Genomic DNA, 57671 nt, shown 5'->3' on the forward strand with positions numbered 1-57671 from the left:
CGCGTCAGGAGCCCCCCGGGAAAGGCCGGAAATGGACAGATGACACCGCAAAACACACCATCAAACCACCAATCCGGTCGCTCAATCGTCAATCCGCATCAGCGCGTCCACGAAACCTCGGTTATTGCGGGTGTCCAGCTGGGCGGTTGGAAATGTTGCAGATGCGTCACATAACCACACGAAACTCGAAAAATCACTCGTAAAGCAATTGCTAGTCCCGTTACGGTAAAGCATCCCTTCGCCTTGGGCATGCTGGCCAAAGGAGATGGGCGGCGTGACACCTACGGGGCTTTACTCGTTATTTTTGGCCGGGGCGTACCGGCTTTCAATGGGGACTGGAATAACATGAGAAAATCTTTGGCAACTGCGGGCCGTATCAAGGGTCGCTTCTTCGCGAGCGCTGGGATAGCAGCGCTGTCGCTGGCCGCTTTGGCTGGCCCTGCTTACGCACAGGATAGCGATCCCGAATGTATCGACGCGGACGAAGACGGCGAATGCGATGTACCCGCACTCACCGCGGAAACCGAGGGAGACGGTGTGATAACCGTCACCGGCTCACGCATCCGCCTGTCCGCAGCGGCTGCATCCAAAGAGCCGATCGTCGTCCTCGATGAAGAATATATCGAGGATCGCAATCTGACGAATGTCGCCGACGCTCTCAACGAACTTCCGATTTTTCAGGGCTCGGTTACTCCGGCAGGTGCGCAGGGCAGTTTCGGTCAGGGTGTGAACTTCGTTAACACTTTTGGCCTCGGCTCAAACCGTACACTAACGCTGATCAATGGTCGCCGCTTCGTTAACTCGAATCCCCCGACCGTATTCAACAACGCCAGTGCGGGTACACAGGTCGATCTTAACGTCGTCCCGACTGTCCTGATCGATCGCGTCGATATCGTCGCTGTCGGCGGTGCGCCTGTCTATGGGTCGGACGCTATTGGCGGTACCACCAACGTAATCCTCAATACCCGTTTTGACGATATCGTTCTCACCGGTACCACAGGGATAACCGAGCGTGGCGACAACTTCCGTTACAATGTGTCCGCTGTTGCAGGTTTTAACTTTTTCGAAGATACTCTGAATATCACGGCGGCTTTCTCGCACGACGACGAAAATGGTCTGCTTCTGAATGATCGTCCGGAACTGGCTCAGAACATCCAGACTCTGAGCAACGCTTTCGGACCGGACAGTCCCGCGAACGCATTCCGTGTCAATCCGAACTTCACTGCTGACAACGGCGGCGGAGTGGATGACCCAGACGGCAATCCGCCTCGCGTGCAGTTCCGCGACACTGGAATTCCGTTTCTTTCGCGCGGTGGTGTGATTTTCGGCGGTCCGTTAAGCCTGCAGCGCCAATTCGATTCGAACGGCAATCTCGTTCCCTTTGATATCGGTACGCTCATCGATGGCATTCGCGGCATCGGTGGTGACGGTTTCCAGTTTGGCGATTTCGCCCAAGTCACTTCGGACGTTCGCCGAACCACCGGTAACCTTTTCGTTACTTGGGAATTTACGCCGGACATCGAAGCCTATGCCGAAGGTTGGTATTTCAAATCACGTGCAGACGAACTCGTGCAACAGCCGACCTTCAATACCGTTCTTTTCGGTGGTTCCAGCGGTGCTCCCTTTTTCACAATAGATAACCCGTTCCTCACCGATCAGGCGCGCGGTGTCCTGCAGGATGCCGGTGTTACCGGCTTCACGCTTTCACGCGTAAATCTCGATCTCGCCGATCTTACCGGATACGGCGAAAACGAAGTGAAGCGCGGCGTTTTGGGCGTTCGTGGTGACTTCGAAGGTCTTGGTCGTGTCTGGAACTTCGACGTCAGCTACAATCGCGGTCGGAGCGAGGTGGACACGTTCAGCCAAGACATCAACCGCCAGAACTTCATCAATGCGATCAGCGTCGACGCCAACGGCAATTGCACAACTGATCCGAACTTGGCCACCGGGTTTGCACCGGGCGGCGCCCCGGTTGCCGATTCCAGCTGTGTCGGATTGAACATACTTGGCGAAGGCCGAGCATCCCAGGCGGCTCTTGATTACATCATCCAGGAGCAGTTCATCGCCGCGACGCTCGATCAGGAAGTGATCAACGCAAACATCGGTTCGACGCTTTTCGACCTATGGGGCGCTGGTCCGATCGGCTTCAACGTCGGTTATGAACATCGCGAGGAAAAGGGTGAATTCATCCCGGATGACTTTACCGAGCAGGGACTTGGCCGCGCGGTAGCAATCGAGCCCGTTACCGGCTCGTACAATCTCGACGAAGTGTTCGGCGAAGTATTGGTTCCGCTGGTATCTGAAGACAACGGCATTCCGTTCATCCAAAGTGCCGAGGTATTTGGTCGAGCACGGTATGTGGACAACACTGTCAATGGGGGATTCACCGCCTGGGCAGCTGGCGGTCGTATCTCTCCCATCGAAGACATCACAATTCGTGGAAACTTCACCAGGTCGTTCCGCGCGCCTGCAATATCCGAGCTTTTCTCGCCGCAAGCAGGCGCCTTTGGCTTTGTCGCACGTCCCTGTCGGAATACCGATGCTGGGCCTAACCCCGAGGTTCGTGCCATCAACTGCGCGGCCTTTCTCGACGAGTTCCCGAACGCAAATGAGGATCCGTCCGGCGATGCCTCCATCCCGATCCTCGTCGGTGGTAACCCAAACCTGCAGAACGAAGAGGCAGACGCATGGACCATCGGTGCTGTGTTCCAACCCCGCTTCCTCAATAATTTCGTTCTTGCCGTCGATTACGTAAATGTCGAGATCAACAACCCGATCATCTTCCTCAATACGGATGACATTGTAGCAGGTTGTTTCGACAATCCTGACTTTGACACCTCGGACCCAGCGAATGGCAACCAATTCTGCTCACTCATCCAGCGTTATCCAGCCGGCACTCAAGGTGTCGTACCTAGTACAGGTGAAATTGGAGACATCGGCGGCTTTGTAGTCAACGATCCGGCCAATCCGGGAGTTACCACAGGTTTCGCGAATGGCGTCCAGTTTAACTATGAGGCCCTTCAAGGTGTCTTCAGTTGGAACCTTCGCAACTTCCTCGGAGGCGAGGGCACGCTGGGCTTCAACGGCAGCGCTCTGTATACCCTCAAGCGTGATTTCAACAATCTGGGTGTCGTGGTGAATCGTTCGGACGGTACGTTCGGCGATCCGACTTTCTCGGCGCAGCTTAACGCTCGTTATTTCAGCGATACCTGGGGTGTGCTGGTGTCATCCAATTTCGTCGGCAAACAGCTGGCCACCCGTGACGAACGCAGCATAGAGATCCGTGAGATCAACGAACGTGATCCTTATGCTCTGTTCAATGCTTCGGTCTTCTTCGATGTCGAAGAAGATTTCCGCTTCACCTTCGCGGTGACGAACGTCTTTGATCGGATCTACCAAAACGATTACTACGGCGCTCCCAATGGTGTCGCTGATCAGCTTGGACGTCGCTTCTCTGTGACCGCGCGCACACGCTTCTAAGAGCGGGCGCATTGCAAAGAAGAAAGGGCCCCGGGAAAACGGGGCCCTTTTTGTTTGGCTGGCTGCAGAAATCGATAGAGGTTTACACTACCTTCATCTCCAACGCCCCGTCACCCTCATCGATCTTGACCCGCGAACCATCCGGAACATCGCCCCGCAGGATCATGTCGGCCAGCGGATCTTGTACGTATCGCTGCACCGCACGCTTCAGCGGGCGCGCGCCATAGACCGGATCGTAGCCCACACGGCCGAGCCACTTCTTCGCGGCCTCGGTCAGATCTAGTTCGATCTTGCGGTCCTTGAGCAGCTTCTGCACGCGCGCGACCTGGATATCGACAATCGGGGCCATGTGCTCCTGTGCCAGACGGTGGAACAGGATGATCTCGTCCAGACGGTTGAGGAATTCGGGGCGGAAGTGTCCGCGCACCACGTCCATCACCTGCGGCTCGACATCTTCGACCTTCTGGTCGTCATCCATGTTGGCAAGGTATTGGCTGCCAAGATTGGAAGTGAGGATGATCAGCGTATTGCTGAAATCGACCACGCGGCCCTGCCCGTCGGTCAGACGCCCGTCGTCGAGCACTTGCAGCAGCACGTTGAACACGTCGCTGTGTGCCTTCTCCACTTCGTCGAACAGCACCACCTGATAGGGGCGCCGCCGCACGGCTTCGGTCAGAACGCCGCCTTCCTCATAGCCGACATAACCCGGAGGCGCGCCGATCAGGCGGGCGACCGCATGCTTTTCCATGAACTCGCTCATGTCGATGCGCACCATCGCGCTATCGTCGTCGAACAGGAAGCCAGCCAACGCCTTTGTGAGTTCGGTCTTGCCTACGCCCGTCGGGCCGAGAAAGAGGAAGCTGCCCAGCGGGCGGTTCGGATCCTGCAGGCCGGCACGCGCCCGCCGAACGGCCTTGGAGACCGCATCGATGGCCTGCGACTGGCCGATCACCCGCTTCGACAGGATGTTTTCCATGTCGAGCAGCTTCTCGCGCTCGCCCTCCATCATCCGGTCGACCGGAATGCCGGTCCAGCGGCTGACTACACCGGCAATATCGTCCTCGGTAACTTCTTCCTTCAGCAAGGCATTGTCGGTGTGGCCGCTCGCTTCCTGAAGCTTGCGTTCCAGCTCTGGAATCCTGCCGTATTGCAGTTCGCCCGCCTTCTGCAGATCGCCCCCGCGCTGCGCCTGCTCGAGTTCGATCCGTGCCTGGTCGAGCTCTTCCTTGATCCGCGCCTCGGCATGGATCTTGTCGCGCTCGTTCTGCCACCGTGTGGTGAGCTCGGACGACTGCTGTTCCAGTTCGGACAGTTCCTTGCGCAGGGCCTCCAGCCTGTCCTTGGACGCGGTATCGGTTTCCTTCTGCAGAGCCTGTTCCTCGATCCGCAGCTGAATGATGCGCCGGTCGAGACCCTCGATCTCCTCGGGCTTGCTCTCAACCTCCATGCGGATACGCGACGCGGCCTCGTCCATCAGGTCGATGGCCTTGTCGGGCAGGAAGCGATTCTGGATATAGCGGTTAGATAATTGTGCGGCCGCAACGATCGCACCATCCGTGATGCGCACGCCATGGTGCAGTTCGTATTTGTCCTTGATCCCGCGCAGGATGCTGATCGTGTCCTCGACGCTCGGCTCGTCGATATAGACGGGCTGGAAGCGGCGCTGCAGCGCTGGGTCCTTCTCGACATATTTCTGATACTCGTCGAGCGTGGTTGCGCCGATGCAATGCAGTTCGCCGCGCGAAAGGGCGGGCTTCAACAGGTTGCCCGCATCCATGCTGCCTTCGCTTGCTCCTGCACCGATCAGAGTGTGCATCTCATCAATGAAGAGAATGATCTGTCCCTCGGCGCCCTTCACCTCGTCGAGCACGGCTTTGAGACGTTCCTCGAACTCGCCGCGATATTTCGCGCCAGCAATGAGCGCGCCCAGATCGAGCGCCATAAGCGTCCGGCCTTTGAGGCTGTCGGGAACGTCTCCATTGGCGATACGCAGGGCGAGCCCCTCGGCGATCGCGGTCTTGCCGGTGCCGGGTTCGCCGATCAGAGCAGGGTTGTTCTTGGTGCGGCGAGCGAGGATCTGAACCGTGCGGCGGATTTCCTCATCGCGGCCAATCACAGGATCGAGCTTGCCGTCGCGCGCCGCTTGCGTCAGGTCGCGCGCATATTTCTTCATCGCATCGTAGCTCTCTTCGGCGCTGGCGCTGTCGGCAGTGCGGCCTCCGGTAGCCTCCTGAATCGCGGCCTCTAGCGATTTGGCATCCACGCCGGCTGACTTCAGCGCCTTGCCCGCATCATTGTCGGCAAGGGTCAGTGCCTGGAGAATGCGTTGCACGGGAACGAAGCTGTCGCCTGCCTTCTCCGCCAGTTGCTCGGCTTGATCGAGCGTGCGCACGGCGTCATTGTCGAGGCCGGGTGTCGCTTGCGCCCCGCCGCCGGAAACTGCCGGAATCTTGCCCAGCGCCGTATCGATTTCGGTAATCGCCACACCGGGATTGCCGCCTGCCCGCTGGATCAGCTGTGCGGCCATTCCCTGCTCGTCATCAAGTAGTGCCTTGAGAATGTGCGCGGGCGAAATGCGCTGATGGTTCATGCGGATTGCGACCGTCTGAGCAGCCTGCAGGAAGCCTTTGGCCCGGTCTGTGAATTTTTCGAGATTCATTCGAAACCCCTGTCCTTGAAGTACCGCTCGAATATGGTGTTGCGATTATGCAACACAAGCCCTCCTCCTGCTTTTTTCGCACGTGGCGAGCACAGGTGTGTTAGCCGGATATAGGGGTGCAATGCGCGAAGGCGAGGGCGGTGCCGAAATTTATTCGGCGTCTACGCCTTCCAACCCGGGCACCATCACGGTTCGCCCGCCGCCAAAGTCCTCGCGGACCACGATCAGACCCTGCCGTTCGAGATGTTCGAGCAGCCGGCGGATACGTCCGGGCGAACTGGTGCCATAGGCGCGCGCAAGTTCCTGCTCGTCCACTTCGGTCTCTCCCGCGTGGGCTGCCTTGGCAATTACGAGGAACGGGCCGAGCAAATCCTCCTCCACTCCGCTCGCCAATCTCATTATCCGCGCCTGCAAATGCTCTTCCAGCTCTGACAGCTCCGCACCGGCAAAGGCGAAGCGACGGCGGAAGGCACGCATGTCGGGCATGGGTCCGATCAATCGTTCGCGGCGGCAGCGCGTGAGGAAAGTCTGGTATTGCGCGCTGGCCGACTGGAAGGCGATGCCCTCCTCCCCTGCCAGTTCGCCGATGATCTCCTCGATCCGCGAGGCAACGGAGGAAGTATCGATGGGTTCGGCAACCGGTTCGACTTGCCGTTCCTCTGCATGGGCAATGCTTTCCTCGATGTCCTCCAGACGCGGCGCAGGCGGGGGAGCTGGCGGCGAGGGAGCCTTGGCGACATCGCTGGCAAGATCGCGGGTCAAGAGATCGGCCATGTCCTCGGGCGCCGTGTCGGGCATAGCCATCAATCCTTCGCTCCGCACGGCATTGCCGGTCTTTACCGCGCCGATCTTCACCGCCAGCGGCAACCGGGTGATGGCAGGGCCGAGCGCAAGGAAATGCCCTCGCTCAAGCTCGCGGATCCGCTCCGCCTGGCGCCGCTCCATTCCGAGCAGGTCGGCGGCGCGCACCATGTCGATATCGAGGAAGGTGCGCCCCATCAGGAAATTCGAGGCTTCGGCTGCCACGTTCTTCGCCAGTTTCGCCAGCCTCTGGGTCGCCACGACCCCCGCGAGACCGCGCTTGCGACCGCGGCACATGAGATTGGTCATGGCAGACAGCGTCATGCGCCGCGTGTCTTCGGCCATCTCGCCTGCGGCTGCGGGAGCGAAAATCTGCGCTTCGTCGACCACCACCAGCGCGGGATACCAGTGCTCTCGCGGGGCGTCGAACAGCGCGGTCAGGAATTGCGCAGCGCAGCGGATCTGCTGTTCGACCTCCAGCCCATCGAGATCGAGCACCACGCTGGCGCGGTGTTCCCGGATACGGCGGGCAAGCGCCTCTATCTCCCCGGGGGAATAGGCCGATCCGTCGATCACGACGTGCCCGAATTCCTCTGCCAGCGAAGGGAAGTCGCCCTCCGGATCGATCACCACCTGTTGGACCATGCCTGCGCTCTCTTCGAGCAGCCGTCGCAAAAGATGCGATTTGCCGCTCCCGGAATTGCCCTGGACGAGCAGGCGGGTTGCGAGGAGTTCCTCGATATCGAACTCTACCGCTTTGCCGGTGGTCGTGTGGCCGATGGTGATCTGCGATGTCACATGCACACGGCTAGCGGGCCGAATCCGTTTGCGCCTAGGTCGCCCGCCACAGTTTTGCCCAGCGGGATTGTTTCGCCGGGCACCTCTCGCTAGGAAAGTTGCAAGAGAGGACTGAATTTCATGAGAAAATGGACCGGGCGTGTCGCAGCCGCCCTGCTGGTGATCGTGCTCGTCGCTTTCGTGGCACTGGCGACATGGGAACCGTTCTGGGCAAAGCGCGAGGGCATAGCGCCGCCCCAGGCCAGCTATTCTGCAGAGATTATCCGCGACGAATTCGGCGTTCCGCACATTTACGGCGCGCGCGATCGCGACGTGGCATACGGAGTCGCCATCGCCCATTCGGAGGATGATTTTGCGACCTTGCAGGACGTCGTCGCCATGGCACGCGGGCGCTACGGCGCGATCGCGGGCCAGGACGGTGCGGCGATCGATTATGTCTATCATCTGCTCGACGCGCGCGGCACCGCAAACCGGCAATACCCGGGGCTGCCTGCAGACACACGTGCGCTGTTCGAAGCCTATGCCGCCGGGCTCAACGATTATGCCGAACAAAACCCGGACGAGGTCAAGCTGGGCAATCTTTTCCCGGTAAACGGCAAGGACGTCGCCGCCGGGTTCGCACTGCGTCAGCCATTCTTCTTCGGTCTCAACAATGTGATCGAACCATTGGTTGCAGGGGAAGAACTGCGCGCAGAATACGGCCCCGACATTCCCGGCTTCCCGCGCGAAGGCACGCCCGAACCGACCGAGCGACAGGATGACGCCGAACAGATCGCCTACTCGCCCTTCGGCAGGGACGCCGCGCACAACGGCTCCAATGCCTTCGCAGTCACGCCCGACAAATCGGGCGGCCCGACCATCCTCGTTTCCAACAGCCATCAGCCATGGCGCGGCGGCGTGGCATGGTACGAACTGGTCGTCGAAAGCGAGGAGGGCTGGCACTATGCCGGTGCGAACTTCCCTGGATCGCCCTTCCCCTTCCTAGGCCACAACGAGGTGCTTGGCTGGACCAATACGGTCAACACGCCCGATATGGTCGATGTTTACGAGCTCGAGTTGGATGACACGGGCGAGCGCTACCGCTTTGGCGGCGAGTGGCGCGATCTCGAAACACGCACCGTCACATTGCCGGTCAAGCTTGGCCCGATTGTCCTTCCCATCCGCCGCGAGATCCATCGCAGCATCCACGGCCCAGTCATCATCAATGATCGCGGTGCCTTCGCCTTCCGCTATGGCGGGATCGACAATCTGGGCCAGCTCGACGCCTATTACAGGATGAATAAGGCCGAAAGCCTGGAAGAGTGGGAGGCCATTCTCGCGCGGATGGACATACCTTCGACCAACTTCATCTATGGCGACCGGGAAGGGAACATCGCCTACGTCTACAACGCTGCCCTGCCAGACCGCCCTGTGGGGCCGAACTGGCGCGGCGTGCTGGACGGTTCCGACCCCGCACTCGTGTGGGATGGGCCGGTCGATTACGAAGAATTGCCGCGTTATCTGAACCCGGCCTCCGGCTGGCTCTACAACGCGAACAATGCTCCATATACGGCGGCAGGCAAAGGCAGAGACCTTTCTCCTGATGAGTTTGCGCCGGAACTGGGCATCGAGCTCAAGCAGACCAACCGTTCACGACGCGCGTGGAAACTGATGAGCGAGGCCGAACTGCTCGACCGCGAAACGCTGGAGGAGATCAAGTACGACACCGGCTACGAACGCAGTGGGTACGTCGCCGACCTATGGGACGCGCTGGAGGATGAATCCCTTCTTCCGCCAGACATCGAAGTCGACAATCCGCTAAAACGCGGTCGGGATCTACTGCTGACGTGGGATTTCAAAGCCGACAATATCGGGCGTGCCGACAGCCTCGCTTTGTTAATGATCCGCGAGTTCATGTCCTGCCGATATCAGAACAAGGCCTGCCCCACAGTGGTGGGGGAGTTGGAAAGGGCGGTCGATCATCTCGAAACGCATTTCGGGCGCATCGATCCGCCAATGGGCGAGCTTCTACGCCTGCGCCAAGGCGAAGTCGATCTTCCGCTGGACGGCGGATCCGACACGCTCCGCGCCTCTACGCTGTGGGATGTCGAAGAAGACGGGCGCCTCGCGGTGCGCCATGGCGACAGCTTTATCCAATGGGTCGAATGGCTTCCGGGGCGGCGCGTGTCCTCTCGCTCGATCCAGCCCTTCGGTGCCGCAACCACGAGGCCGCAATCGCCGCATTACACCGACCAGTCGACGCTGTTCATCCAGCACCGGTTGAAACCGGTCCACTTCTGGCGCGAAGATGTACTGGCCAATGCCGTCACTCGAAAGACAGTGACGCACCGTTAATCACTGGCTAGCGTGCCAATACGTGTTTTTTTGAGTCGCGTTCAGGGGAGAATTCATGCGTTTTAAGACTTTGCTGACGGTTTCGGCCGCGCCTTTCATCCTTGCCGCCTGCGCAACTGCGCCGGCCTATGATGTCGCCGATGCCGGCAGCGCCGAAGTCGCCGCCGCCGACACTGCAGAACCAGCCGAGCTGACCTCCCTCATCGACGAGGTCGCCATTCCCTATGAAAAGTTCACTCTGGAGAACGGGCTCGATGTCATCGTCCACACGGATCGCAAGGCACCGATCGTCGGTGTCGCGGTCTGGTACAACGTAGGGTCTAAGGACGAGCCGAAGGGTCAGACCGGCTTTGCCCACCTGTTCGAACATCTGATGTTCAACGGCTCGGAAAACGCGCCGGAAGACTACTTCCAATATCTGCAAGAAATGGGCGCGACCGATTACAACGGCACGACCAATTTCGATCGCACCAACTACTTCCAGACCGTACCCACCGCCGCGCTCGAACGTGCGCTGTGGCTGGAAAGTGACCGTATGGGCTATCTGCTCGGCGCGGTAACGCAGGAAAAGCTCGATAACCAGCGCGGTGTCGTTCAGAACGAAAAGCGCCAGGGCGACAACCAGCCCGGCGGTCTCGTGTTCTATGAGATCATCGAGACTCTCTTCCCTGCGCCGCACCCATACGACCACTCACCCATCGGTTCGATGGCCGATCTCGATGCCGCGAGTATGGAAGATGTGCGCAATTGGTTCCGGGACAAATACGGCCCCAACAACGCTACGCTTGTGCTCGCAGGCGATGTCTCGCCGGCAGAGGGCCGCCGCCTCGCCGAAAAATACTTCGGCGAGATCGAACGCGGCCCGGTGAACGAACCGGCGCAGGCGGAAATCACCGAACTCGCAGCCCCTGTGCGCACCGTGATGCGCGACCAGGTCGCCGCGACCAACATCAGCAAATACTGGACCGCACCCGGCATTACCGACCGCGAACTGACCGCGCTGACGGTAGGCGCGCAGATACTCGGCGGCCTTTCGTCAAGCCGGCTGGACAACGCCTTGGTACGTGACGAACAGCTGGCGGTGGGCGTTTCCGGCGGAAACTTCGCGTTCCAGCGCGTCGGCATTCTGAACGTCGGTGCCACGGCCAAGCCGGGTGTCGAAACCGAAGTTCTAGAAGCGCGTCTGGACGCCCTTATCGGCCAGTTCATTGCCGAAGGTCCGACCGAGGACGAGGTCCGCCGCGCCGCGACCAGCACCGTTGCCCAAACCATCCGCGGGCTCGAACAGGTCGGCGGTTTCGGCGGCAAGGCCGTCACCCTCGCCTCTGGCGAAGTCCTGGCGGGCGATCCCGATTTCTTCTCGCGACAGCTCGAAACGCTGGCAACCCTGACACCCGCAGAAGTCCAGGCAGCGATGCAGCGCTGGATGACCCGCCCCGCAATGACGCTCGTGCTCGAACCGGGTGAACGTGACAGTGAATACGAAGAAGCCGCATCGGTTGCAGCTGAAGCAGAGACGGCAGATGCAGCCACCGCGGAAGAGATCACAGTGACCAAGGAGCGTCCGGCCCCGCCCATCACCGCAAGTGCCGATCTCGATTTCCCCGACGTGCAGCATACCACGCTGGCCAACGGGATGACCCTGCATTACGCGATGCGTGACGCCGTCCCGGCAACCTATGTCACGATGAGCTTCAATGCCGGGAGCGCTGCGGATCCCATCAGCAAGCGCGGGCTCGAAACGCTGGCCCTGTCGCTGTTCGACGAAGGGACGACAACGCGAACTTCGCAGGAACTTGCCGAAGCGCGCGAACGTCTGGGTGCGAACATCTCGCTCGGCGGCGGTGCCGACCGCTCGACCTTCACGCTGTCGGCGCTCTCGGCAAACCTCGTGCCCTCGCTCGAACTCATGTCCGACGTGGTCCGCAACCCCGCCTTCGATCCATCCGAGATCGAGCGCGTTCGCACGCAGCAGATTACCGGTGTCCAGCAGGAATTGCGCACTCCGGCTTCGATTGCCGCGCGCACGCTGACCCCGCTGATCTATGGAGAACAAAATCCCTATGGTGGCGCCGCGAGCGGCACGGTGGAGTCGCTGCAGAGCATCACGCGCGAAGATATCGTGACGTTCAAGGAACAATGGATCCGACCGGACAATGGCGAGGTCTTCGTCGTCTCCGACCGTCCGCTGGCGGAAATCGTGGGAGCCCTCAACACCGTGTTCGGTGACTGGGATGCACCTGCCGTCGCCAAGGGCGTGAAGAGCTTCTCGAACATGCCCGAACGTCCCGAGGAAGCTCGGGTCGTCCTGGTCAACCGGCCCAATTCTCCGCAGAGCTATATTCTCGGCGGCCAGATCACGCCGGTAGATGCGCGCGACGAGACCTATGTCGACTTCCTCAATGCCAACAACGCGCTGGGCGGCAATTTCCTCGCGCGCCTCAACATGAACCTGCGCGAGACCAAGGGCTGGAGCTACGGCGTTCGCGGCGCACCGCAGACCAATGAGAATGCGGTTGCCTACCGTATTTCGGCACCGGTCCAGGCAGACCGCACGGGCGATGCCCTGGCCGAACTCATCCGCGAGACCGGCGAATTCCTCGATACGCGCGGGGTTACCGAAGCCGAGCTGACCCGCATCGTGGCGGCGCAGATCGGAGAACTCCCGGGCCAGTTCGAAACCTCGGGCGCCGTCCTTTCGGCTATGCAGAACAATGCGCTCTATGGCCGTCCGGACAATTACTACGAATTGCTCGCCGACCGTTACCGTGCCCAAACGGGAGCCAGCCTCGATGCCGCCGCCCGGGCCGCCATCGATCCGGACCGCTTCGTCTGGGTCGTAGTGGGGGATGCGGAACAGGTCGAACCACAGCTTGAAAGCCTCGGGCTCGATGTCGAGGTCGTCGAGATGGCCCAGACAGGCAATTGAGGCTTATTGACATTCATGTCAGCAAGCACGAAGACCACGCGAGTTCAAATCAAGGAGAATACACATGTCCGTAGCCGGAACTTATGACACCGTCGTCAAGAGCCCCATGGGCGACCAGAAGGGCACCTTCACCGTCGTCCCGGGTGACGATGGCAACACCTTCACCGGCTCCATGGCCGGCGGAATGGGCTCGATGGACGTCAAGGACGGCAAGATCAACGGCGACGAACTGACCTGGGCGATGGACATGACGGTCCCGATGCCGATGACGCTCAATTGCAAGGCTACCGTCAATGGCGACCAGCTGACCGGCACCGTCAACGCCGGTGCATTCGGCGATATGCCGCTGACCGGCGAACGCCAGGGCTGAGTCTTTCGCTCACCGCTGAATACAGGGCCGCCGGAGCAATCCGGCGGCCTTTTTGTTGCCGCAATACAACAAAAAGGCGCACACATACTGCTTCACCAAACTGCCATCAGGCAGCAATCGCGTTGTCACACCCTGCCTCTAACCGCGAGGGTCTTATTCATCCTCTCTGGCTCAAGAAGGCATCCGACCCCATGACAATCGCTTTTCGCGCCGCCTTGCTGGCATCTATAGCACTTCCTGCCGTCCCCGCGCTCGCGCAAAACGTCGAGGTTGAGGCCTCTACCGAGGCTGCCACTGCCGCTGCCGCGGTTGAGGAGCAGGAAGCCGCCAATTCGGGGAACACCATCATCGTAACCGCGCAGAAAGTCGAACAGCGCGCGCAGGATGTTCCGATCACTATCTCAGCCGTCACCGGCGAACGGATTGAAGAACTGGGCGTCACCGATCTCGACGAACTGTCAAACTACATTCCCGGCCTCAACATCCAGGAACAGAGCGCCAACAATCCGGGCGTCGTCATTCGCGGGATCACCTCGGACAGCGGCTCGGCGCAGCAGGGTCCGCGTGTTACGCTCTATTACAACGGCGTCGACATCTCACGCTCGCGCGGCAGCTATCAGGCGATCTACGATCTCGAACGGGTCGAGGTCATCAAGGGTCCGCAAGCCACTTTGTTCGGCACCGCATCGGCGGTGGGCGCGATCAGCCTTGTCTCGGCGCGCCCGCGCGAAGGCTTGTCGGGTGAGCTGCGCGGCGGCTACGGCAATTTCAACCGGACTTTATTGGGCGGCTACATTAACGACGGCAACGGTACGATTGCCGGGCGTATCGCCTTTGAATGGCGCACTCGCGACGGCTATGTCGAAAATCTCGCCGAAAACCAGGAAGAAGATCTCTACGCGCAGGACCAGCTCGGCATTCGCGCCTCGGTCCGCTACACGCCGACTGCCGATTTCACGCTCGACGTGATCGGCACTTTCGACCAGCAACGCAATGGCGGGACCCCGTTCATCTCGGGCCGGTTCCCGGCTTTCGCTGGTACGCCGGGCGGTCCGGCCAACGCCTTTGTCGATGCCAATCTGGGCGGCTCGCCCTACTCGGCGCAGCATTTGGGCGACGATCAGCTGGGCCTCAACCGCGAGGTTTACGACCTTAACGTAACCGCTGAATACGCCTTGGCCGACGATTGGACCTTCACCACCGTCAACGGCTATCGCCAGTTCGACAGTGCCGAAGTATTCGATGCCGATGGCTCGGCCGCTCCGTTCCTCGAATTTGCTGAAATCGCCGAGGGCTGGCAGATCAGCCATGAAGGGCGCTTCACCTACGCTGGCAGCAAGCTGCGCGCCAGCGCGGGCTGGAATCTGTTTATCGAGGACGGTCGCCAGAACGTGCCTTTTTCGACCGAGGAAGGTACTTACCTGCAGTGCCTCACCAGCCTGTTCGGAGCGCCATTGATCCCCGGCATTCCCTGTGTCGGAGACGACGGCAGCGTGCCCGCAGCCGCAGTGACCGGCCTTGCCACTGGCGGCCTCATCAGCGCGATCCCCTACACTTCGGTGTTCGAAAATCAGGGCCGCAACGAAGCCTATTCGATTTTTGGCGATTTGACCTGGTTCGCCACCGACGCGCTTGAGCTGACCGCGGGTATCCGCCTGCTGGACGAATATCGCCAGTCAGGCTTCTTTGCCGATGTCCCGAACAGCGTGCTGAGCGGCGCACCGTTGATCCCCGGACAAATCGATACGCGCGGCCAGACCTTCACTGCCGACGATGCCTTCCAAGCTGTCCTGCCGCGCTTCAACGCGCTTTACCGGATCAGCGATGACGTCAACGTCTTCGCCACCCTATCCAAGGGCCGCCGTTCGCCGATCGTCCAGCTGGGCGCGCGCCGCGACACCGATGGCACCGCCATCGCCAACCGGCTCGACGTGCCCGAGGAAACTGTGTGGAACTATGAAGGCGGAATCAAGCTCGCCAGCGGGCCGCTTTCGGGCGCGCTGGGGGTATATTACCAGGTCTATGACGGCTTCCAGGTGAGCGTTGCGCAGCTCGACGCCGATGGCAATCCGACAGGCGCCTTCGTCACCGAAAGCGCGGGCAAGGCGTCCAACCTCGGGGTCGAAGCCGAAGTGGCGATCGACGTGGCCGATTGGCTCCAGCTGTTCGGCAATGTCGGCTATATCGACGGCGGGATCGACGAAGACGATGCCTTCTCGCCGCAATTTTCGGGTGCGCGCTTCCGCCTGCAACCCGAATGGCAGGCCGCAGGCGGCTTTACGATCGATTACGAATCCGGCAATGGCACGCGCTTCTTCGCCACGCCGAGCGTGACGCATCGCAGCCAGATCTTCTTCGAAGTGCCCAACAATCCGCTTATCAGCCAGGGGCCGGTGACGCTGGTCAACGCCCGCGCGGGGATCAGCTTTGCCGATGACCGTTATGAAATCGCCGGCTTCATCCGCAACGCCTTCGACGAGGAATATCTGCTCGATGCCGGAAACACCGGCGGTGCCTTCGGCATCCCGACCTTCATCCCGGCCGAACCGCAACTCTTCGGCATCCAGCTGGCTGTACGCTTCGGCGACTGATCAGGTCTCAAGAGTGATAAAAGCCGCCGGAGCCTAGCGCTCCGGCGGCCTTTCACATTTGTCTGAGCGGTGGAGGATTACTCGACCACATCCATTTCCTCGATCAGACCCTGGGCACCGTCGACCTTGTCCATCACCCACAGCATATAACGGGTGTCGACATGGATCGTGCGCGTGGTGCGCGGGTCGAAATGCCAATCGGAATTGACGCTTTCGAAAGTACCGTCGAACAGCAGGCCAACCAGTTCGGCGCGCGCATTGAGCGTGGCCGAGCCGCTGTTGCCGCCGGTGCTGTCGAGATCCGAAAGGAAGTTCACCGGGACCGAACCTACTTCGGGCGAGTAATACCTGCCGTAGTCCTTCTCGCGGATTTCCTGCAGCTGCCGTTCGGGCGCATTGAAGGGATCTTCGCCCGTATCCTTTTCGGTAATGCCTTCGAGCGTGGTGAACGGCATATAGGCCATGCCGTCCTTGGGGGAGCCCCCCAGCACGGTGCCGTAGGTAACCCGCAAAGTGGAATTCGCGTCCGGATAGGTCGCAAGACCCTGCGAACGCTGCCACTGGGTGATCGCCTCCATGTAGCCCGGACGTAGCGCCAGCGCGCGGCCGGAGCGTTCTTCGCTCTCGGCTTCCAGCCCGCGCTCGTACTCGTAGAGCGCGACCGCAAGCTGCATGAAGGGATCGTCCGATGCCCCCAAATCTTCAAGTGTGGCATCCATCAGCGACAGGCGCGTTTCAGTATCGTCGAGCGACGTGCCCGCGTAATATGCATCGAGCTTGGTCGACAGGGTCGCCTCATCGATCTCGCCTGTCAGCCCCAGCGCATTGTCGAACACGGCAACGCGGTTTCCAGCAGGCTGGCCAAGATAGCTGCCCAAGAACAGCATCCACTGTGCCTTGTCGACCGAGGCTTCATAACGGCGGTCGAGCGCCTGAAGTCCCTGGCGGAAGAAGGTCATGTCGCGTTCCTGGAAACCCGGCTCACGCTCGGCGTCGGGCTTCTTACGTTCGTGCGCGAGGCGATAGAGGCGCTGCGCCGCCGAAAGCAGGGCAGGACGGGTCGCGAAGCCGTACCAGAAGGCTTCCTGCGCAGCCTCGGCGTTTTCCTGTGACAGCGCCTGCAGTCCGGCAATGGCCTCGCCATAAGCGGCGCGGCTACCGTCGGCAGCAATCCACGCAGCCAGCGCTTCCTCACGCTCGCGGCGCAGGTCGACCAGGCCCACGCGGCGTGCGCCTTCGAGCTGACCGCGCGTATTCTTCTCGAAATTGTTCAGACCGGCGAGGAGCGATTCATATTTCACCCGCGCATCCGAACCCTCTGGCGCCGCTTCCTCGATCGTATCGATCCACTCGTTGAGCAGGGTGACATAAGTCGGGTAGGTCCAGCTGAAGGTGTTCTCCACCTCTGCCAGCGTGGCATAGCGCGAAGTCGATCCGGGATAGCCTGCGGCCATCACGAAATCGCCTTCCTTCAGGCCGCCTGCACTCACCTTCAGGTGATGTTCCGGCTGATAAGGCACGTTCTCTTCCGCATAGTCTGCGGCCGAACCATCGGGAGCAACATAGGCGCGATAAAAAGCGAAATCGCCCGTGTGGCGCGGCCACATCCAGTTATCGATATCGCCGCCATATTTGCCGATCGAATCCGCCGGTGCGTAAACGAGGCGCACGTCGCGCACTTCGAGCCGTTCGATCAGCGTATATTCCGCACCGCCGTAGAAGCTGGCGACCTGGCAGCGGTAACCCGCCTTTTCCTCGCACTCGGCGGTGATGTCCTTCATGCGCTGCTCGACCGTCTCGTACCGCTCGGTCGGCGACAGGGTTTCGGTCCCTTCGCGCATGCGCTGCGTCACGTCGGTCAGCGCTGTGGTGACGTAGATGCGCGAACCCGGCGCGGCTGGCAGTTCGTCAGCCGTAGCTTTCGCGAGGAAGCCCTCGACCAGATAGTTGTTCTCGGCAGTCGAGTTATACTGGACCGATCCGCGTGCGCAGTGGTGGTTCGTCACCACCAGGCCAGTCGGCGAAACGAAGCTGGCCGAACATCCGCCGAGCGAAACGATGGCTCCCATCGGGAAACCGGTCAGATCGGTCAGCGCCTCGGGATCGATCTCCAGTCCGGTTGCACGCAGATCTTCCGCGATCTCCGGCAACTGCTGCGGCGTGAACATGCCTTCCTTGGCAGCAAGCGGCGCGGATGCGGCGCACGCCAGGAGGGCGGCGACGGTCGTAATTTTTCTCATTGAAGTACAGTCCCCTACCTTGTGCGCAAAGGGCGCACGATGGCGGAGGGCGTAAAGGTCAACCTACCGCGGAGCAAGAAGGCGCTCGGCGGGCTACTTGTCGGGTCGACGAATATCCCCCGCGTTCACCCTGCCGGTTGTAGCGAAGTTCAGCCCAGCTTGTCCTTCAGCAGCTGGTTGACCACCGCCGGGTTGGCCTTGCCCTGCATCGCCTTCATCGTCTGCCCGACGAAGAAGCCGAACAGCTTGTCCTTGCCGCCGCGGTATTCCTCAACCTTGTCGGCATTATTGGCGATGATCTCGTCTATGGCCGACTCGATCGCCCCGGTGTCGCTAACCTGCTTCAGGCCTTCGGTATCGGCGATTTCCTGCGGATCGCGGCCGGTTCTCAGGACGATTTCGTAGATCTCCTTGGCCTGCCCGCCGGAGATTTCGCCCTTGTCCTGCATTGCGAGGATGCTGGCCTGCGCTTCGGCGGTGGCGTTGGCCATATTCGCCTCTTCGCCCAGCGACTTGACCACACCCGGAGCGACTGAGAGAGCCCAGTTCGCGACCTGCGTTGCCACTTTCGCCTCGGGCTTGCCGATTTTCGCTGCGGTCGCCGCAAGCAGGGTTTCGAAGCGGCCGAAAGTCTCGACCTCTGCGGTCAGTTCGCGCGCATTGTACGGTGTCAGCCCAAGCTGGCTCTCGTAACGCGCGCGCTTGGCATCGGGCAGTTCGGGCAGGCTGGCGCGGCAATCCTCGAGGAAACTGTCTTCCAGTTCCAGCGGAAGCAGGTCCGGATCGGGAAAATAGCGATAGTCATGCGCGTCTTCCTTGCTGCGCATGGTCCGCGTCGTGCCGGTCGCCACGTCGAACAGGCGTGTTTCCTGATCGACCGTACCGTCATTCTCGAGCACATCGACCTGGCGGTTGGCTTCGTATTCGATGACCTGCATCACGAAGCGCACGGAGTTCACGTTCTTGGTTTCGGTACGAGTGCCGAATTCCTCGCCCGGACGGCGGACAGAGACGTTCACGTCGGCGCGCATCGAGCCTTCTTCCATGTTCCCGTCGCAGCTGCCCACATAGCGCAGGATCGACCGCAGCTTGCGGACATAGGCGCCCGCTTCTGCGGGGCTGCGCATGTCGGGCTTGGAAACGATTTCCATCAGTGCAATGCCGGTACGGTTGAGATCGACATAGGACATGGTCGGATGCTGGTCGTGCATCAGCTTGCCCGCGTCCTGTTCGACGTGGATGCGCTCGATCCCGATGATTTTATCCTCGGGAATGCCGGCCTTCTCGTCGGCCTCGATCAGCAACTGCCCCTCGCCCACGAGCGGGTGGTAGAGCTGGCTGATCTGGTAACCCTGCGGCAGGTCGGCATAGAAGTAGTTCTTACGATCGAACCGGCTCCACTTGTTGATCTGCGCCTCGATCGCCATGCCCGTGCGCACCGCCTGGCGGATGCATTCGCGGTTCGGCACCGGAAGCATACCCGGCATCGCTGCATCGACGAGGCTGACCTGCGTATTCGGCTCCGCGCCGAATGCGGTCGACGCGCCGCTGAACAGCTTGGCATTGGAAGTGACCTGCGCATGGACTTCGAGGCCGATCACGACCTCCCATTCGCCCGTTGCACCATGGATGCGGTAAGTGCTCATATTGCTTCTCACGTCATCCCAGCGAAAGCTGGGATCCTTCTCAATCACGTCCGACCTAGCGGACAGCGATCCCAGCGGCGGCCTTCGGCCATCTTCGATTCCGCTGGGATGACGAAAACTACCACCATTTCTCCGGCTTCGCGTCGAACCCGGCCCGCTGCTCGATGGCAAGACCCGCATTCAGCACGCCCTGCTCGTCGAAAGGCTTGCCGACGATCTGGAGGCCGAGCGGCAGACCGTCAGAATTCACCGTGGCAGGCACGCTCATTGCCGGGAGGCCCGCAAGCGATGCGGGAACGGCGAAAACGTCGTTCAGATACATCGTCAGCGGATCGTCGTTGAGCGAGCCGAGCGGGAAGCTGGCGGTCGGCGTGGTCGGCGCGAGGATCGCGTCGCATTCCGCAAACGCCTTCTCGAAGTCCTGCGCCACGAGCGTGCGGATCTTCTGCGCCTGCGTGTAATAGGCATCGTAGAAGCCCGCGCTGAGCACATAGGTGCCGATCAGCACGCGGCGCTTCACCTCGTCGCCGAAACCGGCGGCGCGGGTTGCCGCGTACATGTCCTGCAGGCCGGCCCCCTCGGGAAGGTCGCGCAATCCGTACCGCACGCCGTCATAGCGCGCGAGGTTGGACGAGGCTTCTGCGGGGGCGATGATGTAATAGGCGGGCAGCGCATATTTGGTGTGCGGCAGCGAGACGTCGATGATCTCCGCGCCTGCATCGCGCAGCATGGCCTTGCCCTGTTCCCAGCTGTCGAGGATCGCCCGGTCGGTGCCCTCCATGCGGTATTCGCGCGGGATACCGATCTTCTTGCCCGTCAGGTCCGCATCGAGTGCGGCTTCCCAGTTGGGCACATTCATTTCCAGGCTGGTCGCGTCCTTGGGATCGAACCCGGCCATGGCTTCGAGCATAATCGCGCAGTCTTCGACACTGCGCGCCATTGGCCCCGCCTGATCGAGCGAGCTGGCAAAGGCGACCACGCCCCAGCGGCTGCAGCGACCATAGGTCGGCTTGATCCCGCAAATGCCGGTGAAGGCTGCTGGCTGGCGGATCGAACCGCCGGTGTCGGTGCCGGTGGCAGCCGGCGCAATGCGCGCTGCAACGGCGGATGACGACCCGCCCGACGAACCGCCCGGGCTCATCGCGGCATTGGTGCCATCCTTCTTCCACGGCGAATTGACGTTGCCGAAATAGGACGTCTCGTTCGACGAGCCCATGGCGAACTGGTCGAGGTTGAGTTTGCCAAGCATGCCCGCGCCCGCATCCCACAGCTTCTGGCTGACGGTGCTTTCATACTGCGGCTTGAAGCCTTCGAGGATATGGCTGGCAGCAGTGGTCTGCACGCCCTTGGTAGCGAAGAGATCCTTCATGCCGATAGGCACGCCGCCCATCTTGCCGAGGTCTTCACCCCTGACGCGTTTCGCGTCGGTGGCATCGGCCGCGGCAAGGGCATGGTCGGGCGTGGTGACGATGAAGGCGTTGAGTTCGCTCGCCGAAGCCACGGCAGCGTTGAACGCCTCGGCCACTTCGCGCGCGGTGAACTCGCCGCCGGCCACGCCGTCGCGGATGGCCTTGACGCCCAGATTGGTCAGTTCATTTGCGTTCTCGGGCATTATTCGATTACCTTCGGCACACCGAAAAAGCCGTGTTCGGCCGCCGGTGCATTGGCGAGTATATCCTCGCGCCGACAACCCGAAGTTTCGGGGATCGCATCGACCACATCGTCACGCAGGCGCAACTTGTTCGGGATGACCGCGGTCATCGGCTCGACACCGGAGGTATCGACCTCGCCCAGCTGTTCGACCCAGTCGAGGATATTGTTGAGTTCGGGGACCATTCGATCGAGTTCCTCGTCGCCCATTTTGATACGGGCGAGCGAGGCGATCTTGGCCACTTCTTCGCGTGTGACTGACATGGGTGTGCGCACTAGCCGCGCAGGGGGTTCTCTTCAAGCGGCTATGCGGCGGTGCAACATCATTCGAACGGTTCGCCGAGCGGCTTGCCATCGACATAAATCTGGCGGCCCTTCCATTCCCGGATTTCAACCACGGAATTCGGGCCTACTTCGGGCTGGTCGTCATCCCGCCCCAAGTCGATCGGTCGCGGCTGTACCGTTCCTTCCTGCGGGATATTCCGGGGGTCCACGACTTCGCGCCTGACGTCGCGACCGGTCACGATAGCGACTTCCCTTCCCTCGCGCTGGCTGGCCGGTCCCAGATCGAGAGCGACACAGGGCTGGTTGCACATAAACGCCGTGTCGCGAACGAGCGCGCGAACGGCGTTCTGCAAATCCGGATCGGCAAACTGCATACGCAAATTGGCCAGCCGTTCGTCCCGTGTCTCGTCGCGAATGGTATTCCGGTAACTGCGGGTGGTTTGAGCCTGCGCACCCTGGGCGAGATTCGCAATCTCGGCATTGGGACTGGCGGCAAGCTTCGCCAGCGCTTCACGCCCGGCATCGCCGAAATCCCAGCGCAGGGCCGCAAAGTCGAAATCTTCTGCCGAGACTTCACCCGCTTGCAATCTCGCCAGCTGGTCGCGCGCGGATATGGCACCGAAATCGAGGATCGGCAGCGCAAGGATAAACGCGAGCACGCAGGTTCCGGCTGCAAGATGCAGATTGGCCCTACGCACGCGCTCCATCCACTGCGTCATCCGTCCGCGGATCGGTGCGACGAAATAGGCCACGCTATATGCCACTGCGACCATGATCGCGATCAGGCCCCAGATACGTTCCGGGCTGATGCCGTATTCCGCGATGCGCGTACCGGTGGAAATCGCCGCCATGATCGAAAGCGGCAGGATACCCAGCGCCAGCACCAGTGCCGCCCAGCGCTGCACACGGCTGCCACTGGCCTCCGCATCACCATTGCGGACGACCGAATTGACCAGCACGAAACTGGCGGCCGCGCAGGAGAGCAGCAGCGGCGTCGGACTGCGTGTCGCCCCCCAGAGCACGTCGAGGCCGCTCACCAGTACTGCGAGAATGAAGATTGCCAGCGCCCCCGCGTAGGGAACCGCAATGAGCGACAGAACCAGCATCCCCACCGATTGCAGCGTACCGATAACCTTGAGCTGGTTGCGGAGAACCCCGAGCGCAGCGCCGAAGGTTACCCCGGCGAAGGTCCAGTTGAACCATTCCTCCCGCAAAAGTTCGCGCAGAAATTGGATCTCGATGGCGGCAAACAGCTCGGCCAGAAGATTGGCGAGCAGGAAGGACAGGCCGGTGAATGCCAGCGCCCCGCCTGCGCTTATGGCATCGGTCCAGACATGGAAGTGCGTGTCGTCGTAGGAGGTCCGCCAGCGCAGGCGATGGAAACGCGTCTGGAACAGCGGCAAGGCCAGCGCGATCGAGACGACGCCCGCTGCCAGCCAATATCCCTCGTCGGCGTAATGATCCTCTGCCCGTGCGACCCGCCAGGCGATACCCGCCATCACGGCGCCGACCAGCAGGGCAAAAGCCAGCGGTCCTCTCCAGCGTTCACGGCCCAGCGTGAAGGCAAAGGCCAGCGGTCCGAAGAACAGGAAACCCGTCAGCGCGGCACGCGAGGGCGGGACGCTGCCGTATTGCCAATCGCTGGCGTAATGGATGAGCAGCCCTGCGACGCCCAGCAGCAGCGCCAGCATCCAGGGGCGCAGCGACCAGTCGGAATCGCGCGTAGTGTCGGTATCGGTCATCGCTAATCCCTCCATCGGAAGGAGGGATTAGCCGAAAGTCAGCCTCCCGGCATGAGGAAAAGCTGAGGAATTGCGAAAACTACTCCGGCGCTTCGGGAGCCCCGGGTTCGCCTTCGGGACCCTGCGGGCCGCCCATCGCCCCCATCATCGCCTGCAACTGCTGCGCCTTCGCTTCGAATTCCGCACGCGGCAGGAAGTCGACAACCTCGACCTCGAAGGTCAGATCGGCATGGGGCGGAATGTCCGAACCGGGAGGCGGCTCGGCGCCATAGGCCTGGTCGCCGGGAATCGTCAGGCGGTACTTGCCGCCCTTCTCCATCTGCGAAAGTCCGTCGAGGAAGCCTGGGATGATCGCGCCTTCTTCCAGCAGCAGCGGGCTGCCTTCGGGAAAGAAGCCCGGCGGAATGGGTAGCGGGCGCGAACGGTCGAATTCGGTTCCATCGTCCAGCGTGCCGACATAGTTCACGAACACGACATCACCGATCTGGGGCGACTGGCCATTGCCTTCGGTAAGGACCTCGACACCAGCAGACTTCGGGGCTGCAGCCCAGGCAAGCCCCGCGCCCAGCAGGATTGCGACGATCACGCCGAGCCAGAGCTTGGTCAGCGAGCCTTTCTTGATAGGCTGGAGCGGTACGCGGGTAATCTCGGTCATGTGGAATTCGTCCTGATACGCAAAGGGCGCGGATTTCTCCGCGCCCTCATGGCTTGTCTGGTGCTTTGCATCAACGGGAATTTTGCGGCGGTCCCTCCGGGCGCGAAGCCGGTTCCCACTTTTGCCGACGGCTCCTTATTTGATGCCGTCACGCTCCATACGCTTGCGCTCCATCTTGCGGGCGCGGCGAACTGCGGCTGCCTTTTCACGGGCGCGCTTTTCGCTGGGCTTTTCGTAGTGGCGGCGCAGCTTCATTTCGCGATAGACGCCTTCCCGCTGCAGCTTCTTCTTGAGCGCGCGGAGGGCCTGGTCGACATTGTTATCGCGAACCATGATCTGCATAAACTTCAATACCTCGACTTTGCGGGCCAGAGCCCGCTCATAAGCGGGGTATGCCTCCTTGAATTGGGTTCTGCTTCTTCAACGAAAAGCGCGCCGAATCCGTTCCGGACCGGCTCGAATGGCGCGTACATACGGATTCGGCAGGAAAAAGGCAAGTGCGTTAGAGCGGCTTTCGCAATGGCCCGCAAGCGGCTAGTGGCGTGAACATGTCCACCCTGTCCCCACTCGTCGCCACGCTGCACGTCGCCATCGGCGGTGGTGTGGGCGCTGCGCTGCGCTACCAGACCGGCCGCGCGATGACGCAATGGCTCGGTGCGCCGATCGTATCCGCCTTCCCCTTCGCCACGCTGGCGGTCAATGCCCTCGGCAGCCTGCTGATGGGCATCCTGGCCGGCTGGCTGGTCCGCCACGGCAGCGAAAGCAGCGAACAGATGCGCCTGCTGCTGGGCGTGGGCATGCTGGGCGGTTTCACCACCTTCTCCGCCTTCAGCCTCGAAATGGTGCTGATGATCCAGCGGGGCCAATATCTCTTCGCCTCGCTCTATGCGGTCCTTTCCTTCGCCCTAGGGATCAGCGGATTGCTGATGGGGCTTGCTATCATGAGGATGGCCGCGTGAAGACCTCCGACGAAGTCCGCAACTTTACTGTCACTGCCGATGATGACGGCATCCGCCTCGACCGCTGGTTCAAGCGCCATCTGCCGCAGGTCGGCTTCGGCACGGTCAGCAAATGGGCGCGCACGGGCCAGATCCGCGTCGACGGAAGCCGCGCCAAACCGGACGACCGGCTGAGCCAGGGCCAGCAGATCCGCGTGCCGCCCGGGGGCGATGCGCCGCACAAGGGCCCGAAGCCCAAGCGCGAGCTTACCAAGGCCGAAATCCAACAGGCCGAGGACATGCTGATCCAACAGACCGACAGCGCCCTGGTGCTCAACAAGCCCCCCGGCCTCGCCACGCAGGGCGGCACCAACACCTTCAACCACGTCGATGGCCTGCTGGATGCCTATATGGGCGAAGATGACGAACAACGTCCCCGCCTTGTCCACCGTCTAGATAAGGATACGTCGGGCGTCCTGCTGGTGGCGCGCACACCCGGCAGCGCGGCGTTTTTTTCGAAGCGCTTCTCGGGCCGATCGGCCAAGAAAATCTACTGGGCGCTGGTCGTCGGCGTGCCGGATATCCGGGAAGGCGTGATCGAAGCCCCGCTCGCCAAGCAGCCGGGCTCTGGCGGCGAGAAAATGCATGTCGATCACGAAGGCGGTGCGCCGGCCAAAACCAAGTACCGCGTCGTCGACAGCGCCGGCAAGAAGGCCGCCTGGCTGGAACTGCAGCCGCTCACCGGCCGCACCCACCAGCTTCGCGTCCACTGCGCGGCTATGGGCCACCCCATCGTGGGGGATGGCAAATACGGCGGCAAGGACGCCTTCCTCACTGGCTCGGTCAGCCGCAAGATGCACCTTCACGCGCGTCGCCTGATCATCGACAGTCCAGACGGCAAGCTCGACGTCACCGCCGAACTGCCCGAGCATTTCGCGACCAGCATGGAACAGATCGGTTTCGACGAGAAGGCGAGCGACGCTTTGCCGATGCGCGACGATCCACCGCCCAAATCGCGCGAGGAAAAGAAGCAGCAAGCCCGCCAGCACGCCAAGACCTACAAAAAAGCGCAGCGTGGTCCGCGGCGAGCGCGCGGCGGTTCCGGCGGCAGGCCGAAAGGCGCAGGCAGGAAGAAGTGACCCGCCTCGTCATCTTCGATTGCGACGGGACGCTCGTCGACGGGCAGGCGGCGATTTGCGATACGATGGCCGAGGCATTCGCCGCTGCAAAACTTCCCCCGCCCGACCGCAACGAAGTGCGCCGCATGGTGGGCTTGAGCCTGCCGCAGGCGCTGCGGCGGCTCGCCCCGGATGCGCAGGAAGACCAGCACCTCGTGGCGCTCGAAGCCTATAAAACCGGCTACCGGGAACGGCGGACGTCGGGTCTGCTCGAGGAACCGCTCTACGATGGCATGGCAGCGCTGATCGAACGTCTCGCGGCGGCGGGCTGGCTGCTTGGCGTAGCCACCGGCAAGAGCGACCGCGGGCTTCATGCCTGCCTCGACACGCATGGTATCAAACACCATTTCACAACGCTGCAAGGCGCGGATCGCCATCCGTCGAAGCCCCATCCCGCCATGCTCGAAGTGGCGCTGGCCGAAGCCGGTATCGCTGCATCCCGGTCCGTCATGGTCGGGGATACCAGTTTCGACATGGAAATGGCCCGCGCGGCGGGCGTCCGCGCAATCGGAGTAGCCTGGGGCTATCATGAACCGCGCGAATTGCTGGAAGCAGGGGCAGAGTGCGTTGCCGAAACGATGGAACAACTCGAGGAGATGATCTGTGCAGCCCGGTGACCAGCCGCCCGATCCCGATCAAAATTCTGGCCGTGACCCCGCAGCCGCGAAATTCTGGACCCTGCAGGGAATCCGCCTCGTCGGCATCGTTACTGCGATGGCGGGTGCTGCGGGTGTGGCCGAAAAGCTGGCCATGCCGCAGTGGGCCGCCGGCCTGCTGCTGGCCGCTGGTGTCGGCATCTATTTTGGCCTCCCCGTTGCGCTCGCCAGAAAGTGGAAGGCCGAAAGGTGAAGCGCTTCTACGAAGAAGTTACGATTGCCCGGACGGAGCAGGGCTGGATCGTTGCGCTCGACGGGCGTCCGCTCAAGACGCAAGGTGGACAGCCGCAAGTCGTACCGACCGAAGCGCTCGCTGAACGTCTTGCCGAGGAGTGGCGCGGACAGGGTGAGGTGATCGAGCCCGCCTCTTTCCGCCACCGTGACATGGCCGATTACGCGCTCGACGTAGTGAGCGGTGACAGATCGGAAGTGGTCCAAAAACTGCTCGGTTATGCCGAAACCGATACGCTTTGTTTCCGCGCCGATCCGGAAGAGCCGCTCTATCGCCGCCAGCAGGAAGTGTGGGATCCGATTGTATCGGCAATGGAAACGCGCGAGGGTGTGAAACTGCACCGCATCAGCGGTATTCTACATCGCCCGCAAACTGCGGAAACGCGCGAGAAACTGCGCGCAAGACTGGAAGCGCTCGATCCCTTCACGCTGACCGCGCTGGAACAGACCACCTCGCTTTCCGCATCGCTATGTATCGGGCTGGAATCACTGCGCAAAGGTGTCGATGCCGAAGCGTTATGGGATGCGGCAAACCTCGAAGAAGACTGGCAAGCCGACCTCTGGGGCCGCGACGAGGAAGCCGAAGAACGCCGTGCGAAGCGGAAGAGCGATTTTCTGGCAGCTGTAGAATTTGCGCGTGCGGTTTAGCCGCTAAGTTTGATTACTGGACCCAGTCGGCCACCTGCGCCGCCACATCGTTTGCCGCCTGGTTTAGTGCCGGTCCCACGCTGGCTACATCCGCTGCGACGCCCGGCACCACAGCTTCGAAACGGCGCGTCGTCATCGCACTTCCTTCACCCGGACGAACGGCATCGAACACCACCACCACGCTGGACGTCCGCGCGTCGTAGCCGAACTGGCGGAGCGTGCCGGTCAGACGGTTTTCGGCAAGCGCGCCCGGATCGTCACCGTCGATTACTACCCGGTTGCTGCGCGTCCGGATTGTCTCCGCGATCAGGCGGCGGAACAGGCGCGCAGGTTTTTCAACCCAGACAGCATCCTGAAGATAGGCGAGTTCGGTGTCGGTGATCTGCACCGGTACGCGGGTGACATCGAGCGCGCTGGGTGCCTCGAACTCGGTCAGCGCGATGGCGGTCCCGGCACTGCTCGAGGCATCGGCGCCTGCAGGCGCAGAGGCCGTCGGTGTCAGCGTCAGAAGGCTCTCGGGCGGTTCGCTGCCGAAGGAAAGGCACCCGCCCAGCAGCAGTGCCGGAGCGAGGATGGCGAATTTGAAGTGCTTGGTCATCGCATACTTGTCCCGTGTCACGGCTCGTAGTCCGGCAATGGCTGGCTGTTGAGCAGCGCGCCGGCGCCCTTCTCGTCGATTTTTTCGGTCACGTCGCGCAGCGCCTTGCTGGTCGCGCGCAAATCGCGCAGCGTTGCTTCGGCTGCGGGCAGCGTGCTTTCGGTCAACTGCCGGGTTGCCGGGCGCGCTTCGGAAAGGACACCCTGCAATTCTTCCGAAGCATCACCCGCCTGCTTCAGCGTGGTCCGCAATTGGTTGGCCAATTGCGCGCCTTCCTGGTTGAGCAGACGGTCGGTGGAGGCTGTTACATTCTCGAACTCGTCGAGCGCTTCGGATGCCTCACGCAGTGTCACCTGCAATTCGGCCATGGTCCGTTCGAACTGCGGTGCGGCGTCTGCCAATTCGGCGGTCATCTGGTTGGTGTTGGCAAGGATACCGGCAATCTCGCCCTGATTTTCCTCGTCCAGCAATTGCGTCAGTCGTTCGGTCAGCGTTGCCAGACGTTCGAGCAGCAGGGGGGCGTTGGAAAGGAGGGCATTGAGCCCGCCATCCTTGGGCGGAATGATCGGCACGCCTTCGGTACAGGCGGTTGTCTCGCAGGAAATCGGCGGCGCGCCGCTGCGCGCACCGTCGAGCAGGATGGTCGATACGCCGGTAAAGCTGCCCTGGATGGTAGCGGTCGTCCCGACGAGGATCGGAACTTCTTCTTTCACCTTGATGCGCACGCGCACGAAGCCGGGGTCTTTTTCCCACAAAACGATTTCGCTCACCTGGCCCACCGGCACACCGGCAAAGCTGACCTGGCTGCCATTGGCGAGGCCGGAGACGCTTTCGGCAAAGAAGATGTCATAGTCCTTCTGCGCGCCTTCGTCCCAGCGCGCGATCCACACGACGAACAGCGCCAGTGCCGCAAGCACCGCCAGTGTGATCGCCCCCACCCAGATGTAATTCGCCCGTGTTTCCATTGGTTAGGCCTTATCCCTGCTTGGAGGCGCGTTGTCCAACGCTTTGACTGCATGCGCCGCGACCGGCTCGTCCATATGCCGCCGGAGTTCGTCCACCGCCTGCGCAGTCAACGCCGCCCGCCCGCGCGGGCCGTTGAAATATTCCTGTATCCAGGGGTGATCGAGCTCCATCAGCTTGGGCACAGTATCGACCGCGATGACCTTCCGGTCCGCCAGGACCGCCACCCGGTCGCAGATTTCATGCAGCGTATCGAGATCGTGCGTAATCAGGAACACGGTGAGACCCAGCGTCTCCTTGAGCTCACGCGTCAGATTGTCGAACGCGGAGGCACCGATGGGATCGAGACCGGCAGTCGGCTCGTCGAGAAACAGCAGTTCGGGATCGAGTGCCAGCGCACGGGCGAGGCCGGCGCGCTTCTTCATGCCGCCCGACAATTCGCTCGGATACTTGTTCACCGCTTCTTCCGGCAGGCCGGACAGAAGGACCTTGTAGCGCGCAATCTCTTCGCGGAGCTCATCGGAAATCTCGGGATAGAATTGCTTCAGCGGCACCTCTACGTTCTCGCCAACCGTAAGGGTCGAGAACAGTGCACCACCTTGGAACAGCACGCCCCAGCGATCCCGTACGCCGATTTGCTGGTCCGGCTCCGCATCGACGATGGATTTGCCGAAAACCTCGATCTCGCCCTCGGTTGGCCGCTGCAGCCCGATGATCGAGCGCATCAGCACGGATTTTCCAGTACCCGAACCGCCGACCACGCCCAGAATCTCGCCGCGCTTGACCGTGAGGTCCAGCCCTTCGTGAACCACCGTTTCGCCGAACTGGTTCTTCAGGTTCTCCACTATGATGGGATATTCGCCGCGATAGCGCTCGTGGCGCTTCGGAGATTTCGTGCCTCTTTCCTCGGCCATCAGCCCCACCCCAACTCGGTGAAGAAGACAGCGAAGATTGCGTCGAGGACGATGACCGCGAAAATTGCCGAAACCACCGACAAGGTGGTGCGCAGGCCGACCTCTTCCGAATTCCCCTTCACCTGCATGCCGTGGTAACAGCCTGCCAAGGCAACGATCAGGCCGAAGACCGGCGCCTTGATTAGGCCGACCCATACATCGTAAGTCGGCACGACTTCCTGGATGCGCGAGAGGAAGGTCAGAAAGGGAATGCCGAGCATGATGTCGCCGACGAAGGCGCCGCCGATAATAGCCATGCACGAAGCATAAAAACCCAGCAGCGGCATCATCAGCACAGCGGCCAGAATACGCGGAACCACCAGCGCTTCCATCGGCGAAATGCCGATAGTGCGCATCGCGTCGATTTCCTCGGTCAGCTTCATCGTGCCGATTTCAGCGGCAAAGGCACTGCCCGAACGGCCTGCAACCATAATGGCCGTCATCAGAACGCCCAGTTCGCGCAAGGTGATACGGCCGACGAGATTCACCGTCAGCGTCTCCGCCCCGAATGCGGCCAATTGCACCGCCCCCTGCTGTGCGATGACGATCCCGATGAGAAAACTCATCAAGCCGATAATGGGCAGTGCAGAAACGCCGACCAGTTCGACTTGCCGCACCAGTGCAACCATGCGGAAATTACGTGGATGGCGCGCCAACCGCGCAATGGAAATAAGCAAGGCGCCGAGGAAGCTGACAACGCCGACAATCCCCGATCTCGCGTTGAAGACCTTCTCGCCCACTGCTTCGGGAACTCGCACCCATACCGGCGCGCGCGGAGGGGCAATGCCGTAATCGCTGCTGAGCCCTTCGAGCGCGTCCAGCAAGCGTTCCGCCCGATCGCTGGCCCCCACGATTTCCGCATTGTGCTCGCCCGCGATCTGACAAGCCACCCACGCGCCCACCGTGTCGATCTCCGACACGCTTGCGAGGTCGACCTTCGCGATCGGTCCTTCAAGACTGCGCAACTCTTCGTCGAGAGCGCCGATGGTCGATACGAGATAGGGCCCGGCGAGCTTGAGCACCGCGCCCCCATCCCCCTGTTCGAGTTCGTATTCTGCCAATCCAGCCATTCACCATGCGGTATGCGGGGAATCGCCCGACTAAACAAGCTTGTATCAAGTCCTTTCCCATACGGCGTTGCATCGCACAAAAGGCGCTGGCAAAGGCGGCAGCCATGAGCACCGAGCTATCCAAGACTTTCGACCCGGCCGAAATCGAGCAGCGCTGGTACGCGTATTGGGAAGAAAACGGCCTGTTCCGTCCCGAACGCCCGGACGCAGAGCCCTTCACCATCGTGAACCCGCCGCCGAACGTCACCGGCTCGCTCCACATCGGCCACGCGCTCGACAACACGCTGCAGGACGTGGTGATCCGTTATGAACGCCTTCGGGGCAAGGATGCGCTGTGGGTGGTAGGCACAGACCATGCGGGCATCGCCACGCAGATGGTGGTCGAACGCCAGCTCGAGGCGAGCCAGGACAAGCGCACGAATTACAGCCGCGAGGAATTCGTCGACAAGGTCTGGCAATGGAAAGAGGAAAGCGGCGGCACGATCACCCGCCAACTCCGCCGCCTCGGCTGCTCGATGGACTGGTCCAGAGAGCAGTTCACGATGGACGAGCATTTCTCGCACGCCGTCCTCAAGACCTTCGTCGATCTCCACAACGACGGCCTGATCTATCGCGACAAGCGGCTGGTGAACTGGGACCCGAAGCTGAAGACCGCCATTTCAGACCTTGAGGTCGAGACGACCGACGTCAAGGGCGGCTTCTGGCACTTCAGATATCCGCTGGCGGACGGCGTCACGCTCGATGACGGGCGCGACCATATCGTAGTCGCCACCACGCGCCCGGAAACCATGCTCGCCGATATGGCAGTGGCGGTGCATCCCGATGACGAACGTTATAAAAGCGTAGTAGGCAAGCATGTCGTTCTGCCAATCACGGGCCGCCGCGTGCCGATTGTTGCCGACGAGCATGCCGATCCCGAGCTGGGTAGCGGCGCGGTCAAGATCACGCCGGGCCACGACTTCAACGATTTCGAAGTGGGCAGGCGCGCAGGCATGAAGGCGGGCGATATGCTCAACATGCTCGATGGCGATGCCAACGTCTGCCAGACCGCCGACGGGCTGGTGCCGGAAGAATTCCTCGGCCTGCACCGCTTCAGGCGAGACGGCGTGGATGGCGCACGCGAACTGGTTGTCCAACGCCTGAAGGAGCAGGGCTACCTCATCCCGCATGTCACCAGGGACAAAGAAGGCAACGAGACCGAGCATGACTCCGAGCCGCGCACAATCGCCACCCCTTTCGGCGACCGTGGCGGTGTGGTGATCGAACCCTGGCTGACCGACCAATGGTATGTCGATGCCGAAAAGCTCGCGCGCGCGCCGATCGAGGCGGTGAAGGACGGTACCATCGAAATCGTCCCGAAGGCCTGGGAAAAGACCTTCTTCAACTGGATGGAGAACATCCAGCCATGGTGCGTCAGCCGCCAGCTCTGGTGGGGCCACCGCATCCCTGCATGGTACGATGCCGACGGCAAGGCCTATGTCGCCATGACCGAGGAAGAAGCACAGGCGCAGGCTGGCGAAGGCGTGGTGCTGACCCGCGACGACGATGTTCTCGACACGTGGTTCTCCTCCGCACTCTGGCCATTTGCCACACTCGGCTGGCCACGCGACCCTTACCAACCCGTTCGCCCTGAGCTTGTCGAAGGGCCGCACTTCACTTCTGGAGGGACACGGGAAGAAAAGGACGGGGCTTCGACAAGCTCAGCCCGAACGGAAACGGGGGCCTGGAGCGATAACGCAAACCTCTTGTCCAAGCACTATCCCAACAACCTGCTGATTTCCGGCTTCGACATCCTGTTCTTCTGGGATGCGCGCATGATGATGCAGGGCATGCATTTGACCGGCACGGCGCCGTGGCCGCGGCTTTACCTGCATGGCCTCGTGCGCGCAGCGGACGGCGCGAAGATGTCCAAGTCCAAGGGCAATGTCGTCGATCCGCTCGGCCTCATCGACCAGTATGGCGCCGATGCGCTGCGCTTCTTCATGTCGGCAATGGAAAGCCAGGGCCGCGACATTAAAATGGATGAGCGCCGCGTCGAGGGCTATCGCAACTTCGCCACCAAGCTGTGGAATGCGACCCGATTCTGCCAGTCCAACGGTATCGGCGCCAGCACCACTATCGCCGCGCCTGCCGCGAACCAGGCGGTCAACAAGTGGATCATCGGCGAAGTCGTCGAGACCAAGAATGCGCTCGAACAGGCGATGGCCGACCTGCGCTTCGATGCGGCCGCCAATACGATCTATCACTTCGTCTGGGACCGTTTCTGCGATTGGTACATCGAGCTGATCAAGGGCAATTTCGACGAGGAAACGAAGGCAGTCGCCGGCTGGGCGCTGGATCAGATCCTCGTCATGCTGCACCCCTTCATGCCCTTCATCACCGAAGAGCTGTGGTCGAAGCAGGGCGATCGTCCGGACTATCCGCTGATCACCGCCAAATGGCCCGAACCGCAGGCAGAGGTGGACGCGGCTGCCAAGGTCGAAATCGACTGGGTGATCGCACTGACCAGTGCCGTGCGTACTGCGAAGAACGAAATCGGCATTGCACCGGGCGCAAAGCTGGTAGCATTTTGCCCCTCTCCCTCACCTCTGGGACGCAAGGTGGCCGAAGAGAACGCACCTGCCATCGAGCGTCTTGCACGCCTCACCCAGATCCATTTCGCCGAAGCGCCCGGCGGCGCGGCGATGCAAGTTGCGGCGGGCGAAGATGCCTTCATCATCCCGCTCGAAGGAGTCATCGACATCGAGGCTGAAAAGGCCCGCCTTACCAAGGCGATGGAAACCTCCTCCAAGGAAGCGAAATCGCTCGAGGGCCGCCTTGGCAATGCGAATTTCGTCGAACGCGCGAATCCGGAGGCGGTCGAAAAGGCCCGCGCCGATCTTGCCCATCACACGGCGGAAATCGAACGGCTGGAGGCGGCACTGGCGCGTCTGGGCTGACCGAGGCCCGGATTGCGCCGCCGAGGCTATCCTGACGCGGGTCGAAACACGGAGACGGGTTTTCCTACTTGCGTTACATATGCCATGTCCGATGCATTCATTAGCAGTCCTTCGCGTCCAGGGGGGGCCGAAAATCCGCTCTTTTGTCGCCTTTGCATGGTCAAGTGATGGAAAATAAACGCTTTTTCAGGATGACGCCGGAGTCGCCTTTGTCGCCTTCGTCGCCGGGTCGAAAGCGGCGATGACTCTCGTCCTCGCCACCGATGACAATGGCGGACCGGAAATTTTCGCGTCGGTCCAGGGCGAAGGGCCGAGCGCGGGCATGCCGGTCGCCTTCATGCGGCTTTCGCGCTGCAATCTTGCCTGCGTGTGGTGCGACACGGCCTATACCTGGCATTTCGAGGGTGACGAACGCCCCCATCGCAGTGGTGTGACCTTTGCGCGCAAGACCAATCAGGTCACGCTGGACGAAGAAGAGGTTGCCGCGCTTATCCTTTCCCTCGGGCAGGATCGGCTGGTGATCACCGGTGGCGAACCGCTCCTGCAGGCGCCTGCGCTGGTGAAGCTGCTCGACTTGCTGCCGGATATCGCGGTCGAGATAGAAACCAACGGGACCACAAAGGCCACGCCCCGGCTCGATATCCGTATCGACCAATTCAACGTCAGCCCCAAGCTGTCGCATAGTGGCAATCCCGCCAATCTCGCGCTGCTGCCCGAACGGCTGGACGCCTATGCCACCGATCCCCGCGCATGGTTCAAATTCGTGATTGCCCAGCCTGCGGATGTCGAGGAAGTGATGGCCCTGCGTGATCGCTACCGGTTCCAGGCCGACCACGTCTTCCTGATGCCGGAGGGAACGGATAGCGAGACGATCCGGACACGCGAGAAATGGCTCGCCCCGCTATGCCTGAAACACGGTTTCCGGCTTAGTGATCGGCTGCATATTCATCTGTTTGGAGATACCAGAGGAACGTGATTCCTCCCTTCGCAGGGATCGCTATCCTTGCGAACGCCAGCGCTGGACTGTGCGAAGGACGAGATCCTCTTCTCCGCCGGGCTTGTTCCACATCTCGATGAAGCTCGGGTCCTCCGAAGCTGGTCGCTTCACTTCCTCGAGATTGTCAAAGCTCACGCGGATGGGTATCGCGACGCCCTCGCCGCAGATGATGCACTCGCGGTTGCGGAGTGCGGGAATCGCATCGAGAAACCCCCGCGCACCTTCCGGCATCGCGGCACGGACGAAGTCCTGGTCGCGATCGTTGTTGAGGCGCATCGAAATGATCGTGCCGCATTGCGACAGCACGCCTTCGGCAAGGTCCGATGGGCGCTGCGTTATCAGCCCCAGCGAGATACCGTATTTACGACCTTCCTTGGCAATTCGCCCGAGAATGGTGCCGACGGAGTTGCCATCAGCATTTTTCTCGTTGGGCACGTAACGGTGCGCTTCTTCGCAAACCAGCAGGATCGGCGTGGTCTTGTCGTCACGGCCCCAGATGGCGAAGTCGAAGACGAGGCGGCTGAGCACGGCGACCACCGTCGAGGTGATGTCCGAAGGCACGCCCGATACGTCGATGATTGAAATTGGCCTGCCATTGGAAGGCATCCGGAAAATCTTCGCGATGAACTCCGCCATCGTGTCGGCGACCAGCATTCCGGAGAACATGAACTGATAGCGCGGATCGGCCTTGAGCTCGTCCAGCTTGTTCTTGATGCGCATATACGGCGCGGAATTGGTCGCCTTGTCGAGCTTGCCCATCTGGTCCTGGATCTCGTTCGAAAGATCCGAAAGCAGATAGGGGATGGGCGAATCGACCGTGATCTTGCCCATCGTTTCGGCCAGGCGGCTTTTGCTCCGCGCCTTGAGCAGACACTTGGCGAGAATATCGGCATCGACCTGTCGTTCGTTGCCATTGCTGGTCAGGATGACTTCGCAATGCTCTTCGAAGTTCATGATCCAGTAGGGCATCTGGAGATTAGAGACGTCGAGGATCACGCCGGTGTTGCGAAACGCCGCCGAATATTCGCCATGCGGATCGATCATGACGATATGCCCTTCGGGCGCCGCCTCGCAGATGCGGTGCAGGATCAGTGCCGCACTGGTCGACTTACCGGTACCGGTCGAGCCCAGTAGCGCGAAGTGCTTACCGAGCATGGCGTCGACATAGATGCCGGCACGGATATCCTTGGTCGGATAGACCTTGCCGACGGTGATCGAACTGCGCCCGTCGCTGGCGTAAACCTGTTTCAGATCGGCAGTCGAAGCCGGATATATCATTGCCCCCGGCACTGGATAGCGCGTCACACCGCGGCGAAACCCATGCAGTTTACCGGTGAGCTTTTCCTCCATCCCTTCGCCAAGAAAATCGATATTGGCGAGAATGCTGCCCGCCTTCCGATCCTGCCGCTGATTCCGCACGCTGGCCAGCAACCAGCTATTGCCAACGCGGATCTTGATCTGCGAGCCGACTTGCCCCGCCATTGCGATTGCGGGATCTTCATCATCGGCGCATTCGGTCAGACGTTGCGTGTCGATGGCGATCATCGATCCGGAGCCCGCGATTTCAAGTACGACGCCAATTGGCTGGAGGGCGTTGTCGCTGGGCATCACGACATCGTCTTCGGAGGACGGGGCCGGATCAGTCTCAAGCTTTGGAGCAGGCTCTGATGGAGTTGATGGCGCTCCCTGCAGGGGCGCCGCAGGAGTTGGCGCCACTTCGTCCGATACAGCGCCTTCGGCAGGAGGAAGGACAGACGGTTCGTCAGCCAGCTTTTCAGATGTAGTCTCCGGCGGCGAAATGGTTTGCTGGTGAACATAGCCCGAGCGCGAAGCCGCCCCGGTGGCAGGTGAAGTCATCTCGTTAGCTGCAGAGCGGCGAATTCGATCGCGCAGCGAATTACTGCGCTGTTCCGGCTGTTCGGACTCCATTTGACGCGGACCGCCAAAGGAACCGAAATCTCCATTGCCCATATCGTTCATTATCCAGCCCTGGCCCCTCGAATTGGCGCATATGCGTTAGCTCGGAGTGATGGCGGATAAGGGTTAAAATCGGGTCAACGATGGTGATTTGTCACCGTGTCACAAGCGCGCGAAAACCCGTCCTGCCCCCCAACCCATGAAGACAGAAAGAAACACGGCAATCAGACCATAAGCGAGGCCGTAATTCTGCGAGAAATATTCCACGCGGCGTTCCATACCGACCTTGCGGACTTCGACTTCCGCCACCGCCGAAGCGATGACACGGCCCTGGGTCACCGCAAATGTTTCCGCAGTATAGGTGCCTGTAGTTACATTCGAAGGCAGGGATATCCGGGCCTGGTACAGGACGTTTTCGGTAATCTGCACCCCGTTCATATCCTCTTTGTACAGTCCCTGGCGCTGCTTGAGATCGACCAGGCCTTCGGCAAACCGAAGCTGTTCTTCGGGGTCGATACTGCCGCTTGGAGAAAGCTGTATGTATCGTGTGCCGAATTCGTAGATCGCGGCGGTCTTTTCATCGACGATCTCGGAAACGGACCGCGATGAAGCAACCGCGAAGAAGCTCGGCACGGAACGGAAATCGTTGCTCTGTGCATTGACCCAGACGCCGGCGAAACGTTCCTTTTCACGAAGGCGGATGGGCTCGCTCGGACCCTTGAGTACGACCACGATATCATAGCCCTGCCCGGCCCGACCATCCGGATCGAGAACTGCGCCGAACAGCAGCAGTTCGGTCCCGGTAAAGCCTTGGCGTACCTGGACTTCGTGCTGCGAGACTTCGGGCACCAGCACCGGATCGCTCTGACCCATCAGAGCAAATGCGGCGAGCGAGAGCAGCAGGAGCCTCACAGAGAATATACCGTGTAGATTTCGTCAGGCTGGTAGAACAGCCCGAGAAGCATGCGAAATGCGATGGCCAGGACGATGGCCGCCAGGACCAGCCGCAGAATTTCCGGTTTTGCCTTGACCGCCAGTTGCGAACCGAATTGCGCCCCCGTCACCGAACCGATCAGCAAGAGGGCCACCAGCACTATGTCCACCGCTCGTGTGGTCAAAGAATGCATGATAGTTGTGGCAATGGTGACGAACAGAATGTTGTACAGGCTCGTGCCTACAACGACATTGGCACTCATGCCGAGTATGTAGAGCATCGCCGGCACGAGGATAAATCCGCCCCCTACACCCATGAGCATGGTGAGGATGCCGACCACGACACCGACCAGTGCCGGCGCCAAGGGAGAAATGTAGAGACCCGAGCCATAAAAACGCCAACGCCAGGGAAGGTTCGCAACAAGAGGATGGTGACGCCTGCGCGGGGCTTGCTTGCCTGCGGTCCCCCGAAGCACCTGCAAGCCTTCCTTTGCCATAAGCATTCCGATCGATCCGAGCAGGACGACGTAAAGGGCGTTGATTACGACATCGATCTGTCCGATCGAACGAAAGAAACGGAACAGCAGCGCGCCAATGCCCGCGCCTATAACCCCGCCTCCCACCATGACCGAGCCCATGCGATAGTCCACGCCCTTGCGCTTACTATGCGCGAATACTCCCGAGACACTTGCACCAGTTACCTGCGTCGATGCCGAGGCAGCAGCAACAGTCGGTGGAATGCCGTAAAAGATCAGGAGTGGAGTGGTCAGGAAACCACCTCCTACTCCAAAAAGGCCCGACAGCACTCCCGTCAGCGCCCCGAGCGCAACGATCCAGAGACCGTTCACCGAAAGGTTTGCGATGGGGAGATAAACGTCCATGGGCCAGCCCCTATCGCAGGCGAAGAGTGTATAAAAGCGGAACTGCGCTTTCAGTTTCCCGAGATTGCCGTGTGGGCCGGTTGCCGACCGCTCGACCGAACTCTTGCATGACATTCCTGCCGCCGAAACACCCGTTCTTCCTCACAAACTTTGCACAACGGAGAATCGACACTTGCAACGTGCCCGGCTTTCCGAAAAAGAGCAGCCCGACATGACCGAACGCCCTTCAGCCTTTCGCCTCGTCTTCGCACCGGTTCGCGCGCTTTTCGTTAGCGATGCTTCGGCAGGGATATTGCTTATCCTCGTGGCAGTGGCGGCCATGCTGGCAGCCAACTCGCCGCTTGCGGACGAATACCAGCAACTCTTTTACGGCAAGCTGCCATTCACGCCGATTCCCAAGCTTTACGATCTTCATTTGTGGATCAACGACGGGCTGATGGCGATCTTCTTTTTCGTGGTTGGCCTGGAGGTCAAACGTGAATGGATCGAAGGCCAGCTGAGTACGGCGCAACAACGCAGGCTGCCGATCCTCGCCGCAATTGCCGGAATGGCCGTACCGGCCCTGTTCTATGTTGGTGTAGTTGGGGGCGACGCGCAGTTGCTGCGCGGCTGGGCGATTCCGGCTGCCACGGATATTGCCTTTGCCATGGGTGTGCTTGGCCTGTTGGGTAATCGTTGCCCGGCATCTCTCAGGCTCTTCCTGCTGACTGTGGCGATTGTCGACGATATCGGTGCGGTCGCGGTGATTGCGGCATTCTACACCGAAGAGATCAAGATGGTGTGGCTGGCCGCATCGGCCGCAGTAGTCGTCGCGATGATGGTCATGAACCGTATGCGTGTCGCCAGATACTGGCCATTTATCGCAATGGCTCTCGTCCTTTGGTTCTTCGTGCTCAACAGCGGGATTCATGCGACCATAGCAGGGGTTGCGGCAGCATTGACGATACCGATGGTCGGCAAGGACGACGAGACCATGGTTGAACGGATGGAGCACGGACTAGCTCCCTGGAGTGCTTATCTCATCGTTCCGGTTTTCGGCTTCGCCAACGCCGGTGTCCCGCTGGCGGGAATCGGGATGGAGGGGCTGCTTGCACCGCTTCCGCTCGCGATTGCCACCGGCCTGTTTCTCGGCAAACAGGTTGGCATTTTCTCTGCGATCTGGCTGGCCGATAAGGTCGGTTTCGCGCCGCGCCCCGATCAAGCGAGCTGGCAGGAAATCTGGGGTGTATCGATATTGTGCGGCATCGGTTTCACGATGTCGCTTTTCATCAGCGGGCTCGCCTTCACCGGCCAGGCCGACGTGATCAACGAAGCCAAGCTCGGTATACTCTCCGGCTCGCTGCTGTCGGCTGTGCTCGGCTTCGTGGTGCTCCGCCTTTCGACCGCTCACCCCGAAGACGCGCGCTCACCCTACGTCGATTGAACACGCGCTTAGCGCGGGCTCTACCAACTCCCGGTGTTCTCCATGCTCATCCAGGGTTCCTGCGGTTGGAGATAGCCTTCCTGAAGAAGTTCGACCGAGATTCCATCGGGTGAGCGGACGAACGCCATATGACCGTCACGCGGCGGACGGTTGATGGTATGTCCAGCATCCATAAGCCGTTGGCAGGTATCGTATATATTCTCCACACGATAGGCGAGGTGACCGAAATTCCGGCCACCGTCGTATCGCTCGGGGGCGCTCCCGTCTTCGGGGGGCCAATTGTAGGTCAACTCGACCTCTGCCACGCCCTCCTGTCCAGGTGCTGCGAGAAAGATCAAAGTAAATCGGCCCTGTTCGCTATCTGTCCTACGGACCTCTTCGAGACCGATAAGCTTGAAAAACGCGATTGTGGCCTCGGGATCGGCGACTCGGATCATGCTGTGGAGATATTTGGTCATGGCCCTCAGGTAGGAGCATAAAATACATTCGAAAAGGGGTGCGCCCGAAGGCACACCCCTTGGTACATCGCCAGTGAATTCTCTAGAAACTGGCGCTGATGGTCCCGACGATCGCGTCATCGGTAAATCCGTCGATGGACGGACCCTCGACGCCGACATAGGCCACCCCAACTTCGAGAATGCCCGAAGAAACACTGGCTCCGAGCGACCAGTCCAACCCGCTGTCATCAGCGGAACCCGCGAGAAAGGGCGGGGCGAGAGCGCCGTCCGTGTAACCCAGATGCGCCGAGAGCGAGATGGGTGTCGAAGGCAGCGCATATCCGAGATCGGTGTAGACATAGAGGTTGTCGTCCCCGCCCAGCGAATCCTGTTCGAAAGCGTAGGCCGCGCCTACGGTTGCTTCTGCAGGACCGAGGGTAAAGCCGACCGAAGCGTAAGGCTCCCAATAGTCGGTATCGAGACCTAATTCCTCGGTAGGATAGGCGTAATAGAGCACTCCGACATCGACCGCGACACCGTCCGAGACATCGCCCGACCAGCCTGCGTAAATATCGAATTCCATCTCGCCATAGGCATCGCCACCGTCGATGGACGATGCCCAGGTCCCTACGTAGAAGCCACTTTCATGAGCGACATCGACGCCGCCCTGTATTGCCGGATCACCTCCCGACAGAGACACACCGCGGAAGCGGTAGTCGGTGGTCAGAGCGGCATTGGCGGAAATTGTGATCGGACCGCCGTCTTCTTCTTGGGCGGTTGCCACTGTAGGTAAGGCTAGGCCTGAACCAGCCAAGGCGAGCGAAACGGCAATCTTGCCGTGAAAGGACGTGAGCATGTGCGAACTCCTTCGGTTCGGTTTGGTGCTTCGTCCCACCTGCGCATCCGTCGGGTCCTGATTTTTTATGGATCCTCGATCGAATTCGAAACGAACGTGCAGGAAATGCATTTTACGCGCAAGATAGATGCATTAAGTTTTCGCTATTGCAACAAATAGCGTGGCTATTGTGCAACTGCGAAGTCAGCGCATACGCCCCCCGACTTGCCGCTCGCGGCGCGGTGGCCTAAGCGCTCGCAAACCTTCGAAAGATACCTGCACCCAAACCATGTTCCAAAGCATCCGCCGCCTATTTGCGTCCGGCACGGCCTCCCATCGAAACGCGCGAGTTCCAGATGGCGAGCGTCTCTATGTCATCGGGGATATCCACGGCCGGCTGGATCTGTTCAGGGCGCTGCGGGACGCCATCGAAGATGACGATGCTGCCCAGCCACCAGGCGAAACGACTGTCATTCTTTTGGGCGATCTCGTGGATCGCGGACCCGATAGCGCCGGAGTAGTGAAGTCTGCGCGGAAATGGGGCGAAAGCCGCAAGGTAAGATACCTTGCCGGAAATCATGAAGAAATGTTCCTGCAAAGCTTCGAGGATCGCGAAATACTGCGGCATTTCCTCAAGCATGGCGGCAAGGAAACCATACTCAGTTATGGGCTGGACCGGAAAACCTATTCGCGAATGAAGATGAGCGAATTGCAGGAGGTCATGAAGGAGGCTGTGCCGAAAAGGGACCGCAAGTTCCTCGCTTCCTTCGAAGACATGATCGTCATCGGCGACTATGTCTTCGTTCATGCGGGTATTAATCCCAAGCTCGCACTTGATGAGCAAAAGCCGTCCGACCTGCGCTGGATTCGTGAGCGCTTTCTGAAGCACGAAGAACCATTCAGTCATGTCGTCGTGCATGGCCACACCATTTTCGAGGAAATGGAACATCGTAAACACCGGATCGGTATCGATACGGGCGCCTTTCGCACGGGTCGGCTCACGGCTTTGGTGCTTGAAGGGACCAGTCGACGCACCATACAGGCTGTCGCCGGCAAGAACGGCGAAATCGCCATCGAAAAGAGAGATGCGTAGATGAAGATCGCAATGGTGGGTTCGGGCTATGTCGGCCTCGTATCGGGCGCTTGTTTCGCCGACTTCGGTCACGAGGTCGTCTGCATCGACAAGGACCAGTCGAAGATCGACCGGCTGCACGATGGCATTATGCCGATCTACGAGCCGGGTCTCGCCGAACTGGTTGCCTCGAATGTCGCTGCCGGCCGGCTGAGCTTCACCACCAGCCTTGCTGAAGGTATCGACGGAGCCGATGCGATCTTCATCGCCGTTGGCACACCCAGTCGCCGAGGCGATGGCCATGCCGATCTCTCTTACGTCTACGGGGTGGCCAAGGAAATCGGTGAGCACCTAGCCAACGATGCCGTGGTTGTTACCAAATCCACTGTCCCGGTCGGCACCGGCGACGAGGTGGAGCGGATCCTGCAGGACAGCGGCACGAGCCACAAATTCTCGGTCGTATCGAACCCCGAGTTTCTGCGCGAAGGCGCGGCCATCGGTGATTTCAAGCGCCCCGATCGCATCGTCATCGGCGCCGAGGACGAGTTCGGCCGTGATATCATGCGCGAGGTCTATCGCCCGCTTTTCCTGAATGAATCACCGATCCTGTTCACCGGAAGGCGCACAAGCGAACTGATCAAATATGCGGCCAACGCTTTTCTCGCGACCAAGATCACCTTTATCAACGAGATGGCCGATCTCTGCGAGAAAGTGGGGGCCAATGTGCAGGACGTCTCGCGCGGCATCGGGATGGACAACCGTATCGGTTCCAAGTTCCTCCACGCCGGGCCTGGGTACGGCGGATCGTGCTTTCCGAAAGACACGCTCGCCCTGCTCAAGACGGCAGAGGATTTCGACAGTCCGACCCGGATCGTGGAAGCGGTGGTCAAGGCCAATGACAGTCGCAAGCGCGCCATGGGCCGCAAGGTTATCGACGCGCTGGGCGGTGCCGAAGCGGCTCGCGGCAAGAAAGTCGCGCTGCTCGGACTGACCTTCAAGCCCAATACTGATGACATGCGCGACTCTCCTGCCATTGCGGTCGCGCAGACGCTTACCGACGCGGGCGTGGAGGTCGCGGCCTACGATCCCGAGGGCATGGAACTGGCCAAGCCGCTGATGCCCGAAGTGACCATGGTGGACGAACCCTATGCTGCGATCGCAGGTGCCGATGCCATCGCCATCGTCACCGAATGGGATGTGTTCCGCGCGCTCGACCTGAAGCGGATCAAGGACCTCGCAAAATCCCCCGTCCTGGTGGATTTGCGCAATATCTACCGCCCCGACGACGTGCGTGCTCTGGGCTTCGAGTATTCCAGCATCGGGCGGACCTGATACGGACCTTGCGCATTTCACCGTGCACGGATGAGGGCTGAAGTGCGCTACGAGGCAGGCGTTCGATAATAGAATTCCAGCCGCACGCAGAGGTCTGTTCCGTGAAAATGCCAGGGGGCCTGTAAGCCGGGTTCTGTTCCGCACGCGGTATGCTTGCACACCAGCCGCGCGGCGGCAGCCATTCGTCTGGGCCATGGATTGCTCCATGGCTCGAGCAGCCAACCCGGGCGACTGGGGAGAAACACCCCTGTCCCGGATCAAGTCCGGGACACGCCGCCCCTATTCGGCCTTGCTCCGGGTGGGGTTTGCCATGCGGGCGCTGTTACCAGAACCCCGGTGCGCTCTTACCGCACCCTTTCACCCTTGCCTGATCTTCCGAAGAAGCCATCGGCGGTATGCTCTCTGTGGCACTTTCCCTGTGGTTGCCCACGGCGGGCGTTACCCGCCACCCTTGTCTCGTGGAGCCCGGACTTTCCTCGCGACCGAAGTCACGCGGCTGCCCGGCCCCCTGGCGAGAAGGCAGATAATGCGCGCCGCGCAATTCGCCAAGCGAAACCGCTTCGAAGTGTGACGGGCACACGTGTTTGTAAACTCGTGACCTTCCAGCTTTCCCGTTCTTTTCCAATGTTTTGCACCTATTTGCGCTGATAGGGGTGTGACCTTTGCAGAGCGGGCATGGCCAGCGAATTTCATGCCGGTTCCCGTACCGGAACCGATCCGCATGGGTATCCTCGGACTGAAAGGTGGCATTTCGAGGTGCATCCCCGACCTCTATATCGGTACTACGCCTGTAGGAAACCGACAGGCGCAGCAGCAATCCTTTATCTTGTGCCACAAAGCCCTGAAAAGCTTGATCGAACGGTGGCTACATTAATCCTTAGGAAAGGCCAGAACCGTCGAAAAGTGAGGCTGAAGAATTTGCCTACCTTCTAGCGTCCGGTGAATGGCCAATCCAGTATGAGCCAGGAACCGTATCGGCGTTGGGAAGCATTGCGGGCTTGAACTGCGCATGTTCTAGCAGCGCAGCACAGCCTTGCCGGTCAAGAGCGGCATCTCCCGTCGAAACATTCATCCCGCAGCCTGTGGGTTTGCCCGATTCATCAATGACGAGCTGGAAAACTACATATTCTACATCGGCTTTGCGCAATGCCGCGTTGTATTCCCGATCGAAGGCCTCTTTTCTCCATGTGGGCTCTTGTACGGGAACCGGATGATCGAAGGCCGGAGGAACATAGGCATCCTTCGGCAAAAGATACCGAACAGATTGCGTGGTGCTCGAAGCAATTGACTGGCCCTGCGCGTCGCGCGCCGACTCGTAGCGGGCATAAGCTTCCATCCCACTGCAAGCGGAAATGTCGAGTGCCAGCGAACCGCTCGTCTCTAGGACTTTGCAATTCGAGACACGACCGTCCTCGCCGATGTCGATACGCATCGTCACCAAGCCTTCTTCTCCCTTCATGAGAGCTTCGGAAGGGTAATTTTGCTGAATTGCCTGAGCCCAGTCGGCTATATCGACAGGACGTGCATCGCGAGCCCCTTCATCGGGTTGGACGACGACATTCGCAGACCCAAACAATACGGTTCCTGCGAGAAACGCCCCGATGGTTTTCATAACCTCCCCCTTACCTTGCGATCCCCCTATCCCGATCCAGCAGGAGCTGGAACAGGATCGCCCGTACTTCGCCGTCGATCTCGCCATTGATCTTTTCCGGACGCCACCGGCGCTGGAAGGCTTCCACCGCCTTGTGCCCATCGGAAACGTCGTAGCCGAAGCGTTCGAGCGCGAGGTAGAATGCGGCGTCGTTATCGAAGGGATCGCCGCGTTCGAGCTTTTTCGGCCGGGGCAGGCACAATCCGTATTCGGCCAGGCGATCCCATGGGAATAGTTCGCCCGGATCGATCTTGCGCGCTGGCGCGACATCGGAATGACCGACCACATTGGCGCGCGGAATATCGTATTCCTTCACGATCCGCGCGACCAGCGGAACCAGCGCTTCGAACTGCGCCTCGTTGAATTCACGATAGCCGTATTTATGGCCCGGATGGTCGAGCTCGATCCCGATGCTGGCAGAATTCACGTCCTTGTGACCGCGCCAGTATGACAATCCGGCATGCCAGGCCCGCTTTTCCTCGGGCACAAGCCGTACGACTTCGCCCTGCTCGCCAATCAGATAATGCGCGGAGACCTTGGCTTCGGGGTCGCAAAGGCGTTCGATGGCGAAGCCCTTGTCCTCCATCTCGGTGTAGTGGATGACCAGCATCGAAATGGGATGCTTGCGTTCGTCGTGATTGGGCGAAAGCACCTCGCGGTCGACGAGTTCGTCCTTGCTGGAGGGCAGGCCTTCGCCCAGCTTGCCGAAATCGCTCACCCGATCAGTCCTTCGCCTTCGGGCAGGATCGCGCCGAGCACCAGTGTCTCGTCGGTTCTGGCGTATTGCAATCCGCCGCCCGACTGTTCGGCCAGCAAGCGGATCATATGTGCCGCGGCCGTGCGGCTGGAAAGCTCCTCGCGCGCAAGACTGCCGTCGAGAGCGCGGCCGATATTGTCGTCGAACCCTATCTTCGGGCCGGCAGCGCGAACCACGATCTCGCAATTGCCGTCACGCATTTCGGCACCGATATCGAGCGTGCCGCCGCGCACCAGCGCATCGATGGCGATCTGCGCAAAATTGAGGAGGACCTTGACCGCCGGCTTGGCAAGGTTGGCCGCATCTATCGCCCAATTGACCTCGACCTTCTGCTTGTCCGCAACCAGTGCGTCGATCAGGGCCCTGGGTTCGTGAACGTCGACGCGCTCACCGAAACCGCCCGCAGCCCCGAAGGCCAGCCGGAAGAATTTCAGCTTGTTGGTCGAAGTCGTCGCGCTCTGTTCCAGCAGCGCCATGACATTCCTGCGCATTTCGGGATCGTCTTCCATCGCCAGAAGCTCGAGCCCGTTGTTCAGGGCACCGACCGGGCTGAGCATGTCGTGGCAAAGGCGCGAGCAAAGCATTGCCGCAAGATCGATCGATTGGCTGTCGTCCATTTATATCCCGTCGAAACTCGAATTGACCGCCTTCTAGCGGGGGGAGACCACATAGGGAAGCGCAGCGAATCGCGCATCCCCCTCGCGCCAGAAAGTGACGCGACCCGCCGCGATTATCGCCCAGATGAACCCCTGTCCTGTCGCCATGGCCTCATCGGTAGCGGAAGGACGCGCAAGGCCGTTGGGGTGGGAATGGTAATAGCCCAGCACCTGCGGCCCTCCTTGGCGCGCCTCGCGATGTGCGTCGATCAGCGCCTGCGGATCGATTTCGAAATGGCTTTCGGGCCGCGGATGCACGTTTTTCGCCGGATGGATCGAAATGATCGCGTCCCCTTCGCCCATCAGAATACCGCAACATTCGCGGGGGAAGGCATCTGCCGCTTCCACGAGCAGGGCGTTCAAAATCTGCCGAGAAACCTTCAAACCGTTCGCCCTGAGCTTGTCGAAGGGCCGTCCTTCACTTAGGCGCGACCCATGCCGTTCTGGGCCTACATGCTACATTGTTGCGACGGTGCCTACTACATCGGGCACACGGACGATCTGGAATTGCGTGTCGCGCAGCACGAACGCGGTGAAATCGAAGGATTCACCGCGGACAGATTGCCGGTGGAACTGGTCTGGTCGGAGGAGTTCGCAACGTGTGAAGAGGCGCTCGCTGCTGAGCGAAGGATCAAAGGCTGGTCTCGGGCCAAGAAGATGGCGTTAATCCGTGGTGACTGGGAGCGGATATCGGAACTTTCCAAAAGCAAAAGCGGTGCTTCGACAAGCTCAGCACGAACGGATTTTGAGTCCATCTCTCCTCCCGTTCGCCCTGAGCCTGTCGAAGGGCCGTCCTCCTCTTCCGAGCAGGTTCTCGAAGGCTTGATCCACACGTCCGGCCGTCTCGACAAGGCGCTCGCGGAAGCGACCGGTCTTTCGCGCGAGAGGGTGAAGGGTCTGATCGCGGACGATGCGGTCGAGATAAACGGGAAATCGGCAAAATCGGGTTCTGCAAAGCTGACCGGCGGGGAGAGCTATGTCGTCACCCTGCCCCCGCCCGAGCCGCTTGAAACCATCGCACAGGACATTCCCCTCGACGTGGTGTTCGAGGACGAACACCTGTTGGTGGTGAACAAGCCTGCAGGGATGGTGGTCCATCCGGCGACAGGCAATCGCGACGGAACGCTGGTCAACGCGCTGTTGCATCATTGCAAGGGGCAGCTTTCGGGGATCAACGGCGTCGCCCGTCCGGGCATCGTCCACCGGATCGACAAGGATACGTCCGGCCTGCTTGTCGTCGCCAAGAGCGATGCGGCACACGAAGGGCTGGCGCGGCAGTTTGCCGACCATTCGATCACCCGGCGTTACCTGGCGGTATGTGCCGAGCATCCCAACCCGCCGTCGGGGACAATTTCCACTCGTATCGGGCGGTCGGACAAGGACCGCAAGAAGATGACCGTGCTGCCCGACAAGTCCACGCGGGGGAAACACGCGGTGACCCATTACGAAACCTTGCAGCGTCTCGACCATGCGGCGCTTATCGAATGCCGCCTTGAAACCGGACGCACCCATCAGGTCCGCGTTCACTGTGCGTCAATCGGTCATGCGCTATTGGGTGATCCTGTATATGGACGCACGCCCAAGCCGCTCCGAACGCTGCTCGAGAGCCTCGATTTCAAGCGCCAGGCGCTACATGCGGCCCGATTGGGATTCATACATCCTATCAGCGGTGAAAGCTTGGATTTCTGCGCCGAATTACCCCACGATATGCGGGAACTCATCGACGAAACCGCTCGTTGAAATCGATGAAACGCGCGTGCAAATTCGGTCGCGTTCTGTTACAAGCAAACCAGTGGCCCGAATGATCGGATGCCCAGCAGGGGTCCGGCAAGCGAGGTCGACGCAAGAAAGGTCAGGGTAAAGTGAGCAATACCAGAAGTTTGAGCGTCCCGGCGCTCGGTGGTGAGCAAAGCCTCAACCGCTATCTCTCCGAAATCAAGAAATTCCCCGTGCTGACGCAAGAGCAGGAATACATGCTCGCCAAGCGTTACGAAGAGCATGGGGACAGCGAAGCTGCGGCGCAGCTCGTCACCTCGCACCTGCGTCTCGTGGCGAAGATCGCCATGGGCTATCGCGGCTACGGCCTGCCTGTGTCGGATCTCATTTCCGAAGGCAATGTCGGCCTGATGCAGGGCGTGAAGAAATTCGAAGCCGACCGCGGCTTCCGCCTCGCCACCTATGCCATGTGGTGGATCAAGGCGAGCATCCAGGAATACATCCTGCGCAGCTGGTCGCTCGTGAAGATGGGTACCACCGCCGCGCAGAAGAAGCTGTTCTTCAACCTTCGCCGGATGAAGAAGAACCTCGATGCCTATGAAGACACCGACCTTCACCCGGACGATGTGAACAAGATCGCGACCGATCTCGGCGTGCCCGAGCAGGAAGTGATCAATATGAACCGCCGGATGATGATGGGTGGTGACGGTTCGCTCAACGTGCCGATGCGCAATGGCGAAGAAGGCTCGGGCGAGTGGATGGACTGGCTGACCGACGATCGCCCGCTGCAGGACGAGACGGTTGCCGATACCGAGGAAAAGGAAGTGCGCCACGAAATGCTGGTGGAGGCGATGGACAGCCTCAACGAGCGTGAACAGCACATCCTTACCGAACGCCGCCTGACGGAAAACCCGCAGACGCTCGAAGAGCTGTCGCAGGTTTACAACGTCAGCCGCGAACGCATCCGCCAGATCGAGGTTCGCGCCTTCGAGAAGCTGCAGAAGGCGATGCAGCGCATCGCCGGCGACCGCTTGTTGCCCGGCGTGGCCTGATCCACCGTACTGAACATGAAAGCGGCGTGAGAGGATGGACCTTTCACGCCGCTTTCTTTTATGGGCCACATGATGATACGGTCGCTGACACGCTTCTTGTTCAAGTTCCTTGTCGGCTTCATCGGACTGAGCCTGGCGCTTGTCCTGCTGTTCAAGTTCGTCCCGGTTCCGGTCACGGCCACGATGGTCCTCGACGGGAACGGCATAACCAAGGACTGGGAACCGCTTTCGCAGATCGATCGCAATATGGTGCGCGCCGTGATTGCCGCGGAAGATGGCAAGTTCTGCACTCATGACGGTTTCGACCGCGAGGCGATCGAGACGGCCATGCGCGAGAATGCGCAGGGCGGGCGTATCCGTGGCGGATCCACCATCAGCCAGCAGACCGCCAAGAATGTCTTCCTGTGGCAGGGTGGCGGCTATTTCCGCAAGGGACTGGAAGCCTATTTCACGCTGCTGATCGAGAAAATCTGGGGCAAGCGGCGCATCATGGAGGTCTATCTCAACGTCGCCGAAACCGGCATCGGAACCTATGGTGCGGAGGCCGGGGCGCAGCGGTATTTCGGAAAGAGTGCTTCTTCTCTCACCACGCTCGAAGCTGCACGAATGGCGGCAGCGCTTCCCTTGCCGAAAAAGCGCTCCGTCAAGAACCCGAGCGGCTGGCTGCGCGGATATGGCAACACGATTTCCGCACGTATCGGCGTCGTAGCCCGTGACGGCCTCGATTCCTGCGTTTATCAGTAGGTTCGATGGGAACGGGTCACAGCCACGAACAGGGACATGCGCACGGCGCGGGCCACAGCCATGCACCGAAGGATTTCGGCCGCGCCTTCCTGATCGGCATCGTACTGAATACCGCATTCGTCATCATCGAGGCGGTCTATGGCTGGCTTTCGGGATCGATGGCGCTGATTGCCGATGCCGGGCACAACCTTTCGGACGTGATGGCGCTGCTGCTGGCCTGGGGGGCGAGCATTGCCGCAAAGAAACCGGCAAATGCCCGCTTCACCTATGGGTACAAGAGTTCGACGATTCTTGCCGCTCTGGCCAATGCAGCGCTCCTGCTGGTGGCAATCGGGGCAATTGCCTATGAAACCATCCACCGTCTTTCCGATCCCGCGCCGGTGGAAGGCGCGACAATGGTCATCGTGGCGGGTATCGGCATCGTCATCAACGCCGGCACCGCCATGCTGTTCATGCGGGGGCGCAAGCAAGACATCAATATTCGCGGGGCGTTCCTTCACATGGCGGCGGATGCCCTGGTCAGCCTAGGCGTGGTCATTGCAGGCATCGCGATCCTGCTCAGCGGTGCACTCTGGATCGATCCACTAGTGAGCCTGCTGATCGTGGCGGTTATCGCCTGGGGGACGTGGGGGCTGCTGAAGGACAGCGTTGCCATGAGTCTGCTCGGTGTGCCGAAAGGCGTATCGGAAAGCCGCGTTCGCGGATATCTGGTCGGTCTGGAGGGGGTGAGTGAAATTCACGAGCTGCATATCTGGCCCATGTCTACGACCGAAACGGCCCTTACCGCGCATCTGGTGATGCCCGATGGCCATCCGGGCGACGCTTTCCTGCGCGAGATCGGCCATGAGCTGGAACACCATCACCGAATCGGCCACGCGACCATCCAGATCGAACAAGCGGGCCTGCATTGCAGGTCTCGGTGCTGATGATGCCATCCGGAAGCGATGCACGCGATCGGCTCGAAGCTGCGATGGCTCGCCTTGCTGGCGGCGATCGCAGCGCGTTGGAGGAAATCTATCGGAGCACCTCAGCGAAACTTTTTGGAATTTGCCTGCGTATCTTGAAGGACGAAAAGGAAGCCGAGGACGCGTTGCAGGACGTTTACATCTCTCTCTGGCGCAGGGCCGACCGCTACGATGCGGAGCGGGCCAGTCCGATAAGCTGGCTTGCCACATTCGCGCGGAACCGCGCGGTGGACCGGCTGAGGGTGGGAAAGGTCCGGCAGGGCAGCGTGCCCGCCGAACACGCCGCACCGATTGCCGACGAGGCACCGCTTGCAGAGAATTTGCTGATCGATGCAGAGCGTGATGCGCGCATCCATCATTGTCTCGATCGGCTGGACGAAAAGCCGCGCAGCGCGATCCGCAGCGCCTTTTTCGAAGACCGCACCTACGCCCAGATCGCGGAGGCCGACGGAATACCGCTCGGCACAATGAAGAGCTGGGTACGCAGGGGACTCCAGAAATTGAAAGCATGTCTGGAGCGCGGCGAATGAGCGAGGATTTCCGCCCCGACGACGTGCTTGCGGCCGAATACGTGCTCGGCCTGCTCGAAGGAGAGGATTTGCTTGCGGCCGGGGCGCGGGAGGCATCCGATGAAAAATTCGCTGCCGAGGTCGCACGCTGGCAGGACCAGCTGGCACCGCTGCTCGATACGATCGACGCACGCACGCCGCGCGAGGAAGTCTGGAAAAGAATCCGGGACGAATTCGATACGCTTGGGGATAGTGCCGAGATCATCTCGCTGAATGCGCGGCTCCGGGGTTGGAAAATGGCCGCCGGAACGGCCGCTGCCGCAGCTGTTGCTGCCATATCCGTGCTGGTTCTTTCTCCTTCGCAGGCACCATCGCCCCCGCCCACCGCTGAGCCGCAGGCACCTCTCGCCGCTTCCATCCCGATTGCCGACACGCAGTTGCGCTTGGCTGTCACCTATCTCCCCGACCGTCAGGAATTGCTGGTCTCGGCCAGCGGACTGACCGCTGATGGAGTGCACGATCACGAGCTCTGGCTGGTGCCCCGGTCCGAGGATATGCCGCTGCTTTCCCTCGGTGTGGTCGCGCCCGGCGAAGAACGCCGCATATCTCTGGATCAGGCTGTCGCCGAGCAGATGGCGGATGGTTCTCCTCTCCTCCTCACCCGGGAACCGCTGGGCGGCAAACCACCCGGCGTAGACGCAGGTCCGGTCGTGGCCGAAGGGCGCATGCAAACTATCTGAAAATTTTTTGCATCCGCATTGCGGCGGCTTTCGTAACTCCATGCACAAGTTGGACGGGCTTGTGAGATAGAGGAGTTATACCAATGACCATTTCGACCCAGTTTAAGGCCGCAGCCGCGGCATCAGTCCTTGCCATGGGCGGTTTCGCCATTGCTGCATCCGGCCCTGCGCTTGCCCATAATCACAAGGAAAAGCCCGCACAGGCTCAGGCCAATATTGTCCAGACCGCAATCGGAACGGGCATGCACGAAACGCTGGTCGCCGCCGTCCAGGCTGCAGACCTCGTCGACACGCTGTCCTCGCCCGGGCCCTTCACCGTGTTTGCGCCAACCGATACCGCATTTTCCGCCCTGCCCGATGGCACGGTGAGCACGCTGCTCGAGCCGGCTAACAAAGGCCAGTTGCAGAACATTCTCACCTACCACGTCGTGGCAGGCCGAATTCCCGCCGCACAGCTTTCCGCTGCAATCAAGACGAATGGCGGCAGCTACACCTTCGAGACCGTTGCAGGCGCCGAACTGACCGCGAGTTTCGCAGGCGAGAACATCGTCATCACTGACGGTGCCGGCGGCACCAGCACCGTGACCATGGCCGACGTGAAAACCACGAACGGCGTGATCCACGTCACCGACGGTGTCTTCCTGCCCGGTTGATCCGCAAATCAGTCAACAACGCCGCTAGGGCTACCTCCCCCTTTCGAGAGAGCGGCGTCACTGCCCCGTCCGGCCACCCCATCGGCCTGGCGGGGCCTTTTTCTAACCCCAAACGCAAAACGCCGCGAGGTTCTGAGACCGCGCGGCGTTCTGATAACTGGGAGAGTGGAAGCTAAGCCGCTTCTTCCTTGGGTCCGTGAACCTGGATCGGATCTTTCTTGCCTTCCACCACATCGGCATCGATGACGATTTCGGTCACGCCGTCCATGTCCGGCAGGTCGAACATCGTGTCGAGCAGGATGCCTTCGACGATCGAACGCAGGCCGCGCGCGCCGGTTTTGCGGGCGATGGCCTTTTCGGCGATCTTCTGCAGGGCATCCTTCTTGAAGGTCAGTTCGACATTCTCGAGTTCGAACAATTTCGCATACTGCTTGCAAAGGGCGTTCTTCGGCTCGGTCAGGATGGTGATGAGCGCATCAACGTCCAGATCCCGCAGCGTCGCGATAACCGGCAGACGGCCGACGAATTCGGGAATCAACCCGAATTTCAGCAGATCTTCCGGTTCGCCCTTCTCGAGCAGTTCGCCCACACGGCGTTTGTCCGGATCGGCGACATGCGCGCCGAAGCCGATCGAGCGCTTCTGCAGGCGGTCGGCAATGATCTTTTCAAGACCCGCGAAGGCGCCGCCGCAGATGAACAGGATGTTCGTGGTGTCGACCTGCAGGAATTCCTGCTGCGGATGCTTGCGACCGCCCTGCGGAGGAACAGAGGCGGTGGTGCCTTCCATGAGCTTAAGCAGTGCCTGCTGGACGCCCTCACCCGAGACGTCGCGCGTGATCGAGGGGTTTTCGGCCTTGCGCGTGATCTTGTCGATCTCGTCGATATAGACGATCCCGTGCTGTGCCTTCTCGACATTGTAGTCCGAGGCCTGAAGTAGCTTGAGGATGATGTTCTCCACATCCTCGCCAACATAACCTGCTTCGGTCAGCGTGGTGGCGTCGGCCATGGTGAAGGGCACGTCGAAAGTGCGCGCCAGCGTCTGCGCCAGCAGAGTCTTGCCGCAGCCGGTCGGGCCGACGAGCAGGATGTTCGACTTGGCGAGTTCGACATCGCCCGCCTTGCCGCCGTGCTTCAAGCGCTTGTAGTGGTTGTGAACCGCCACCGAAAGCACCCGTTTCGCGCGGTCCTGCCCGATCACATAGTCATTGAGCGTTTCGAAGATTTCGGAAGGCGTCGGGACATCACCGTCCTTCTTGCCGGAAATGCCCGCCTTGGTTTCTTCGCGGATGATATCGTTGCACAGCTCGACGCATTCGTCGCAGATGAACACGGTCGGACCCGCAATCAGCTTGCGCACCTCGTGCTGCGATTTACCGCAAAAACTGCAGTATAACGTGGATTTGCTATCGGTTCCGCTCAACTTGGTCATTTCCTGCTCTGCCCCGCCAGCCCAAAATACAGGGATTCGCCGACTCTAAGCCGGCAGGGGATTCGGTCAACATTTCACTACCAGCAACCCCTTGCCATAAGCTGAAGGCGCAAGGTTGCAGATTTCCTAGGACAATAATGCAACAGTCCCCCAGAGAGACAAACGGGGGACGTTGAAGGGTGTTACTCGGGCGCTCCGCCCGAACCCTTGTCCGCGTCCTTGATAGGCTCGTCGTCGCCCTCGTTCTCGGGACGGGCCTCGAAAACCTTGTCGACGATGCCGAACTTCATGGCTTCCTCGGCTTCGAGGAAGGTGTCACGGTCCATCGCCTTCTCGATATCCGACAGGCTCTTGCCGGTATACTGGACATAGAGATCGTTCATCCGCTTGCGGATACGCAGGATCTCACGAGCCTGGATTTCGATGTCACTGGCCATGCCGCGGGCACCGCCCGAAGGCTGGTGAACCATGATGCGCGCATTTGGCAGCGCGATACGCATGCCGGGTTCGCCCGCTGCAAGCAGGAAGCTACCCATCGAGGCGGCCTGACCGATGCAGACGGTCGATACGCGCGGTTTGATATACTGCATGGTATCGTGGATCGCCATGCCAGCCGTCACCACGCCGCCGGGTGAATTGATATACATGCTGATCGGCTTGGACGGATTTTCGCTTTCGAGGAACAGCAGCTGGGCCACGATGAGCGAAGCCATATTGTCTTCCACCTGGCCGGTGACGAAAACGATGCGTTCGCGCAGCAGGCGGCTGAAGATGTCGAAGGCGCGCTCGCCGCGGCTCGACTGCTCGACCACGGTGGGCACCAAGGCCCCGGTCAGGGGGTCGCGGTCGAACTGGCCCTGCGAACCGTGCGCATCGCTGCCGAAAAGGTCGATCATGAAAATCCTTCCGTCTGAATATCGAGCGTCTATGTCGCCATAGCACCCGGAATGTTCAAGGGTCTTTCCATCCAAATACGCAGCTAACCTCGAACGGGCCCATGAGGTTGAGCACCCGCCCGTGACCACTCTCCCAGTTTCAATGGTTTCGATCAGCTACCGAAATAGACATTCGTCGGATGCGTTCGACGTTCATCGGCGGCCAAATGCCATTGATCGACAGAGGCTGGGGCGCTTCAGCTACAATTGTAAACGTTGCGGTGAGGAAGAAACAGGAGAAACAATGCCGCACTCGTTTTCAGCCAGCGCGATAGCCATCGCCTGCGTGCTTGGTTTGCCCGCCAATCTTGCTGCGCAGGATCAGGACGCCGAAGCAACACCCACTATCCCCATGCCCGGCGCAGCCAGGGTCTTCGAACCCGCCTATTTCGAGCAATTCGCCCCGCGGAATGCGCTCGACATGGTCACCCGGATTCCCGGCTTCACAATCACTGGCGGCAACAACCAGGGCCAGCGTGGCCTTGGACAAGCGACGCAGAACGTTATCGTCAACGGCGAGCGCCTCTCCAGTAAATCGGACAGTATCGAGGACCAGTTGCGCCGAATTCCGGCAAGCGATTTGATCCGGATCGAACTCGTCGACGGCAACACTCTCGATATTCCGGGGCTGACCGGACTGGTCGCCAATGTGATTTACAAGAGCAATGGTGCTTCCGGACAGTTCCGCTGGACCACCGGGTTCCGCCCGCACAATACCGAAGCCCAATTGTTTGGCGGAGAAATTTCGCTCACCGGTAGTGAAGGGAGGCTCGATTATACGGTTGCCCTGTCCAATCCGAACAACCGTTTCGGCGCGGACGGGCCGATCCTGATTACCGATGGCGCGGGCAATCTGATCGAAGAGCAACATTCGCGCTTCTCGGGGAAATTCGACGAACCCAAGCTGGCCACGACATTCGCCTATGACTTCGGCGGAGGCGTCCAGGCCAATCTCAATCTCAACTATGCCGAGGACTTCCTCTACCGCAAGGAACCGGAGATCGGCTATCCGGTGTCCGGACCCGTACGACGACGCACGGTCGATACGCACGAAGACGGTCCGCAGTATGAAATCGGCGGCGATATCCAGTTCCCGCTCGGACCGGGCACGCTGAAAATTATCGGTCTGGAACGTTATGAGCGGGACAATTTCAGCCAGACCCTTATCGACAGGTTCGACGACGGCAGCGCGGCCACCGGCTTCCGTTTCCAGCAGACGAATGGAGTGGGAGAACGCATCGGGCGTGCCGAATACAGCTGGAAGCTGTGGGAGGCCGACTGGCAACTTTCAGGCGAAGCCGCATTCAACCGCCTCGATCGCCGTTCTTCATTGTTCGAGCTCGATTCCGACGAGCAGTTCGTCCAATTGCCCTTCCCCGGCGGCAACGGCGGGGTTCGCGAAGATCGATACGAAACCAGCCTCAGCTTTTCGCGCGGGCTTTCCTCGACGCTTTCCATCCAGGCGATCGGTGCCCTGGAATTCTCCAAGATCGAGCAGACCGGGGCCATGCCCAATTCGCGCAGCTTCAAGCGGCCCAAGGGATCATTCGCGGCGACATGGAAACCTGCGGAAGACTTCGATGTTTCGCTAACTCTGGCGCGCCGGGTAAGCCAGCTTGGTTTCGGTGATTTCCTCGCCAGCGTCTCGCTCAACACCGATAACGAAAACGGCGGCAACAACGA

47 protein-coding genes, 1 other RNA gene and 1 pseudogene (1 of these 49 running past the window's edge) are annotated in these 57671 nt (G+C 60.7%); 24 read left to right on the forward strand and 25 right to left on the reverse strand.

Features of this window, described 5'->3' with window-relative positions:
- Nucleotides 1-249 precede the first annotated feature (249 nt).
- Nucleotides 250-3480: a TonB-dependent receptor domain-containing protein gene (locus tag AC13CE_RS10430; RefSeq protein ID WP_482972466.1), complete on the forward strand. Its 3231-nt coding sequence runs from the start codon at nucleotides 250-252 to the stop codon at nucleotides 3478-3480.
- Between the two features lie 82 nt (nucleotides 3481-3562).
- Here the strand turns inward: AC13CE_RS10430 and clpB are convergent, their stop codons facing one another.
- Together clpB and AC13CE_RS10440 are read right to left on the reverse strand one after the other, a co-directional pair.
- Nucleotides 3563-6139, reverse strand: coding sequence for an ATP-dependent chaperone ClpB (clpB, locus tag AC13CE_RS10435; RefSeq protein WP_482972328.1), 2577 nt, complete (start codon nucleotides 6137-6139; stop codon nucleotides 3563-3565).
- Between the two features lie 150 nt (nucleotides 6140-6289).
- Nucleotides 6290-7738, reverse strand: coding sequence for a helicase HerA domain-containing protein (locus tag AC13CE_RS10440; protein WP_482972329.1), 1449 nt, complete (start codon nucleotides 7736-7738; stop codon nucleotides 6290-6292).
- 120 nt (nucleotides 7739-7858) lie between these two features.
- Between AC13CE_RS10440 and AC13CE_RS10445 the strand changes: the two genes are divergently transcribed.
- The 4 genes from AC13CE_RS10445 (at nucleotide 7859) to AC13CE_RS10460 (ending at nucleotide 15962) form a co-directional block, all read left to right on the forward strand.
- A complete protein-coding gene (locus AC13CE_RS10445) occupies nucleotides 7859-10072 on the forward strand; it encodes a penicillin acylase family protein (protein ID WP_482972330.1) in 2214 nt (737 codons plus the stop codon).
- 55 nt (nucleotides 10073-10127) lie between these two features.
- Nucleotides 10128-13001: a M16 family metallopeptidase gene (locus AC13CE_RS10450; protein WP_482972331.1), complete on the forward strand. Its 2874-nt coding sequence runs from the start codon at nucleotides 10128-10130 to the stop codon at nucleotides 12999-13001.
- A 64-nt stretch (nucleotides 13002-13065) separates the two neighbouring features.
- The gene (locus AC13CE_RS10455) at nucleotides 13066-13371 is read left to right on the forward strand and encodes a hypothetical protein (RefSeq protein ID WP_221537706.1); all 306 of its coding nucleotides are present in this window, start codon (nucleotides 13066-13068) and stop codon (nucleotides 13369-13371) included.
- Nucleotides 13372-13562: 191 nt separating this feature from the next.
- The gene (locus AC13CE_RS10460) at nucleotides 13563-15962 is read left to right on the forward strand and encodes a TonB-dependent receptor (RefSeq protein WP_482972332.1); all 2400 of its coding nucleotides are present in this window, start codon (nucleotides 13563-13565) and stop codon (nucleotides 15960-15962) included.
- 77 nt (nucleotides 15963-16039) lie between these two features.
- On the opposite strand, the gene AC13CE_RS10465 is transcribed toward AC13CE_RS10460, so the two are convergent.
- From AC13CE_RS10465 to rpsU, 7 genes are all read right to left on the reverse strand, one after another.
- A complete protein-coding gene (locus AC13CE_RS10465) occupies nucleotides 16040-18202 on the reverse strand; it encodes a S46 family peptidase (RefSeq protein ID WP_482972333.1) in 2163 nt (720 codons plus the stop codon).
- A 149-nt stretch (nucleotides 18203-18351) separates the two neighbouring features.
- Nucleotides 18352-19848 carry an Asp-tRNA(Asn)/Glu-tRNA(Gln) amidotransferase subunit GatB gene (gene gatB / locus AC13CE_RS10470; RefSeq protein ID WP_482972334.1) on the reverse strand — a complete coding sequence of 499 codons (1497 nt, stop codon included), beginning with the start codon at nucleotides 19846-19848 and terminating at the stop codon, nucleotides 18352-18354.
- Between the two features lie 118 nt (nucleotides 19849-19966).
- Nucleotides 19967-21460, reverse strand: a complete 1494-nt coding sequence (gene gatA / locus AC13CE_RS10475; protein WP_482972335.1) for an Asp-tRNA(Asn)/Glu-tRNA(Gln) amidotransferase subunit GatA — start codon at nucleotides 21458-21460, stop codon at nucleotides 19967-19969.
- Nucleotides 21460-21762, reverse strand: a complete 303-nt coding sequence (gene gatC / locus AC13CE_RS10480) for an Asp-tRNA(Asn)/Glu-tRNA(Gln) amidotransferase subunit GatC (RefSeq protein ID WP_482972336.1) — start codon at nucleotides 21760-21762, stop codon at nucleotides 21460-21462. The genes gatA and gatC overlap by 1 nt, the downstream gene beginning before the upstream one ends.
- A 59-nt stretch (nucleotides 21763-21821) precedes the next feature.
- Nucleotides 21822-23525: a DUF4153 domain-containing protein gene (locus AC13CE_RS10485; RefSeq protein ID WP_482972337.1), complete on the reverse strand. Its 1704-nt coding sequence runs from the start codon at nucleotides 23523-23525 to the stop codon at nucleotides 21822-21824.
- A gap of 79 nt (nucleotides 23526-23604) precedes the next feature.
- Nucleotides 23605-24180 carry an FKBP-type peptidyl-prolyl cis-trans isomerase gene (locus AC13CE_RS10490; protein ID WP_482972338.1) on the reverse strand — a complete coding sequence of 192 codons (576 nt, stop codon included), beginning with the start codon at nucleotides 24178-24180 and terminating at the stop codon, nucleotides 23605-23607.
- Between the two features lie 135 nt (nucleotides 24181-24315).
- Entirely contained in the window at nucleotides 24316-24522 is a 207-nt protein-coding gene (rpsU, locus tag AC13CE_RS10495; RefSeq protein ID WP_011413239.1) for a 30S ribosomal protein S21, read from the reverse strand.
- A 206-nt stretch (nucleotides 24523-24728) separates the two neighbouring features.
- On the opposite strand from rpsU, the gene crcB reads away from it, so the two are divergent.
- Genes crcB through AC13CE_RS10520 form a run of 5 tightly spaced genes read left to right on the forward strand, consistent with a single transcriptional unit; the run spans nucleotide 24729 to nucleotide 27831 of the window.
- On the forward strand, nucleotides 24729-25139 hold the full coding sequence (gene crcB / locus AC13CE_RS10500) for a fluoride efflux transporter CrcB (RefSeq protein WP_482972339.1): 411 nt from the start codon (nucleotides 24729-24731) through the stop codon (nucleotides 25137-25139).
- Nucleotides 25136-26257, forward strand: a complete 1122-nt coding sequence (locus tag AC13CE_RS10505; protein ID WP_482972340.1) for an RluA family pseudouridine synthase — start codon at nucleotides 25136-25138, stop codon at nucleotides 26255-26257. Before crcB ends, AC13CE_RS10505 begins: the two co-directional genes overlap by 4 nt.
- Nucleotides 26254-26913, forward strand: coding sequence for an HAD-IA family hydrolase (locus tag AC13CE_RS10510; protein WP_482972341.1), 660 nt, complete (start codon nucleotides 26254-26256; stop codon nucleotides 26911-26913). The genes AC13CE_RS10505 and AC13CE_RS10510 overlap by 4 nt, the downstream gene beginning before the upstream one ends.
- A complete protein-coding gene (locus tag AC13CE_RS10515; protein WP_221537717.1) occupies nucleotides 26900-27145 on the forward strand; it encodes a hypothetical protein in 246 nt (81 codons plus the stop codon). The genes AC13CE_RS10510 and AC13CE_RS10515 overlap by 14 nt, the downstream gene beginning before the upstream one ends.
- Nucleotides 27142-27831, forward strand: a complete 690-nt coding sequence (locus AC13CE_RS10520; RefSeq protein WP_482972342.1) for an ATP12 family chaperone protein — start codon at nucleotides 27142-27144, stop codon at nucleotides 27829-27831. Before AC13CE_RS10515 ends, AC13CE_RS10520 begins: the two co-directional genes overlap by 4 nt.
- A gap of 13 nt (nucleotides 27832-27844) precedes the next feature.
- Here the strand turns inward: AC13CE_RS10520 and AC13CE_RS10525 are convergent, their stop codons facing one another.
- The 4 genes from AC13CE_RS10525 to AC13CE_RS10540 are packed head-to-tail and all read right to left on the reverse strand — an operon-like array spanning nucleotide 27845 to nucleotide 31415.
- Nucleotides 27845-28429, reverse strand: a complete 585-nt coding sequence (locus tag AC13CE_RS10525; protein WP_482972343.1) for an ABC-type transport auxiliary lipoprotein family protein — start codon at nucleotides 28427-28429, stop codon at nucleotides 27845-27847.
- 17 nt (nucleotides 28430-28446) lie between these two features.
- Nucleotides 28447-29394: an MlaD family protein gene (locus tag AC13CE_RS10530; RefSeq protein WP_482972344.1), complete on the reverse strand. Its 948-nt coding sequence runs from the start codon at nucleotides 29392-29394 to the stop codon at nucleotides 28447-28449.
- Nucleotides 29395-29397: 3 nt separating this feature from the next.
- Nucleotides 29398-30306, reverse strand: coding sequence for an ABC transporter ATP-binding protein (locus AC13CE_RS10535; RefSeq protein WP_482972345.1), 909 nt, complete (start codon nucleotides 30304-30306; stop codon nucleotides 29398-29400).
- Nucleotides 30306-31415 carry an ABC transporter permease gene (locus AC13CE_RS10540; RefSeq protein ID WP_221537721.1) on the reverse strand — a complete coding sequence of 370 codons (1110 nt, stop codon included), beginning with the start codon at nucleotides 31413-31415 and terminating at the stop codon, nucleotides 30306-30308. Before AC13CE_RS10540 ends, AC13CE_RS10535 begins: the two co-directional genes overlap by 1 nt.
- Before the next feature lie 104 nt (nucleotides 31416-31519).
- Here AC13CE_RS10540 and AC13CE_RS10545 point away from each other — a divergent pair, with 104 nt between their 5' ends.
- Both AC13CE_RS10545 and AC13CE_RS10550 read left to right on the forward strand, forming a co-directional pair.
- Complete coding sequence (locus AC13CE_RS10545) at nucleotides 31520-34354, forward strand: valine--tRNA ligase (protein WP_482972346.1); 2835 nt, start codon at nucleotides 31520-31522, stop codon at nucleotides 34352-34354.
- Between the two features lie 241 nt (nucleotides 34355-34595).
- Nucleotides 34596-35330: a 7-carboxy-7-deazaguanine synthase QueE gene (locus tag AC13CE_RS10550; RefSeq protein WP_482972347.1), complete on the forward strand. Its 735-nt coding sequence runs from the start codon at nucleotides 34596-34598 to the stop codon at nucleotides 35328-35330.
- Nucleotides 35331-35351: 21 nt separating this feature from the next.
- On the opposite strand, the gene AC13CE_RS10555 is transcribed toward AC13CE_RS10550, so the two are convergent.
- From AC13CE_RS10555 to AC13CE_RS10565, 3 genes are all read right to left on the reverse strand, one after another.
- Nucleotides 35352-37331: an ATP-binding protein gene (locus AC13CE_RS10555; protein WP_482972348.1), complete on the reverse strand. Its 1980-nt coding sequence runs from the start codon at nucleotides 37329-37331 to the stop codon at nucleotides 35352-35354.
- 99 nt (nucleotides 37332-37430) lie between these two features.
- Nucleotides 37431-38141 carry a TIGR02186 family protein gene (locus tag AC13CE_RS10560; protein WP_473820450.1) on the reverse strand — a complete coding sequence of 237 codons (711 nt, stop codon included), beginning with the start codon at nucleotides 38139-38141 and terminating at the stop codon, nucleotides 37431-37433.
- 35 nt (nucleotides 38142-38176) lie between these two features.
- A complete protein-coding gene (locus AC13CE_RS10565; RefSeq protein ID WP_221537724.1) occupies nucleotides 38177-39082 on the reverse strand; it encodes a sulfite exporter TauE/SafE family protein in 906 nt (301 codons plus the stop codon).
- 211 nt (nucleotides 39083-39293) lie between these two features.
- On the opposite strand from AC13CE_RS10565, the gene nhaA reads away from it, so the two are divergent.
- Nucleotides 39294-40505, forward strand: a complete 1212-nt coding sequence (gene nhaA / locus AC13CE_RS10570; RefSeq protein ID WP_221537725.1) for a Na+/H+ antiporter NhaA — start codon at nucleotides 39294-39296, stop codon at nucleotides 40503-40505.
- A gap of 20 nt (nucleotides 40506-40525) precedes the next feature.
- On the opposite strand, the gene AC13CE_RS10575 is transcribed toward nhaA, so the two are convergent.
- Together AC13CE_RS10575 and AC13CE_RS10580 are read right to left on the reverse strand one after the other, a co-directional pair.
- Nucleotides 40526-40963, reverse strand: a complete 438-nt coding sequence (locus tag AC13CE_RS10575; protein WP_221537726.1) for a VOC family protein — start codon at nucleotides 40961-40963, stop codon at nucleotides 40526-40528.
- A gap of 82 nt (nucleotides 40964-41045) precedes the next feature.
- Nucleotides 41046-41798: a TorF family putative porin gene (locus AC13CE_RS10580; protein WP_473820431.1), complete on the reverse strand. Its 753-nt coding sequence runs from the start codon at nucleotides 41796-41798 to the stop codon at nucleotides 41046-41048.
- A gap of 268 nt (nucleotides 41799-42066) precedes the next feature.
- Between AC13CE_RS10580 and AC13CE_RS10585 the strand changes: the two genes are divergently transcribed.
- On the forward strand, nucleotides 42067-42870 hold the full coding sequence (locus tag AC13CE_RS10585; RefSeq protein WP_482972349.1) for a metallophosphoesterase family protein: 804 nt from the start codon (nucleotides 42067-42069) through the stop codon (nucleotides 42868-42870).
- Complete coding sequence (locus AC13CE_RS10590; protein WP_482972350.1) at nucleotides 42871-44181, forward strand: UDP-glucose dehydrogenase family protein; 1311 nt, start codon at nucleotides 42871-42873, stop codon at nucleotides 44179-44181.
- Nucleotides 44182-44287: 106 nt separating this feature from the next.
- Here the strand turns inward: AC13CE_RS10590 and rnpB are convergent.
- The 5 genes from rnpB to AC13CE_RS10615 all read right to left on the reverse strand — a co-directional run bounded on the left by rnpB (nucleotide 44288) and on the right by AC13CE_RS10615 (nucleotide 47608).
- Nucleotides 44288-44693: RNase P RNA component class A (gene rnpB, locus AC13CE_RS10595), an RNA gene on the reverse strand.
- 410 nt (nucleotides 44694-45103) lie between these two features.
- Nucleotides 45104-45880, reverse strand: a complete 777-nt coding sequence (locus AC13CE_RS10600) for a TonB family protein (RefSeq protein WP_482972351.1) — start codon at nucleotides 45878-45880, stop codon at nucleotides 45104-45106.
- Complete coding sequence (locus tag AC13CE_RS10605; RefSeq protein WP_345719402.1) at nucleotides 45804-46550, reverse strand: N-acetylmuramoyl-L-alanine amidase; 747 nt, start codon at nucleotides 46548-46550, stop codon at nucleotides 45804-45806. The genes AC13CE_RS10600 and AC13CE_RS10605 overlap by 77 nt, the downstream gene beginning before the upstream one ends.
- On the reverse strand, nucleotides 46547-47206 hold the full coding sequence (locus tag AC13CE_RS10610; RefSeq protein ID WP_482972352.1) for a histidine phosphotransferase family protein: 660 nt from the start codon (nucleotides 47204-47206) through the stop codon (nucleotides 46547-46549). Before AC13CE_RS10610 ends, AC13CE_RS10605 begins: the two co-directional genes overlap by 4 nt.
- Nucleotides 47207-47239: 33 nt before the next feature.
- Nucleotides 47240-47608, reverse strand: a complete 369-nt coding sequence (locus AC13CE_RS10615; RefSeq protein WP_482972353.1) for a M67 family metallopeptidase — start codon at nucleotides 47606-47608, stop codon at nucleotides 47240-47242.
- Nucleotides 47609-47698: 90 nt separating this feature from the next.
- Between AC13CE_RS10615 and AC13CE_RS10620 the strand changes: the two are divergent.
- The 8 genes and pseudogenes from AC13CE_RS10620 to AC13CE_RS10655 form a co-directional block, all read left to right on the forward strand.
- Nucleotides 47699-47842 (forward strand): annotated as a pseudogene (locus tag AC13CE_RS10620) (GIY-YIG nuclease family protein); the annotation flags it as partial.
- A 225-nt stretch (nucleotides 47843-48067) separates the two neighbouring features.
- Entirely contained in the window at nucleotides 48068-48985 is a 918-nt protein-coding gene (locus tag AC13CE_RS10625) for an RluA family pseudouridine synthase (protein ID WP_482972467.1), read from the forward strand.
- Nucleotides 48986-49107: 122 nt separating this feature from the next.
- Nucleotides 49108-50013, forward strand: coding sequence for an RNA polymerase sigma factor RpoH (rpoH, locus tag AC13CE_RS10630; RefSeq protein WP_221537733.1), 906 nt, complete (start codon nucleotides 49108-49110; stop codon nucleotides 50011-50013).
- A gap of 72 nt (nucleotides 50014-50085) precedes the next feature.
- Entirely contained in the window at nucleotides 50086-50757 is a 672-nt protein-coding gene (gene mtgA / locus AC13CE_RS10635; protein ID WP_473820448.1) for a monofunctional biosynthetic peptidoglycan transglycosylase, read from the forward strand.
- 5 nt (nucleotides 50758-50762) lie between these two features.
- Nucleotides 50763-51683 (forward strand): cation diffusion facilitator family transporter, encoded by a 921-nt coding sequence (locus tag AC13CE_RS10640; protein ID WP_482972354.1) that lies wholly within the window; start codon nucleotides 50763-50765, stop codon nucleotides 51681-51683.
- Nucleotides 51683-52252 carry a sigma-70 family RNA polymerase sigma factor gene (locus AC13CE_RS10645; RefSeq protein ID WP_482972355.1) on the forward strand — a complete coding sequence of 190 codons (570 nt, stop codon included), beginning with the start codon at nucleotides 51683-51685 and terminating at the stop codon, nucleotides 52250-52252. The genes AC13CE_RS10640 and AC13CE_RS10645 overlap by 1 nt, the downstream gene beginning before the upstream one ends.
- On the forward strand, nucleotides 52249-52971 hold the full coding sequence (locus AC13CE_RS10650) for an anti-sigma factor (RefSeq protein WP_482972356.1): 723 nt from the start codon (nucleotides 52249-52251) through the stop codon (nucleotides 52969-52971). The genes AC13CE_RS10645 and AC13CE_RS10650 overlap by 4 nt, the downstream gene beginning before the upstream one ends.
- Nucleotides 52972-53054: 83 nt before the next feature.
- Nucleotides 53055-53624, forward strand: coding sequence for a fasciclin domain-containing protein (locus AC13CE_RS10655; RefSeq protein ID WP_221537737.1), 570 nt, complete (start codon nucleotides 53055-53057; stop codon nucleotides 53622-53624).
- Between the two features lie 172 nt (nucleotides 53625-53796).
- Here the strand turns inward: AC13CE_RS10655 and clpX are convergent, their stop codons facing one another.
- Nucleotides 53797-55053 (reverse strand): ATP-dependent Clp protease ATP-binding subunit ClpX, encoded by a 1257-nt coding sequence (gene clpX, locus AC13CE_RS10660; RefSeq protein ID WP_221537738.1) that lies wholly within the window; start codon nucleotides 55051-55053, stop codon nucleotides 53797-53799.
- Nucleotides 55054-55235: 182 nt separating this feature from the next.
- On the reverse strand, nucleotides 55236-55949 hold the full coding sequence (locus AC13CE_RS10665) for an ATP-dependent Clp protease proteolytic subunit (RefSeq protein ID WP_221537739.1): 714 nt from the start codon (nucleotides 55947-55949) through the stop codon (nucleotides 55236-55238).
- Between the two features lie 283 nt (nucleotides 55950-56232).
- Here AC13CE_RS10665 and AC13CE_RS10670 point away from each other — a divergent pair, with 283 nt between their 5' ends.
- Nucleotides 56233-57671, forward strand: partial view of a TonB-dependent receptor plug domain-containing protein gene (locus AC13CE_RS10670; RefSeq protein WP_482972357.1) — the 5' portion only. The gene runs 649 nt beyond the window's last position; only the first 1439 of its 2088 coding nucleotides appear in the window; the start codon lies at nucleotides 56233-56235; its stop codon lies off the right edge, out of view.

The sequence above is a fragment of the Qipengyuania sp. B-5 genome (assembly GCF_056857815.1).

Excerpts from the sequence above, each read along its gene's own strand:
- AC13CE_RS10430 (WP_482972466.1), top strand. The coding sequence starts at position 250 with ATGCTGGCCAAAGGAGATGGGCGGCGTGACACCTACGGGGCTTTACTC.
- clpB (WP_482972328.1), bottom strand. The coding sequence starts at position 6,139 with ATGAATCTCGAAAAATTCACAGACCGGGCCAAAGGCTTCCTGCAGGCT.
- AC13CE_RS10445 (WP_482972330.1), top strand. The coding sequence starts at position 7,859 with ATGAGAAAATGGACCGGGCGTGTCGCAGCCGCCCTGCTGGTGATCGTG.
- AC13CE_RS10450 (WP_482972331.1), top strand. The coding sequence starts at position 10,128 with ATGCGTTTTAAGACTTTGCTGACGGTTTCGGCCGCGCCTTTCATCCTT.
- AC13CE_RS10455 (WP_221537706.1), top strand. The coding sequence starts at position 13,066 with ATGTCCGTAGCCGGAACTTATGACACCGTCGTCAAGAGCCCCATGGGC.
- AC13CE_RS10460 (WP_482972332.1), top strand. The coding sequence starts at position 13,563 with ATGACAATCGCTTTTCGCGCCGCCTTGCTGGCATCTATAGCACTTCCT.
- AC13CE_RS10465 (WP_482972333.1), bottom strand. The coding sequence starts at position 18,202 with ATGAGAAAAATTACGACCGTCGCCGCCCTCCTGGCGTGCGCCGCATCC.
- gatB (WP_482972334.1), bottom strand. The coding sequence starts at position 19,848 with ATGAGCACTTACCGCATCCATGGTGCAACGGGCGAATGGGAGGTCGTG.
- gatA (WP_482972335.1), bottom strand. The coding sequence starts at position 21,460 with ATGCCCGAGAACGCAAATGAACTGACCAATCTGGGCGTCAAGGCCATC.
- gatC (WP_482972336.1), bottom strand. The coding sequence starts at position 21,762 with ATGTCAGTCACACGCGAAGAAGTGGCCAAGATCGCCTCGCTCGCCCGT.
- AC13CE_RS10485 (WP_482972337.1), bottom strand. The coding sequence starts at position 23,525 with ATGACCGATACCGACACTACGCGCGATTCCGACTGGTCGCTGCGCCCC.
- AC13CE_RS10490 (WP_482972338.1), bottom strand. The coding sequence starts at position 24,180 with ATGACCGAGATTACCCGCGTACCGCTCCAGCCTATCAAGAAAGGCTCG.
- rpsU (WP_011413239.1), bottom strand. The coding sequence starts at position 24,522 with ATGCAGATCATGGTTCGCGATAACAATGTCGACCAGGCCCTCCGCGCG.
- crcB (WP_482972339.1), top strand. The coding sequence starts at position 24,729 with ATGTCCACCCTGTCCCCACTCGTCGCCACGCTGCACGTCGCCATCGGC.
- AC13CE_RS10525 (WP_482972343.1), bottom strand. The coding sequence starts at position 28,429 with ATGACCAAGCACTTCAAATTCGCCATCCTCGCTCCGGCACTGCTGCTG.
- AC13CE_RS10530 (WP_482972344.1), bottom strand. The coding sequence starts at position 29,394 with ATGGAAACACGGGCGAATTACATCTGGGTGGGGGCGATCACACTGGCG.
- AC13CE_RS10535 (WP_482972345.1), bottom strand. The coding sequence starts at position 30,306 with ATGGCCGAGGAAAGAGGCACGAAATCTCCGAAGCGCCACGAGCGCTAT.
- AC13CE_RS10540 (WP_221537721.1), bottom strand. The coding sequence starts at position 31,415 with ATGGCTGGATTGGCAGAATACGAACTCGAACAGGGGGATGGGGGCGCG.
- AC13CE_RS10545 (WP_482972346.1), top strand. The coding sequence starts at position 31,520 with ATGAGCACCGAGCTATCCAAGACTTTCGACCCGGCCGAAATCGAGCAG.
- AC13CE_RS10550 (WP_482972347.1), top strand. The coding sequence starts at position 34,596 with ATGACTCTCGTCCTCGCCACCGATGACAATGGCGGACCGGAAATTTTC.
- AC13CE_RS10555 (WP_482972348.1), bottom strand. The coding sequence starts at position 37,331 with ATGAACGATATGGGCAATGGAGATTTCGGTTCCTTTGGCGGTCCGCGT.
- AC13CE_RS10560 (WP_473820450.1), bottom strand. The coding sequence starts at position 38,141 with ATGGGTCAGAGCGATCCGGTGCTGGTGCCCGAAGTCTCGCAGCACGAA.
- AC13CE_RS10565 (WP_221537724.1), bottom strand. The coding sequence starts at position 39,082 with ATGGACGTTTATCTCCCCATCGCAAACCTTTCGGTGAACGGTCTCTGG.
- nhaA (WP_221537725.1), top strand. The coding sequence starts at position 39,294 with ATGACCGAACGCCCTTCAGCCTTTCGCCTCGTCTTCGCACCGGTTCGC.
- AC13CE_RS10575 (WP_221537726.1), bottom strand. The coding sequence starts at position 40,963 with ATGACCAAATATCTCCACAGCATGATCCGAGTCGCCGATCCCGAGGCC.
- AC13CE_RS10580 (WP_473820431.1), bottom strand. The coding sequence starts at position 41,798 with ATGCTCACGTCCTTTCACGGCAAGATTGCCGTTTCGCTCGCCTTGGCT.
- AC13CE_RS10585 (WP_482972349.1), top strand. The coding sequence starts at position 42,067 with ATGTTCCAAAGCATCCGCCGCCTATTTGCGTCCGGCACGGCCTCCCAT.
- AC13CE_RS10590 (WP_482972350.1), top strand. The coding sequence starts at position 42,871 with ATGAAGATCGCAATGGTGGGTTCGGGCTATGTCGGCCTCGTATCGGGC.
- AC13CE_RS10600 (WP_482972351.1), bottom strand. The coding sequence starts at position 45,880 with ATGGCGAGATCGACGGCGAAGTACGGGCGATCCTGTTCCAGCTCCTGC.
- AC13CE_RS10610 (WP_482972352.1), bottom strand. The coding sequence starts at position 47,206 with ATGGACGACAGCCAATCGATCGATCTTGCGGCAATGCTTTGCTCGCGC.
- mtgA (WP_473820448.1), top strand. The coding sequence starts at position 50,086 with ATGATACGGTCGCTGACACGCTTCTTGTTCAAGTTCCTTGTCGGCTTC.
- AC13CE_RS10640 (WP_482972354.1), top strand. The coding sequence starts at position 50,763 with ATGGGAACGGGTCACAGCCACGAACAGGGACATGCGCACGGCGCGGGC.
- AC13CE_RS10645 (WP_482972355.1), top strand. The coding sequence starts at position 51,683 with ATGATGCCATCCGGAAGCGATGCACGCGATCGGCTCGAAGCTGCGATG.
- AC13CE_RS10650 (WP_482972356.1), top strand. The coding sequence starts at position 52,249 with ATGAGCGAGGATTTCCGCCCCGACGACGTGCTTGCGGCCGAATACGTG.
- AC13CE_RS10655 (WP_221537737.1), top strand. The coding sequence starts at position 53,055 with ATGACCATTTCGACCCAGTTTAAGGCCGCAGCCGCGGCATCAGTCCTT.
- clpX (WP_221537738.1), bottom strand. The coding sequence starts at position 55,053 with ATGACCAAGTTGAGCGGAACCGATAGCAAATCCACGTTATACTGCAGT.
- AC13CE_RS10665 (WP_221537739.1), bottom strand. The coding sequence starts at position 55,949 with ATGATCGACCTTTTCGGCAGCGATGCGCACGGTTCGCAGGGCCAGTTC.